Raw genomic sequence first — 56,548 nt, forward strand, 5'->3', positions numbered from 1 at the left:
CCTTGCGGGCGTCGATGGCCATCCGCGTGGCACGATCCCGCAACTCCTTCGAGTACTTCGATGGGCGAGGCATGAAACAAGTGTCCCTTCCGGTAAAACCTGTCTCCATCAAACCCGGGACGATTCAAACCGTTCCCACGCATCGCGGAACGTTTTAACCGCCGACACGTACTTTCGGCCCATGTCCGAGTCCGCGAACGCGTCTAACGCGTCCGCGGCAGCGTGCTCGGTCGGCGCTTGATAGATCGGCTTGAGCAAGCGCACCACGGCTTTACGGTCGCTGTAGGAGACGAACGCCCATCGAGGCCCGGATCAGATGCACCACGCACGTTTGGACTGTTGCGTGCGGCCACGTGGCCTCGACGGCTTCAGCGAACCCGGTCAGCCCGTCGCAGCACACGATCAACACGTCCTGTACGCCGCGGTTACGCAGTTCCGCGCACACCGACGCCCAGAACTTCGCGCCTTCGCTCTGTTGGATCCAAATCCCGAGAACGTGTTTGACCCCGTCCATGTCCACGCCGACGGCGAGGTGGGCGGCCTTGTTCCGCACGTGTGCGCCATCGCGGATCTTGACCACGATCGCGTCGAGGTACATCACCGGATACAGGGCGTCGAGATCACGGTGTTGCCAGGTCGCGACCTCGTCAGCGACTTCCTCGGTCACCTTCGAGATCGTCTCGTGCGAGAGTTCGGTGCCGATCGTCGACGCGAGGTGGTGGGCGATATCGCGGACCGTCATCCCGCCCGCGTATAGCGAGACGATCATCGCGTCCAGACCATCGAGGCGGCGTTGGCCCTTGCGCACGAGCATCGGTGTGAACGTCCCGTCTCGATCGCGCGGGATGGCCAGATCCACATCGCCGACCTCGGTAGCGACCGTCTTCGCGCTGAATCCGTTGCGCGAGTTTGGAAACGATGCTGATTCGGGGTCTCCGGCCTCGTACCCGAGATGCTCGGTCAGCTCCGCGTTCATGCCGCGTTCGAGGGTGGCTTTGAGGAGCGAGCTCAGTAGTCCGTCCTGCCCGCCGACCGGTTCACCGGCATCGATGCGAGCGAACACCTCATCCAACGCACCCGATGCCACCAACTCACTGGCCATCTCGGTCTGCTTCTGTCGTCGATCTGCACGCGAATCATCCACGCTCACATCATCATTGATAGTCACTACAGCGGTTCCCTTCAGGGTTGAACCTCACCGCTCACACAAACCATCTGACACGCCCCGCGGCGCGAAGGAACGGTTCGCCGGCCTCGTCGAGACCTACAAGAACGAGGTCGCCGGAGCAGCAGACGGTAAGGCGCAAGCGACGCTCGACCGGCTCAGCTACTCCACGGACCTCACGGAGGCGACACTCGACGCCGACCTCGTCATCGAAGCGGTCCCGGAGATCCTCGACCTCAAGCGCAGTATCTACACCACGCTCGGGCAGGTGGCTCCAGCCAAGACGATCTTCGCCACCAACTCGTCGACCCTCCTGCCCAGTGACATCGCTGATTCCACGGGTCGTCCCGACCGTTTTCTCGCGATGCACTTCGCCAACCGCGTGTGGTCGTCGAACACCGCCGAAGTGATGGGCACCAGCCAGACGTCGTCCGAGGTGTTCGACACCATCGTCGAGTTCGCTGGCGAGATCGGCATGGTCCCGATCCCGATTCACAAGGAGAAGGCGGGTTACGTTCTCAACTCGCTCCTCGTGCCGTTCCTCAACGCTGCCCTGGACCTCGCTGCGGGCGACTACGCCGCACCCGCCGACGTCGACAAGACGTGGCGCATCGGCACCGGTTCGCCGCTCGGGCCGTTCCAGATCTACGACATCATCGGACTCAACACGCCGTACAACATTCTCGTCAACGGCGACGACCACGCAAAGGAACTCGCGGCCTGGTTGAAGACCAACTACATGGACCGGGGCAAGCTCGGCATCGCGGCAGGCGAAGGGTTTTACAAGTACAACTGACCTTCGCCGAAGTGGTCCCTTCGCCGAAACGGTCGTGCTTTAGAAGAGGCCGTTCGAGTTGAAGACGGAATAGAACCAATGGTCGGGCATCAGTTGGTTCATGGCGTGCCAGTTGCCCCAGGGGTCGCGCTGGTAGAAGCGCTCGACACCGGTGCCGTTGTCGAAGCAGACGATCCGCGAGGTGCCGAACGGGCTCCAATACGTCTCAGTGCCCTTCCGTGGTAGCTCGATCGGCGTTCGGAACTTGTGGCTGCACGGGGTGACCACTGGGTCGTACACCGTGGGCTGCGCGGCGGCCGTCGGCGCAACGCCGATGAGCCCCGCGGTCAGCGCTGCGGTAGCGATTGTGGCTGCGAGCCCTCGGCAGATGGTGGTACGCATGGATGCTTCCCTTCGGCCGGACTGTTGTGACTACTACGTCGACGTCGGGGCGAGGGTCGTTACGCCTGCTGATCGAGCGGGGGTCTCGACTTCGCTCGACCAGCGGAGGTAGGGCTCGACCAGCGGCGGAGAGGAGGTCTCGACTTCGCTCGACCAGCGGGGATGGGGCTCGACCAGCGGAGGTCTCGGCTCCGCTCGACCAGCGGGGGTAGGGCTCGACCAGCGGGGGTAGGGCTTAGAACGTCGCGAAGTGCTTGATGGTGTCCGTCCGGACGGTGCCGAACGCGGCGTTGGCGATAGGGGCGGAGAGGGCGGGCGGCAGGCCGACGCCCGCGAGCTCCATGGCGAACTTCCACACCAGGCGGGTGCCGTGCTCGGCGGGGGAGACCTCGGTGTACTCGCCGAACTTGCGCAGACCGGGGATGTTGACGCGGACGCCGCGGAAACCGTGGCGATACGTCGACGTCGCGGGGTCCTCGTCCCAGATGAAGAACTCCTCGTCCATCTTGATGAACCCCGGAGCCAAGACCACCGAACGCGTGGTGCCGACATGGTGCGGCAGCTCCGACGTGAAATCGACCGACGTGAGAGCACGACACCAATCGAGCGTGTTCTGCCTCGTGAACTCCGCCCACGCCTCCTCCGGCGAGACGGGCACCGTCACATCGATCTCGTAGCGCATGGATGCCGCGTCGTAGAACGGCTCGTCGAAGGATTCCAGATCGTAGGCCATGCCGCGAGTGTATCGGCGACGGCGACGCACATCGGGTGGAACCGAACCGGCCGCTGGTGCGTCTAACTGAGTAGAGGGACTTCACTGGCGCGGGGGATCGGCCGGGGTGGGGCCGCAGACATCGGGGGATATGCGGCTCCGCCCCGGCGCGAACGTCCGAGTGATCCGAGATCGATAATCGAATCACGTTCTGCAACAACAAGATTCACAACATGTTGTGCGGACAATGCGTTGTGAATCGAGCAGTGTTGAGCGGGTGGACGAGACACGGTGGGGTGCCCTTGACTGGGGTACGTACGCGTACTCGTTCGGTCATCGCCTCGTCGTGATCCGCAAGGTGCGAGGCTACTCTCAGGAGGTGCTCGCCGAGCGTTCCGGACTGCATCGCAACCAGATCTCGAACCTCGAGCGCGGCACGAGCAATCGCGCTCCTCACGTCGCAGACCCGTTGCTGTCCACGGTCTACCGGCTGGCGGGCGCCCTCGGCGTCCCGCCCGCGTATCTGTTGCCCGACCTCCGGGAATCGGTGGCGACCGCGTCGTTCGAGCAGTCGTCGCCCGCTGAACTGTCCGCCGTGGAAGAAGCGTTACGCGACCTGCTCGAACGTCGGACGGACTGACGCCCTCACACGCGAGAAGCGGCACCGGACCCGATGGGTCCGATGCCGCTCAAGAGTTCTCGATCAGGAGTGGTACGGCTCCGCGCTCACGAGCGTGACCTTGATCGTCGCGCCGCTGGGCACGGTGTACTCGCGGCTCTCGCCGACCTTCGCATCGATGATCGCTGCGCCGAGCGGCGAGCTCGGCGAGTAGATCTCCAGGTCGCTCGACGCGCCTTCTTCGCGCGTCGCGATGAGGAAGGTCTCCTTGTCGGACTCGTCGCCGTCGAAGTACACGGTGGCAACGGATCCGGGGAGGGCGACGCCCGACTCGGCGGGGGCCTCTCCGACCTTCGCGTTGTTCAACAGGTCCTGCAACTGGCGGATACGCGCCTCCTGCTGTCCCTGCTCCTCACGGGCCGCATGGTAGCCACCGTTCTCCTTGAGGTCGCCTTCTTCGCGACGCTCATTGATCTCGGCGGCAATGACTGGTCGATTCGCGATAAGCGAATCCAGCTCACCCTTCAGGCGCTCGTACGACTCCGGCGTCAACCAGGTCACCCGAGTATCAGTCATTGTGGTCTCCTTTGCTGTCCGCGAATGGACTGCTCTAAATGCAGCAACACGACCTCTCGCGAGGTCGTGCAACGTGCAGTCTATCAGTTCGTGTGTTTTATGGCACATGCCTCGCGCCGGCGGCCCCCGCTTCGAGGGCCTCCTGGTACGACGGCTCGGCTCGTTTCAGGTACGCAACGATAGCGTACGTCGCCGGCATGACGACAATCTCGACCAACGTCTTCCAGACGAAGCCGATCACCACGTAGTTGATGAAGTCCGACCACGTCGAAATGCCGATCGCGGTGGCGGCGATCGAGCAGAACACCAGCGTGTCGAAGAACTCGCCGACCACGGTGGACGTGATCAGTCGGACCCACAGGCGCCGCTCGCCTGCGCGTTCCTTCATCTTGACCAGCACGTACGAGTTCAACAGCTCGCCGACGACGTATCCGGACAGGCCGGCTGCGACGATCTGCGGAACCGACCCGAGGACCGTCTCGAACGACGACTGGCTGCCGTAGAAGTCGGCAGGCGGAAGCTTGATCGCGAGCCAGAAGCACAGCGACGCCAGCAGGATCACCACGAAACCGGCGCCGACGGTCCGCCGCATCGCGCGGAACCCGTACACCTCGCTGATCACGTCGCCGATCACATAGCTGAGCGGGAAGAGGAAGAAGGCGCCGTCGGTGACCAGGCCGTTCACGTGGAGTGGCCCGAGGTCGAACTGCAGCCAGTCGAACAGGACGACGGCCTTGGTCGCAGCGATGTTGCTGATCAGCATGACGCCGACGAAGATCGCGGTCAGGATCGGGAAGTACGGGCTCGACACCCGTGCGAACACGGCGCGATTGACCGCCGTCGTCATGCTGCGGGTTCCAGATACGGCGGGACGTTGGTGGTGCAGCCGAACACTTCGCCGATCACGGCAGGCGCGGATGTGCGGACCTCGGTCTTCGCGCCGACCTGGATCTCGCCGCCTGCCGGGATCAGCACCTCGCGACGTCCCACTTCGGATCCGTCTTCCTCGCGGGCCCGCACGACGCAGACGACGGCGTCGTCCGGATTGCTGCGGTTGACCGTGTACTGAACCGACACTGTGTCCGACGACACGATGTCGAACGCGGTCGCGTCGCCGGAGACCTCGGGGTCGGCGAACTGCTTGTAACCGAGAATCGCGATGCCCAGGCCGAGGAGTACGACGACGACAGATGCGGCGTAGAACCAGCGTCGACGGTTGGACGGTGTCCGTTCGGTCGGGTATGTGGCGCGGGGGCCACTGTGCGGAGCGCGGTCGTTGCCGCCCCCGTCTGAACTGCTCACGTGTCAATACCTACCATGAGTACTAACAGCGAGCGAAGGTGAGGAAGCGTGAGCGAACACGCGAACGGTCTGCGTCTCATGGCCGTGCACGCACATCCCGACGATGAATCGAGCAAGGGCGCAGCGACCTTGGCGAAATACGTCGCCGAGGGGCATGACGTCATGGTGGTGACGCTCACCGGCGGGGAACGCGGCGACGTGTTGAACCCGGCGATGGACCGCCCGGGAATCTTGGAGAACCTGCCGGAGGTCCGCCGCGAAGAGATGGCGAAGGCCGCGGCAGCGCTCGGGGTCCAGCACGACTGGCTCGGATACATGGACTCCGGTCTGCCCGAAGGGGATCCGTTGCCGCCGCTGCCCGACGACTGCTTCGCGCTGGTCCCACTCGAAGAGTCCACCGGCAGGCTCGTCGAAGTGATCCGTTCGTTCAAACCGCACGTGATCGTCACCTACGACGAGAACGGCGGCTACCCGCACCCCGACCACATCCGGTGCCACGAGGTGTCGGTCGCTGCGTTCGAGGCTGCGGGCGACGCGGACCAGTATCCGGACGCGGGCGAGCCGTGGACGCCGTTGAAGCTGTACTACACGCACGGCTTCATCCGCGCCCGGATCCTGCGGTTCTCCGAAGCGTTCGAGAAGGAGGGCGGGGAGAACCCGTTCGCCGATTGGCTCAGCAAGTGGAAGACCGATCAGGGTGACTTGATGGCCCGGGTCACCACGCAGGTCACGTGCGGCGACTACTTCGCGCAGCGCGACGACGCACTGCGAGCTCACGCCACCCAGGTGGATCCGAATGGCTTCTTCTTCGCGGTCCCGCTGTCGTGGCAGCAGGAGCTGTGGCCGACCGAGGAGTTCGAGCTCGCGCAGACGCGAGTGACGACGTCGATCCCGGAGACCGACCTCTTCTCCGGAATCGAGCAGTCATGACGATCGCCGCATGGGCCACGGAAGCTGTGGTCTTGGCCGCCGACCAGGAGCCGAAGGGGCCGGAGTTCGGCAAGGCGTCTCCGCTCGGTCTGCTCATCATCATCGTGCTGCTGATCGCCGTCTTCCTGCTGATCAGGTCGATGAACCGTCAGCTCAAGAAGCTGCCCGAGAGCTTCGACACCGACCATCCCGAAGCCGATCAGGCGTTCGACGAGGGCACTGAGCCGTCGGCGGCCGACGACATAGCGGCCACCCCTGACGTGGAGTCCGGTGCGGATCCGGCCGACGACCCAGAGGTGCCGGGCACGGCGCACGACGACGGGACTCCGTCCTCGTAGACCCCCACTCAGTAGACCCCGTAACTCAGTAGACCCCGCCACTCAGTAGACATGGCAGGCTGGAGACCATGGCGAATCGTCTTCAGCAGAGCAATTCTCCGTACCTGCGCCAGCACGCGGACAATCCGGTCGACTGGCAGGAGTGGGGCGACGAGGCGTTCGCGCAGGCACGTGAGCGCGATGTGCCGATCCTGCTGTCCGTCGGGTACGCGGCCTGCCACTGGTGTCATGTGATGGCGCACGAGACGTTCGAGGATCCCGATCTCGCGGTCCAGATGAACGCAGGCTTCGTGTGCGTCAAGGTGGACCGTGAAGAACGCCCGGACATCGATTCGATCTACATGGCGGCGACCGTCGCGATGACCGGGCAGGGCGGCTGGCCGATGACCTGCTTCCTGACCCCCGACGGTGATCCGTTCTACTGCGGCACCTATTTTCCGCCGCGCTCGCGCAACGGCCAGCCCGGCTTCGCCGAACTGCTCGACGCCGTCTACGGAACGTGGACCACGCGCCGCGACGAGGTCGAGGTGGCCGGCTCCAAGATCACCGAGCATCTGCGGGCCACCGCGCAGACCCTTCCGGACGGTCCGCAGCTGGACGTCCAACTCCTCGCCGACGCGACGGCTGCCGTCCTCGCCGACGAGGACCGTGCGCACGCCGGATTCGGGCGGGCGCCGAAGTTCCCGCCGTCGGCGCTCCTCGAAGGGCTGCTTCGGTCCACCGAATACACCAGCGACGACACTGCGCTCGACGCGGCGACCCGCACCCTCGACGCGATGGCGCGGGGCGGCATCTACGACCAGCTCGCCGGCGGGTTCGCGCGCTACGCCGTCGACGAGCAGTGGGTGGTCCCGCACTTCGAGAAGATGCTCTACGACAACGCACTCCTGCTGCGCGCCTACGCGCACCACGCCCGGCTGGCCGGCGACGCGCTGTCGCTCCGGGTGACCGCCGAGACCGTCGCCTTCCTCGACGACTATCTGTGGACAGGACGCGGCTACGCGTCGTCGTTGGACGCCGACACTGAGGGCGTCGAAGGACTGACATACGTGTGGCGGCCGGACGAGCTCGTCGAGATCCTCGGCGACGACGCCGGGTGGGCGGCCGAACTGTTCGCCGTCACCGACGCCGGGACATTCGAGCAGGGCTCGTCGACACTCCAGCTACCACGCGACCCCGACGACGCCGCACGGTACGAATCGGTGCGTGCCCGACTGTCGGCGGCCCGCGCACAGCGGCCGCAACCCGACCGCGACGACAAGGTCGTGACCGGATGGAACGGGTTCGCGATCACCGCGCTCGCCGAGGCCGGTGCGACCCTCGACCGCCCCGAATGGACCGACCGGGCCCGCGAGATCGCGACGGGTCTCCTCGACGTCCACCTCGTCGACGGCGACCTGCACCGGTCCTCGCTCGACGGCGTCGTCGGCACCCCGCTCGGTGCGCTGGAGGACTACGCGGCACTGACGACCGCGCTCATCACCTTGCATTCGGTGACCGGCGAACAGCGCTGGCGCACAGCGGGGCTGGACATCCTCGACCGCGCGATCGAGGTATTCGCCGACACCGAGGAGACCGGTGCGTGGTTCGACGCATACCCGGGCGGTCTCCTCCTGCGGCCCCGCGACCCGGTGGACGGCGCGACCCCGGCCGGAGCGTCGCTCATCGCCGAAGCACTCGTCGCGTCGACCGCGGTGGCCGACGTCGACGCGCAGCAGCGGTACGCCGACCTCGCCGATGCGACTCTCGCCCGGGCCGGGATCATCCTCGCGAAGGCTCCTCGATCGGCAGGGCACTGGCTCACCGTGGCGCAGGCGTACGTGGCCGGACCCGTCCAGGTCGCGGTTGCGCAGGCCCCCGACAGCGACGGCGACATGGCAGCTCAGTTGCGACAACGCGTGCCGGGCGGCGTCCTGGTGATCGCCGGGGACCAGGACTCGGGGCCGCTCCTGACCGACCGCGGTCCGGTCCCGACCGGCGGCCGCCTCCGGGACGCGGCCTATGTGTGCCGCGGCCGGGTCTGCGACCTGCCGGTCACGACGGTCGACGCCGCTCGGGTGTGAACGGATTCGGCAACCAGTTGATCGACTGATCGACTTCTGAGCTAGTGTGTCGGACGACACCGTGAACCTCGTATTCACGACGCCCGCACAGTAGGAGAGCTCACCGTGCCCGACGACCAGAACCCGATCGCCGGACCGGGCGGTCTCCCGAGACGAGACGTCCTCATCGGTGGAGGCCTCGCCGCCGCAGGGCTGGCCGCCGGGTCGTTCGCAGGCTCCGCGGGCGCCGCGCCCCGCCAGGACGCTGACGTCATCGTCGTGGGCCACGGCTTGGCCGGGCTCGTCGCCGCCACGGAACTCGCCGCCGCGGGACGCAAGGTGATCGTCGTCGACCAGGAGTCGCGGCAGAATCTCGGGGGTCAGGCGCACTGGTCGCTCGGCGGACTGTTCTTCGTGAACTCACCGGAGCAACGGATGTGGAACATCCGCGACTCGGTGGAACTCGCCAGGCAGGACTGGTTCGCGAGCGCAGGCTTCGACCGCGGAACGCACGACCGGCTCGGCGAAGACTACTGGGCGCGGCAGTGGGCCGAGGAGTACCTGGACTTCGCCGCGGGCGAGAAGCGGAGCTGGCTCGAACGCAAAGGCGTGCACTGGGTTCCGGTGGTCGGATGGGCTGAGCGCGGCGGCACGTCTGCCAGTAGCCACGGCAACTCGGTCCCGCGGTTCCACATGACGCTCGGCACCGGGCCCGGCGTTGTTGAGCCGTTCCGGAACGCCGCCCTCGACGCCGAGCGTCGACGCCGCATCACTTTCAAGTTCCGGCACTGCGTCGACGAATTGATCGTCTCCGACGGCCGGATCACCGGAGTCCGCGGCACCCGCCTCGTTCCGTCGAACCGGCCCCGCGGAGTCGCGACGTCGCGCCGGAGGGTCGGCGACTTCGAACTCCACGCGCCGATCACGATCGTCGCGTCGGGCGGCATCGGAGCCAACCACGAACTGGTCCGCGCCAACTGGCCGGACCGCCTCGGCTCCCCGCCCAAGACCCTCGTCACCGGGGTACCCGCCCACGTCGACGGTCGGATGCTCGCGATCGCCGAGACGGCGGGCGCGCGACTGGTGAACCGCGACCGGATGTGGCACTACACCGAGGGCATCAAGAACCACAGTTCCGTATGGCCCGACCACGGCATTCGCGTGCTCGCGGCGCCGTCGTCGATGTGGTTCGACGCCGAGGGCAACCGCTTCGACAGTCCGGCCTTCCCCAGCTACGACACCATCAAGACGCTCGAGATGATCACCAAGACCGGCTACGACTACTCGTGGTTCGTCCTCAACAAGCGCATCGTCGCCAAAGAGTTCGTCCTGTCGGGATCCGAGCAGAACCCGGAGCTCACCCGCAAGGATCTCGCGGCGTACCTCGCCAACCGTGCGCTCGACGACGTGCCCGCGCCGGTCCAGAAGTTCTTGGACAAGGGCGTCGACTTCGTGCAGGCGCGCAGTGTGGACGAACTAGCCCGGAAGATGAACCGACTCGCGCACGACGATCTGATCGATGCGGGACGCCTGCGCAAGCAGATCGTCGAACGCGACCGTCAGGTCGGCAACCCCTACACCAAGGACGCTCAGGTCATGGGGATTCACAACTCGCGGAACTTCTTGGGCGACAACATCGTACGAACCGTCGAACCGCATCGGATCCTCGATCCGGCGGCCGGCCCGCTGATCGCGATCCGGATGAACATCCTGACGCGCAAGACGCTCGGCGGACTCCAGACCAACCTCGCGGGCCAGGTGATGAACGCGGGCGGCCGGGTGGTGCCAGGGTTGTACGCGGCCGGAGAGGCCTCGGGGTTCGGCGGCGGCGGCCTCCACGGATACAACGCGCTCGAAGGTACGTTCCTCGGCGGCTGCCTGTTCTCCGGTCGCGTCGCCGGGCGAGCCGCGGGACGCGCGACGGCCTAGCGCTCGTCGAGCGACCGACCGACGCCGACGGCCTAGTCGGGTTACGCTCGTAGTCCCTGGTCACCGCATCGAAGGACAGGTCAATGCAACTCGTCTCGAAGACGAAACGCGTCGTCGAAGCGCGTTTGAACAACAGTGCGATCCGGGCCCTGAGTGGATCGATGATCGCCTACGAAGGGCAGGTGTCCTTCAAATCGGCCGGGTTCGGCGGCGGCGACGGCGTCGTCGCCGGAGTGAAGCGGCGCGCGACCGGCGAAGGCCTCTCGCTCATGGAGTGCGCGGGCACCGGCGTCGTCTACCTCGCGCAGGACGCAGCGAACGTCACCGTGATCGACCTGAGGGCCGACACCCTGCAGGTCGAGTCCGAACAGTTGCTCGCGCTCGCAGGCGATTTGCAGACCAACGTGACGTTCGCGGGAGTGCGCGGCGGCGTCTCCGGGCAGGGGCTGTTCACCACGACCGTCACCGGCAGTGGGCAGGTCGCGCTGCTGTCGAACGGCGGACCGCTCGTCCACCTCGAAGTGTCGCCCCAATACCCGCTGGTCGTCGATCCGGACGCCTTCGTCTGCGCACGCGGAGGACTCTCGCAGACCTTCGTCACCGACGTCTCCTGGCGGTCAGCGGTCGGGCAGGGGAGCGGAGAAGCCTTCTCGCTCCGGTGGGACGGTGCGGGCGTCGTCTCGATTCAACCGGCGGAACGGTAGGGGACAACGATGTTCACGAAGGTCAACAGCAAGGTCGTGTCGATCGATCTGGTGGCGTCGGGCCCGATCGTCGCACGACGCGGCGCGATGCTCTTCTACACGGGGCAGGTGTGGTTCCAACCGCACCAGACGCCGGGCGTCGGCGGCGGCATGAGCGGCATGGCGTCGATGGCCGGACGGATGATGCAGGGCGAGTACGAGTCGACGATGATCGCGCAGGGCAACGGCACCGTCCATTACGGCTACCGCGGTCTGGACGTGGAGATCGTCAATCTCTCGCAGGGCGGCGAACTCCGGGTCGAAGCGTCTCGGCTCCTCGCGCACACTCAAGGACTGCAGTCGTCGGTCATGTCGACGACGGCGCAGGCAGGCGGCGGAGGCGGACTCCGCGGGGCGCTGCGGTCGGCAGCCGGCAGCGTCGCCACCGGGCAAGGCATGTTCACGACGCGACTGGCCGGGGTCGGCGCCGCCGTCATCCTCGGCCACGGCGGATTCATCCGGCTCGAGGTGACGCCCGACCGACCCATCACCGTCGACCCGCAGGCGTTCGCGGCGTCCATCGGAAACGTCGAGACGACGCTGCGGTCGACGGTCAGCCTCCGCAACATGGGTCGTACCGGCGGCGAAGCACTCCAACTCGACTGCGCAGGCCACGGCGCGGTCTACGTCCAAGCATCGGAGCAGCGGCTGTGAGTGACTACGACACGGTATGGAACCCGAACACGTTGCCCGCCGACGACAACGTCGGCGACAACCATTACGCGTACACCATCGATCTCACCCACCCGTGGTTCCTCGCGAAGGGCGCGATGATCGCCTACTACGGGCAGATCTCCTTCACCTCACTGCGCCACGGACTGCAGGGCTCGCTGCTGCAGATGGTCTCGCAGCAGTTCTCCGCGCCTCTGTATCTCGGCGACTACGTCGTCGCCGAGGGGAGCGGCCGACTCGTCATCGGCGACCGCGGTTACGAGATCAACTCGTACAACCTCGAAGACAACGGCAACCTCACCATCCGGGCGTCGAACCTCCTCGCATTCGAGCCGAACCTGACGTTGAACCAGTCGATCGTCCCGGGCTTTCTGACGCTCGTCGGAACGGGGCGGTTCCTCGCCTCGTCCAACGGCCCGGTCATGTTCGTCGAACCGCCCGTGCGTGTCGATCCCGAAGCGATGGTCGGCTGGGCCGACTGCCCGTCGCCGAGCCACCACTACGACCAGGCGTGGGTCACCGACTTCCTCGCTGCGACTGCGAGCCGCATCGGCGTGAAGTCCGGTGAGGAGCGACAGTTCGACTTCACCGGCGAAGGCACCGTGCTGGTCCAGTCCAGCGAGAAGGTCATCGACGACAATGCCGTCGTCCGGAACATCACAGGTCAGCTGCCCGGTGTGTCGTCGACCGGTCTGCAACAGATCAACGCGCAGATCCAACAGCAGTTGGGGCAGCAGCAGTAGCGGCCGCGTTCGACACGTCGTCGGCCCGGTGCTACCGTCGACGACGTGTCGAAGACTTCGTATTGGCGTTTCTTTATCCAGGCTCCGGGTGAGCCTGCGATGAAGCGGTAATACGCGCGTCGAAGATCCCGGAGCCTGAAGCAGTGACCGATTCGGTCGCTGCTTCTGTCGTTTCCGGGATGATCTGCGCCAGCAGGAGCGTTCTCTCGGAGGCGGCGCCGGACCACTTGCCCCCCGCGACAACGCACCGAAAGGCCAGAGAACGTGACCACCACGACCTCACCAGCATCGAGTACCGCCACCTCCGATCGGCGGGTGACGGCGTTCTCGCCGATCCCGTCGCCGGAGGCGATGCGCACCGAGCTTCCGCTGACCGACCGCCGCGCCGAGATCGTCGCCCGCGATCGTGACGAGATCGCCGCGATCCTCGCCGGCCGCGACGACCGTCTGATCGTCGTCGTCGGACCGTGCTCGGTTCACGACCCGGACGCCGCCCTCGACTACGCGCGTCGCCTCGCGCCACTGGCAGTCGAATACGCGGACTCGCTGAAGATCGTGATGCGCGTGTACTTCGAGAAGCCGCGGACGACGGTCGGCTGGAAGGGCCTCATCAACGACCCGGGCATGGACGAGACGTACGACGTGGAGCGCGGACTGCGCACCGCTCGCCGGCTCCTGCTCGACGTGATCGACCTCGGCCTGCCCGTCGGCTGCGAGTTCCTCGAGCCGACCAGCCCGCAGTACATCGCCGACACCGTCGCGTGGGGCGCGATCGGTGCACGCACCACCGAGTCGCAGGTGCACCGGCAGCTCGCGTCCGGACTGTCGATGCCAATCGGATTCAAGAACGGGACCGACGGCAACGTGCAGGTCGCGATCGACGGCGCGCAGGCCGCCGCCGCACCGCACGTGTTCTTCGGCGTCGACGATCAGGGTCGCGGCTCCGTCGTCCAGACGTCCGGCAACGAGGACTGCCACATCATCCTGCGCGGCGGCACCCACGGACCGAACTACGATGCTGCGTCGGTCCTGTCGGCCGCCGACGCGTTGACGAAGGCAGGCCAGTCGCCGAAGGTGATGGTCGACTGCTCGCACGCCAACTCCGGCAAGGACCACGAGCGGCAGGCCGTCGTCGCCGTCGAGATTGCCCAGGCGTTCGCCGCCCGTCGGGCCGCAGGCGAGCCCGTCGTACTGTCCGGCGTCATGCTGGAGAGCTTCATCGAGCCCGGCAATCAGGCTGTCCCCGACGACGCTGAGGGTCGCGCCGCCCTCGTCTACGGCAAGTCCGTCACCGACAAGTGCATGGGCTGGGACGCCAGCGTCGACGTCCTCGCCGCGCTGGCCGGCGCCTCGAAGTAGGACCCCACGCCTCTAACCCTCTCGTTGGTGTCAGTGGGTGACACCTTTGGGAGGGTTAGAGGGTCTCGACTCCGCTCGACCAGCGTGAGGTCTCGACGAAATTAGGGATCGACCTGCAGCGGGCCGCGTCAGGTGGCGATGCTGAACTGCTTGATCTTGCGGTAGATGGTCGCTCGGCTCAGGCCGAGGGACTCGGCTGCGGCGCGCTTGTTGTAGTCGTTCTCGGTGAGGGCGCGGACGATGGCGTCGCGCTCCAGAGCCTCGATCTGGGAGAGGGTGTGGCGGCCGAAGGTACGGCAGACCGGCGGAAGCTGATCGATGTCGACGACGCCGGTGCGCTGCTTGCGGACCACCGTCAACAAGGTGTTGCGGAGTTCGGCGACGTTGCCCGGCCACCCGTACTTCGCGAGCTGTCGCATCGCAGCGGGGGACATTCGCAGATCGTCGCCGCGCGTGATCCGTCGCAGCAGCAGCGGCACCAGGTCCTGTAGGTCCTCGATGCGATATCGCAGCGCGGGGATCGTGACGGTACGAACGAAGATCGGTAGGAGAACCGTGTCGAGTGTCGTGTCGCCGTCGCCCAGGTCGGCTGTCATCCCGAGCCAGCCGTGGTCCACACAGCCCGAGACGAGATCGGCGATCTGTTCGACGGTCGCCGAGTCGAGAGTGTCGATGTCGCGGAGGATGATGTTGAAGCCGTCGTGATCGAGCTCGTCGGCCAACTCGGCGAGTCCGGCGCCGGCGAGTGACTCAGGCCCGAACACTCGGACATGCCCGGGCCGATACGTCTCGGCGGCAGCCTTGAGCGCCGAACATCGGCCCGTGCCCTTCTCGCCCGACGCCACGGCCCACTGCGAGGTCTCCAACGCGCGGAGCAGATCAGTGCACGCCTGCCGCCAGACGGAACCGTGGCCGACGAGCCCCGGCAGTGATGCGGGCAGTCGACGCGAACTCGGTGTCAAGGCGGCGGAGTCGACGATGTGCACCGTGAACAAGGCAGCCGAAGCGAGGGACTCGACGGTGTCGACGCGGGTGATGCGGACCGTGAGCCCGCTCGGCAGTTCTTCTGCCGCAGAGCGTTTCCCGGTCGTCGCGCAGTCGACGGCGTGCTCGAGCATCGCGGCCTGATCGGACGACTCGACGGTGCGGCGCAGCCGCTGATTCATCAGGACCAGATCGTCGCTGACGGCCAGGACCATCGTGCCCGCATGGCGCCGGCACGCGATGTTGTAGGCGTGCAGCAACGACGACGCGATACTTCCCGACATCTCGAGGAGACGGTCTTCGATCTGTTTCGCCGCCGACAGCGCCAGCGTCATCATCAATGCGCCGCCGTGCTCGATCCGCCCGGTGAGGTCGATGACGCCGAGCATCCGACCGGACATCGGGTCGACCACCGGAACGCCCGCGCAGGCCAGGCCGACGAGCGACTCCCGGTAGTGCTCGGCACCCACGACGAGAGTGGGCTTGCGCGTCTCCAACGTCGTGCCGATGCCGTTGGTGCCGACGGAGTTCTCGGCGTAACTGAACCCCGGCGCAAGACGGACGGTGTCGAGATCGCGTCCCAATCGGCCGATCGCACCCGCTCTGCTGAGCACCACGCCGTCGTCGGAGGTCAGGATCGCGCTGACCGGCTCGGACTCCAGTCCGTCGGCCAGCCGCTGCATGATGGGCCGCGCGGCTTCCACGAGCGGGCTGTCGAGTTCGGGCTCACGGACGAACTGAAGATCGATCGGATCAGCGCTGATGTCCATCGCCATCGACCGGCGCCACGAGTTCGATATCGACTCCCGGACACCATCGGTCCCAGTCGCGTCGGTGAGGAAACGGTGACGTACTGCGATCAGATCGTGTTGAGGCATACTTCTCTCTTCCAGGCTGCCGGGCTGGGGCCTCCCGCCTCTAGACTATGACCTGGCTCACTGTGATGCGTCTCAATATGAGACTACTTGCAGATGCAAGTTGAGCGAGCGGAGCGAGCCGTCCGCTATGCGGGTTTCGACTCGCTTCGCTCGCTCAACCGGCTACCGAATTCGCTCGCTCAACCGGCTGCGGCGACCTCAGATCTTGAGCTCGCCCATCTCGGACCAGTCGGAGCCGTCGATCTCGCGACTGATGATGCGCGGCGTCTCCTTCAGGGCCGGCCGCATGGCGTCGAGGCCGTCCTTGAAGTGCTGAGAGTTGACGTGGGCCCCACCGGCGTCGCCGTCGGCGAAGGCCTCGATCAGAGCGAACTCCGACGGGTCGTCGGCGCTGCGGAACCAGTCGAACCAGAGGTTGCCCGGCTCGTTCCGTGTCGCCTGCGTGAACTCACGTGTGCGGTCCAGCCAGCCGTCGACGTGCTCGTCGGCCACCTTGAATCTGACCACGATGAAGATCATCGTCTGCTCCCTTGCTCAATAGATGTTCGACTGCCCAGTAGATGTTCGACTGCTCAGTAAATGTTCGACGGTCGAACCATACCTTCGGCGAGGTCCCCGAAACCGGGAGCTTCGATGGCGCCGGGATGGCCCATGACCTCTTCGACCACGGCGGTCTCGGTGGTGAGGAGGAGGGCCGCGATCGACGCCGCGCTCTCGAGCGCCGCCCGAGTGACGTTCGTCGGATCCATGATCCCGTCCTCGAACATGTCCGCATAACTACCGGTCAGCGCGTTGAACCCGTGGCCGGACGGCAGTTCGGCCACGACGTCGATCACGGCGTCCCCGTCGTAGCCTGCGTTCAACGCGATCCAGCGCAGCGGCTCGGGGAGGGCTGCCCGGACCACGGCGACGCCGACGCCCTCGTCGGCGTCGAGGGTGAGCGAGTCGAGCACGCGATGCGACTGCGCCAGAGCGGTGCCGCCGCCTGCGACGACGCCGGAGGCGACGGCTGCCTCGGTCGCGGCGAGTGCGTCCTCGACGCGGAGCATGCGCTCCTTGAGTTCGACGCTCGTGTAGCCGCCGACCCGGATCACCGCGACGCGGCCGGTCAGGCGCGCGATCCGCAGTTCCAAACTGTCCCGGTCGGCGTCGATGCGGGCCCGCTCGCGCTGTGCCCGCAGTTGTGCGACGCGCGCGTCGATCAGCGACTGCTCGCCGGTCGCGCCGACGATCGTCGTCGACCCCTCGGTCACGGTGACGCGGCTGCAACGACCGAGGTGCTCGCCGGTGACCTCCGACAGTTCGAGACCGGTGTCCTTGGCGATGACGTGCCCGCCCAGTGCGACGGCGAGATCTTCGAGTTCGGCGACGCGCCGGTGACCGAAACCGGGTGCCCGGACGACCACTGAACGCATGTGATTGTGCATGTTGCCGCCGACGAGGAACTGGAGCGCCGGGCCGTCCACGTCTTCGGCCAGCACGAGCAGTGGGCGGTCGGCGCGCTTAGCCGACTCGACCGACGGCATGATGTCCTGCACCGACGTGATCTTCTTGTTAGTCAACAGGATCACCGGATCGTCGAGGACCGCTTCCATGCGCTCCTGGTCGGTGATCATGTAGCCCGAGATGTAGCCGTGGTCGAACTCGATGCCGTCCACGACCTCCACGGTGAGTCCCGGTGTGTCGCCTTCCTCGGTGGTGATGACGCCGGAATCGCCGGCGTAGACGACGGCGTCGGCGATGGCTGCACCGATCACGTCGTCGTCGCTGGCGGCCAGCGAGGCGACCCGCAACAGGTCGTCGCGCTCACTGATCTCCACCGACTGGCTCGACAACGACTCGAGGACCAGTTCGACGGCGCGCTCGATGCCGCGCCGGACCCGCATCGGGTTGGTTCCGGACTCGACGGCACGCATGCCTTCCCGAACCATCGCCTGCGCGAGAACAGTGGCCGTCGTGGTGCCGTCGCCGACGACACCGTTCGTCTTCATCGCCACCTCCTTCACCAACTGGGCGCCCATATTGGCGAACGGCTCGCGCAACTGGATCTCGCGAGCGATGGTGACGCCGTCGTTGGTGATGGTGGGCGGACCGGTGAGCTTCTCCAGGACGGCGTTGCGTCCCTTCGGTCCGAGCGTCACCTTGACTGCGTCGGCGAGTGCATCGACTCCGCGCTCGAGGAGGACGCGTGCGTCGGAGTTGTACCGCAGTTCTTTAGCCATGATCGATGGGCCTTTCAATAGACAGGAATTAGGGCAAAGACGAGATCGTGCGGATCAGGGGATGAGGATGGCGCGTCCTCGCACCTTGCCCGCGTCGAGATCGGCGAGCGCGGTGGCGAAGTCGTCGAGGGGATACGTGCTGGTGTGCAGCGACACCTTGCCCTGCGCGGCGAGCGTCATCAGTTCGCCGAGGTCGTTGTACGATCCGACGAGGTTGCCGATGAAGTTGATCTCCGTGGAGATGACGTCGATGGTCGGGATGTCGATGTTCTCGCCGTACCCGACCACGTAGTAGTTGCCCGCCTGGCGCAGCATCGCCACGCCCTCCTTCGTCGCGCCGCCTTCGCCGACGAAGTCGAGCACGGCTTCGGCTCCGTGCCCGCCGGTCATCTCGAGGATCTTCTCGACATGTGAGCCGTCGGCGACGATGCCGTGATGGGCTCCGACGTCCAGCGCGAGCTGCACGGCGTCCGGGTTGCGGTCGACGACGACGATCGTGACGCCGCAGATCGCGTTCAACACCTGGATGCCGATGTGTCCGAGGCCGCCAGCGCCGATCACCACGCACGTCTCGCCGGGCCTAGTGTCACGAGCGACCTTCGCCGCAGCGTGATAGGCCGTCAGGCCCGCGTCGGCCAGCGCGGCCACGTCGGCGGGTTCCAGCGAGTCGTCGAGCTTGACGACGCTGCGAGCCGTGGTCTTCAGGTACTCGGCGTAGCCGCCGTCGGTGTCGATGCCCGGGAACTGGTTGTTCTCACAGTGGACGTCGTCGCCGGCACGGCAGGCGCGGCACAGTCCGCACGTGATCAGCGGATGCAGGATCACCTTGTCGCCGACGGCGACGTTGGTGACAGCCGAGCCGACGGCGTCGACCCAGCCTGCATTCTCGTGGCCGATCGTATAGGGGAGCGTGACGTTCGACTTCGCCTCCCACTGCCCTTCGAGCACGTGCAGGTCGGTGCGGCACACACCGGCCCCACCGATCCGCACGATCACGTCCAACGGGCCGTCGATCTCCGGTTTGGGAATGTCCGACATCTCCATCGGCTGGTGGTAGCCGACGACACGAACTGCTCTCATGACTGCTCCTGTGCGGTGTGGCGGGTGTTGGTGACGAGCGGGCCGGACGTCCCGTCGCAGTCGTCGTCGGAGTACCGGGTGGCGAGGACGCCGCGGCACCAGTGCCCGTTGCCTTCGATCGAGATCCGCACCGACCGCGCGAACCGCAGCTTCACCGGAACCTCGTCGTCGGGGATCGGGTGGCCGTGATCGTCGACGAGCACGCGGCTGTTCGGGCACGCCGACAGGCCGATTGAGACGCGTCTGCGCAGCAGCGCCGACTTGTACTGGCCGTCGGGCAGGTCACGGAGAAGCACTCGGCCGACGGTCTGGCTGGTCTCGACCCCGTCCCGGATGAGGGCGGTGAGACTGCGTTCCATGGCTGCCGTGTGGGCTTTGCGCATGAACGTCAGACGCAATTCGTCGAGGCTCTCGTCCGCTTCGTCGCCGAACGTGCCGCGATAGCCTGCGTGCGCAGCGAGTCCCGCGTTGATCTTGTCGCTGTCGTGGTGATCGTCGAGCATCACCCGGACCACGCCGATGTCGTCGATCGCCTCGAGCGCATCGAGCGAGTCCGACGCCATCAGGTACGCGAAGTTCGGCGAACAGAACGACGTGGGCAGTCGCAGATGCACTTCGATGCCCGCGTCGTCGATCGCGATGGACCGCACGAAGTACAAGTCGGTGATCGGCTCGTCGAGTTCGGGATCGAGGACGGTGTCCAGCGCCGCCATGACCTGCGCCTCGAGGCAGTCGATTCGGGTCGGCCGTTCATGAAGGGTCGTCATCGTCGACCCCTACACTCCCGCGCCCACTACCGGGCTCTCGCCGGCCGCAGGACTCGAACCGACCGGAACGCTGTCGCTCGGATCCTTGACCTTGAGCTCCTCGGGGACCTCGATGTGCGGGTACAGGTTCGCGGCGTTCAAGCCGAGCACCTTGCGCTTCTGATCCATGGTGAGCGGCTCGTACTCGGTCATGTCCTCTGGGATCTGGAAGTCGACGAACCGCTCGATCAGCCACCGCGGCGTCCACAGCGCGTAGTCGCTGGAGAAGATGATCTTGTCCTCGCCGATCCAGTACATGAGCTCGCCCATCATCTGCGCGAAGTAGCGGGGGCGGGTGTGGATGAACGGCATCGCGACGGCCATGCCGCCGTAGACGTTCGTCTCCTGAGTGGCGATCCAGCAGAAGTCCTCGAGCCTCGGCAGGCCGATGTGCTCGACGACGAAGTTCAAGTCCAGGTAGTCCGTCGCGACCTTGTCGATGTCGCCGACGTCGAACGCGTCCTTGTCGAGCGGACGGATCGTCGGGCCCTTGTGGACGTGGACGTTCTTGATGCCGAGCTCGACGCACTCGTCCAGGTATTTGCGCGACCACATGTCGTCGAGCTTGTAGCCGCGCGATTCGCCGTGCCATTCGGCGGTGTACAGCTTGACGCCGGTGAACCCGTACTTCTCGTGGGCCCTGCGCATCTCGACGATGCCGTCCTGGCCGTCGCGCGGGTCGTACGCGTAGTTGTGAGTGAGCTTGTCCGGGTTGGCCTCGACGAGGTCCTGCGTCTCCCGGAACTGGGAGAAGTTGGTGTTGTAGAAGTCGCGCAACAGAGTCGTCTGGAAGATGGCGTGGTCGACGTAACCGTCGGTGAAGAGATCCTTCATCAGGCGTTCGCCGCCGTAATACAAGTAGTCCTCGTAGTCCCACTTCTCCGACTCCGGACTCAGATTCCGGTGATAGTCGTAGAAGCAGTCGATGAACTGCTTGCCGTGAATATTCTTCTGATTCTCCGGGCGTGCGTCCCACAGGTGCACGTGCGCATCGACGATGAAGAACTTCTCGCCATTCTTCTCATACATGACAGACTCACTCTCACTTGGGCTGAAACAGCGGCTGATCGTTTCTCGACCCGCCTCGCACACGCGAACAGCGGGAAATAGTGGTGACCCCGCCGAGAGCCGAGTGAATTCTCGGCCCCCGGCGGGGAGTCTTTAGGACATCGCGGTCAGATCGAATCCAATGAATTCGGCCGCGTCTTCCGGGCTGGCGAACAGCATCGTCTTCTCGTCGAGATGGACCATGCGTCCGTAGTGGGCGGACGAGATCTCCTCGAAGACCGATCCGTCGAATTCCTGACCGAGAGCGTCGGTGAGTTCGTCGTAGTCGAATTCGAGGCGATTGGTGCCGTCGACGCGGATCATCGACGGATACTCGGTCAGTTCCACTCCGTCTTTCTCGCTCATCACTTCGGCGACGACGCGACCGATCGGGGTGTTCATCAGGGTGACGCCGCACATGTTCGAGAACTCTGTGGCGGATCCGAATTCCATGCTCACTTGTTCAACTCCTCTGGGACTGGGACCTCGATGGACTCGAGGACCTCGGTGAACTTCGCCTTTGCGTTGTCGAGGCTGGTCGCGAACGTGACCGACTGCTCGGCCGGCTGCGACCAGATCGGCTGCAGTGCGTGGGCTGCGTCGAGGCAGCGGGGCACCCACTCGGCCATCCACTCGGCGAACTGTGCCCGGTTGCTCTCGCCGAACTCCTCGTCGCGCGAGAGCATCCGGAACAGGTTGCGCGTGTAGCCGAGGTCGCGGGCGTAGTCGTGTTCGCCGGTGCCCACGATGGTGGGGGTGATGTAGTCGCCGTTGCGAGCGGACACCTGCATCACCAGCTCGGTACGGAACAGGGATCCGACGAGCTGCTCGAAGATGATGTTCGTGACGAACAGGAGCTTGCACCAGTCGCCGATCGCGGTGAGACGTTCGACGGCCTCCCTCGTCGGCTGCCACTCCGGAGCGGTGCGCCAGACATCGACGTGCGCGCTTCCGTCGAAGTCCTCCACCTCGTCGTCGAGATCGAGGTTGAACAACGCGAGGTCCTGGGCGAACCGCATCTTGTGCGCGGCGTTCACGGCGACCGCCGTGTTGATCATGTTGGACGGGCCCGACCGCTGGATCGAGGTGAACACGTGCAGCGCCATCCCGTTCTCGGCGTGCATCCACGCCCCGAGATTGCGTGCGATGAAGTTCAGCCACGGGCGGTTCCAGCCCTGGTAGGCATGGGCGCGCTTGGCGTTGCTGAGGCACAACTCCACCTGGTGGACCACCGCGGCGTTGTTGCGGAAGATCGTCTGCTCCCACTCCTCGTTCGGGTCGAGGAAGGCGTGCCAGTTGCTCGACTCCGCGGAAGTCCAGTTCTGCGGGTAGCCGCCGGGGCCGTCGCCGAAACCGTAGATCCAGCCCTGAGTCAGATACCGCTCCGGATCGGGCTGCACGTCGACGGTGACGTCCTCGTACATCGTGGCGCGCTTCTTCGCGGGCTCGAAGTAGCTGTACTTGCGGCTGCGGGAGCTCGGGAACTCGAGAGCGCCTGCCTCGGCATCGGTGAACTCGATGCTCGGGAAGCTGCGCTTGGGTGCTGCTGGTGCGGACATACCTTTCGTTCCTGTCGTCGGGCCAGTCGTCGGTGGCGGCTGGCTGGTGGTTGGCCGGTCTCGGCGGGTTTCGCCGGGGGCTCAGTCGAACGCGGGGCTGGTGAACTTGTCGTAGAAGACCTGATCGTTGGGAACCGCCATGGCCTCGGCCAGCGCGAGCGCTGCGTCGACCATCGGCGGGGGACCGCACAGATACACCTCCGTCCTTCGCAACTCGGTCTCGGCCTGTTCGACGACGTCGGTGACGTTCCCGTGCGCGACGGTGACGCCGTCGGGCGGACTGTCCATCGACTCGGACAGGCACGCGGTGAACGTGAAGTCGGGCAGCTGTGCACCGAGTCGGGCGATCTCGTCGAGGTAGAACAGGTCGGCGGCGGTCCGCGCTCCGTAGTAGAAGCGGATCGGGCGGGTCAGCCCGATCTCGGCCGCGTGCCGGAGCAGCGCGAGGACCGGGGCCATGCCCGCGCCACCGCCCATCAGGACGATCGGCAGGACGTGCCCGTCCTTGATCGTGAACGAGCCGTACGGTCCGGTGATCTGCAACTCGTGGTCGACCTCGAGTCCTTCGTCGAGCATCCCGGCGAACAAGCCGCCCGGGTACTTCTTGATCAGGAACTCGAGCTGCTTCGGGTTCGACGGCGTCGTCGCCAGCGAGAACGAGCGAGTGGTGTCGTCGTGGCCGGGGATCTTGATGTCGCAGAACTGACCGGCTTTGAACTCGAACGTCTCGGGCTCGGTGAGATCGAGCTTGAGGGACACGATGTCGCCGGTCATCGGTTCGATCGCGGTGACCCGGGTGGTGATGTCTTGGAGGGGTGCGCCGCCGAGGAGTTCGTCCTCGTCGAAGTTGAGGAGTTCGATCTCGCAGTCGTCGTACGCCCACGTCTTGCACAGGAGCACGTAGCCCTCGTCGGCTTCGGAGTCGTTGCAGGCGAACGTCGAATGCCCGTCCATCTGGACGTCGCCGTCGAGCACGTACGACTTGCAGGCCGAACAGCGGCCTTCACGGCAGCCGTGCATCAGATGGATGCCCTGGCGGAATGCTGCGTCGAGAATGGTCTCGTCTTCGGTGACCTCCATCTCGATGTCGACGGGGACGAAGGTGACGCGATGGGTGTCGCTCACGGGGTTTCTCCTGGGTATCGGGGGTCTCGACTTCGCTCGACCTGCGTGGGGTCGCGCTGCTCGGCCGGCGTGGGTCTCGACTCCGCTCGACCTGCGTGGGTCGCGTTGCTCGGCCGGCGTGGGTCTCGACTCCGCTCGACCTGCGTGGGGTCGCGCTGCTCGACCTGCTGATCGAGCGGAGTCGAGATCGTTGCTAGGTCCGCGAGTAGTACTCGGCGGCCACCGTGTCGGCGCGGTAGTCGTCCAAGTGCTTCTTGCGTTCCTCGTCGCTCATCTCGTTTAGTACGACGTTCGGGCTCTGGAACGTGATGCCGCGGATGTCGTCGAGCGTCCACAGCTTCTTCGGGTCGTCCAGGTGCAGGTGCGGTTGACCGATGAGGGTCTTGCCGTCGTCGCGGACGTACCCGAGGTTGCTGACCACGTCGGCCAGATCCGTGTTGTGGTGCAACGTCTCCCATTCGCGGAAACCGGTGAGACGACCCATGTTCGGGGTCTCGCGTCCCTCGTACTCACCGCGGAACGCGGTGGTGTCGGTCCACCGGCAGGTCTCCGAGCAGTAGGTGCGCCACTGCCCGTCCACCTTGTCCTCGACCAGATCCTCGCGGATGAGGCACGGAACCATGCACGTCCAGCACCGGTGCGGGTACTGGTAGCCGACGTCCTCGAACGCGATCGGCTTGTTACGGCCCGGGTAGGCGAGACGGTTGTAGTTCTCCCACCACTTGCCGAACTTGCTGTACCAGCCGGGGTACTTCTCTTCGAACCACTCGAAGTCGGCGTCGGTCATGGCGTCGATCCGCCAGTAGTTGACCGGCCAGCCGGTGGCGAAGAAGCGGGCCACCTCGTGCACGTAGTGCTTCTCGGTGATGCGCTTCCACGACTCCTCGACCAGATCGTGCGGGATGGTCAAGCCGTACTTCTCCAGGGGGAGGAGGTAGCTGCGGTAGTAGTCGTCGTAGATCCACCGACGCCACATCTCGGCGTAGCTCTCGCGATCCTTGCGCCGGTCCTTGGTGCCGTACTCGATGAACGTGCCGATCGCCGCGTCGACGACGCAGTGGTTGTTCCACCATGCGTAGCGAAGGTCGCGTTCGAGGAGCGGACGGTTGCGCTCGTCGGCCAGTGCCATCAGGAGGATGGAGTAGCCGTTCGAGATGTGCCGCGACTCGTCGGACTGCACCGAGTGGAAGACCGTCGGCAACAGGTAGTCGCCATTGGCTGCGGCCTCGTCGGGCATGGCGACGAACAGCGTGTTGGTGAACGCGGTCTCGGCGACGACCGTCAGGTAGATGTTCGCCGCGGTGATCGCGTCACCGGTGATGAACCCTTCACCGAACTGCCGGCCGATGGTGCCCGCATAGTTGTTCGCGAACGCCTTCTCGGTGATGTCGAATCCGGCGGGGTCGATGTAGTTGTTCATGTACAGCTTCTTGAGATTCATCTGAATCGTCGAGTGCCGTACTTCGTCGATCATCTGGACGGCGAGTCCGTTGTGGATCTCGGGGTTGGGGACTGCGTCGATGGCCATCGGCATCGCGCGGGCCGCTGAGATCTCCGGGAACGGAATGATCGACAGGAACAGCTTCTGCCATTCGAGCCACCGCTCCTGGACTTGACGGAACATATTGCCGCGGATAGCGCCGTCCATCGCGCCGTAGACGCGGTTGTCTTTCTCCTCTTCCATGGGGAAGTACGAACGCATGATCTGCTTGAGCGGGTCCTTCTTGGGGGCCTTCTCAAACGTGTAGTCGGTGCCGAATCGTGTCGCCGGGGTGGCAAAAGTCGGTTCCCACGACAATTCGGTGATCTTTGCATGAGCCTTGGTAAGGCTTTGCCTGCTCAAAGTGCGCCTCCTCATTGTGCGAGACCGACCGGAGTGCCGACCTCGGTTGACGTGGTAGAGGCCATTCAAGTGTGTGATTCAAGGCATGCGCGTCTCACTATGAGATTCAGATCACACGCGACTGATCGCCGACGACGAGACCGACTCGACATCGCAGGTCGCCGCGGGTGCGGGCGCCGTGTGGGAGATGTCGAACCGGTCGTGGAGTCGGTGGCGGGTCAGGAGGTCGGGTGTCTTGTTCGTCGGGATCGATACAGTCCGGCGGCTGCGTCGACGACGACGAACGCCAGCAACGGCCAGCCCAACAAGGGGAGGAACCACCCGAGGGCGACGGCCACGGCGATGATCACGAGGACCAGTCCGATCGGGGCGTCGCGCAGCCCGCCCGACGTCGGAGCCTTTCCGACCCGCGAGCGCCTGCCGTGCCTCTGATACCAGGAGCGATAGCCGAGCACGATGATCGTGATCAGCGCGAGCATCAACACGAACAACGCGATCTGGTTGGCGATGCCGAAGAGCAGACCCATGTGCAACGCGATACCCCAGGTGGCGAGTTTCGCGGCCACCGGCCAGTCGGCGAATTGATTCACCGACACCACGGTGTCGGTGGCCGGGTCGACCGCGGCGGCGTCGGGCGAGAACTGCCATGCGCGACGGACCTCCGTCACCGTGAATGCGGTGGACGCGTCCGCGGGGAGGGTTATCTCGACGCCGTCGCCGACACCCGCCGAGCGTGCCAATGCGAGTGCGGCGTCGACCTTGGCCACCGACATGGATGTGTCGCCGCTCATCGACATGGCGCCCCCGTGTTCGGCGTGCTCGCCGCCGGCGTTCGCAGTCGTCGCGGCGCCGGACAGGGCGGTGTCGGTCGTCGGGTTGGACCAGTTCAGCGCGCTGCGCAGTTCGGTGACGTGCTCGCCCGCGTACGTCGACCAGGTGAGGCCGGTCGCCGACAGGAACAGCAGTCCGACGGCGACCCAGACACCGATCGTCTGATGTCTGCCGATGGTGCGGGCCCGGCCGGTCTTGCGTCGCCGTGACTTCGTTCTCGCCGCGCGGGTGCACCACAGGGCGACGCCCGCGAGCGTGATCACCCACAGCCACGACGCGGCGAGTTCGCTGTACAGGCGGCCGACGTCGCCCAGATGCAGATCGCGGTGCAAGTGGTCGAGCCACTGCCGTACCGGCAGGGCGAACGCGCTGCCGTAGACGGGAAGGTCGCCGAGCGTTCGCGCGGTGACCGGGTCGACGAACACCGCGCGACGCACCGATTCGCCGAGTGTCGGATCGTCGAACACGACGGCGGTCGTGGCACCGGGGTCGGCGGGCGGCCGGACAGCGGACACCGACAGGTCGGGCAGTGTCGCCTGCGCGGCCTGCACCTGAGCGGCGAGCGACTGCGACTGCCCGGTCTCGGACGTGTGCAGTTGGTCGCGGTAGACGACGTTCTCGATGGACGGCGCGAGCGCGTACAACGCGCCCGTGACCGCCGCGACGAGGAGGAACGGGGCCACGAGGACGCCCGCGTAGAAGTGGAGTCGATGCAGCATGCGGATACCCGCACGCCGGTATGCAGACATGAAGAGATGAGCCTTTCGCTCTGAGTTCTGTCGGGAGCCGCTTGTTAGCTGGTTGAGCGAGCGAAGCGAGTCGAAACCCCCTTCACCACCACCACAGACGGACCCGGTGAGATTCGACAAACGTCAGAGGGCAGGCGGACCGCGGAGTCCGACGGCGCCGAGGTGGCGATGGACGACGGGGGCGCCGATGACCGGGAAGATCCGCGGCCGCGTCGTCGAGCGGCGCATGCCGCGGTAGGTGAGCAGCGAGACGACGAGAACGACGACGTCGCGCAGCGTCGACGCGAGTGCTTCGGCGGCGGCGATCGCCACGAGCGCGGCGACAGTGCCGAGGCTGTGAGTCACGGCCATCGACGGCTGCAGCAGGTCGTGGTGGTGGCCGGACAGTAAGACGAGCAGAAGGTGGACGGCGCCCTGTCCGATGAGGAGCGCCGCGAGGTTCGGGAGTCGGGGAGTCGCGGTGACCACCGCGCCGATCGCGACGGCGGCTGCGATCACGACGAGCAGCGTCGACGTCGACGGAAGCATGCCTTGGGCTGCGGCGTGCGCGGCGATGCCGGTCAGGGCGCAGACGCCGCCGACGATGCCGCCGCGCACACGCGCGGGGACCTGGTCGGCGGGTTCGGACACGCGCTGAGCATACGCGGAGCGCGGTCGAGTCAGACGGGGCGGCTCAGCCGAGCACGACCAGCCAGACCGCGATGTAGTGCAGCAATGCGGCCACCACGGTGCAGGCGTGGAACACCTCGTGATGGCCGAACACTCCGGGCCACGGCTCCGGCCACCGCAGGGCGAACAGAATGCCGCCGACGCTGTAGAACGCGCCGCCGACGGCCAACAGGATCAGGACGGCGACCCCGACGTTGTGCACGAGCGCAGGCAGCACGGCGACGATGACCCAGCCGAGAAGGATGTACAGGACCACGCCGAGCCAGCGCGGGGAGCCGGGCCACCGCATCTTCAAGGTGACGCCCGCGAGTGCGCCGCACCAGACGATGCCGAGCACCCACCAGCGGGCGGGACTGTCCAGACCCATCATGCAGAACGGCGTGTACGTGCCCGCGATGAACACGAAGATCATCGAATGGTCGGCGCGCTTCATCGCGACCCGGTGGGCGGGCGAGGTCCAGTTGACGCGGTGGTAGACGGAGCTGACGGTGAACAGACCGCAGATCGTGATGACGTAGACGACCACCGAGACGATCGGTCCGACGGTTCGGAGCATCGCCGTGCCGACGATCAAGATCACGCCGACGGCGACAGCGATCGCCGACGAGTACTTGTGGATCACGCCGCGCAGGGTCGGCTTGCCGTCGCCTGCCGATTCGTGATCGGCCGGAGTGGCGGGCTGGTCAGCCTCGGGCAGGTCCATCATCTTACCTACGGTACCGTAAGTTCCTCGTCGGTAACTTGTTGCGCGCGTAACATCTCAAACGTGAAACTGCTTCCTGACGCTCTCCGCAGCGGCATGTATCGAGTGTACGAGAGTCGACTCGTGCAGCTGATGGATCCGGATCGAATGCCGCGCCACGTCGCCATCATCTGCGACGGCAACCGCCGGTGGGCGCGCGAAGCGGGATTCGACGACGTCAGCCACGGTCACCGGGTGGGAGCCAAGCGCATCGCGGACATGCTCAGTTGGTGCAGCGAGCTGGGGATCGGCGGAGTCACCATCTACCTCCTGTCGACCGAGAACCTGTCACGCGAGTCCGAGGAACTCGACGCGTTGATGCAGATCGTCCCGGACATCGTCGACGAGATCTCGCACGGTGATTGGCGGGTGCGGATCGTCGGCAACCTCGACGGCCTGCCGAACCCGGTCGCCGACCGTCTCCGCGAGGCGTCGGCGCGGACCGACGGACTGTCCGGGATGAACGTGAACGTCGCAGTCGGTTACGGCGGACGGCAGGAGATCGTCGACGCCGTACAGAAGCTCTTGTCCGAGGCCGCGGCGAACGGTGCGACGCCCGCCGAGATGGTCGACGCCGTGTCGGTCGCCGGCATCGACGCGAACCTGTACACGTCCGGCCAACCCGACCCGGATCTAGTGATCCGCACCTCGGGCGAACAGCGGCTGAGCGGTTTCCTGTTGTGGCAGAGCGCCTATTCGGAGATCTGGTTCACCGACGCGTACTGGCCGGAGTTCCGCCGGGTCGACTTCCTGCGCGCACTGCGCGACTACGCCGCCCGCAACCGCCGCTTCGGGAAATGAGCGCGTCGACGCCGGCGATCGTCGCCTTGGCGAAGGCGGGGGTCGAATACGCGGTGCACAGCTACGGGCATGACCGCCGCAGCACGGATTACGGCGCCGAGGCAGTCGACGCGATGGCCGACCACGGGTTCGCCGCCGAACAGATCTTCAAGACGTTGATCGTCGACGCCGACGGCAGCCTGGCCGTGGCAGTGGTCCCGGTGCCGCAGAAGCTGTCGTTGAAGGCCGTCGCCCGCGCGCTCGGAGCGTCCAAAGCGGTGATGGCCGACGCCGCGAAAGCGTCCCGCACCACCGGCTACGTCCTCGGCGGGGTATCTCCCGTCGGGCAGAAGACGACGTTGCCCACTGTCGTCGACGAGACCGTGATCCTGTGGGACACGATCCTGTGCAGTGCCGGTCGCCGCGGTCTAGAGATCGAGCTGTCGCCCGACGATCTGGTCGCCGTGACAGCTGCCGTCGTCGCTCCGGTTGCTGCGTAGACCGGGGTCTCGACTCCGCTCGACCAGCGGAAACGGTCTCGACTCCGCTCGACCAGCGGAAACGGTCTCGACTCCGCTCGACCAGCGGAAACGGTCGAGATCGGAAACCAGCGAGATCAGAGCTTGCGGAGACGCACTTTGTTGATGGCGTGGTCGCGGTCTTTGCGGAGCACGAGGGTGGCGCGGGGGCGCGTGGGCAGGACGTTCTCGATGAGGTTCGGACGGTTGATCGACGTCCAGATGTCGCGGGCGGCGATCTTCGCCTGCTGGTCGGTCAGCGATGCGTAATGGTGGAAGTGCGAGTCCGGATCCCGGAACGCGGTGGTGCGCATCTGGAGGAAGCGGGAGATGTACCAGCGCTCGATGTCCGACGTCTTCGCGTCCACGTAGATCGAGAAGTCGAACAGGTCCGAGACCGTCAGTGTCGGACCCGTCTGCAGGACGTTCAAGCCCTCCACGATCAGGATGTCGGGTTCGCGGATCTCGTGGTACGCGTCCGGGACGATGTCGTAACTGACATGCGAGTAGACGGGCGCCGTCACCAGTGACGCGCCCGACTTGACCTCGGTGACGAAACGCAGAAGCGCGCGCCGGTCGTACGACTCCGGGAACCCCTTGCGGTGCATGAGGCCGCGGCGTTCCAGTTCGGCGGTCGGATAGAGGAAGCCGTCGGTGGTGACCAAGTCGACCTTCGGGTGGGTCTCCCAGCGCGACAACAGTTTCGCCATGACACGGGCGGTCGTCGACTTGCCGACGGCGACGCTGCCCGCGATACCGATCACGAACGGGACCTGCCGGTTGCGTTGATGCTCGCCGAGGAACGTGCTCGTCGCCGCGAACAGGCGACGGCGTGCCTCGACCTGCATGTGGATGAGACGCGAGATCGGCAGATAGACCTCAGCGACCTCGTTGAGGTCGATCTGTTCACCGAGACCGACTAGTTCGGTGAGTTCCGCCTCGGTGAGGACCATCGGCATCGACTGTCGCAGTTCACGCCACTGCTTGCGGTCGAGTTCGAGGTACAGCCCGGGGTCGCGGTCACTGGAACGGCGCGCCATGCCCGATAACGCTACAGCCCTGCGCACGAGTGCGACACGCCCGGCACTACCGGCAACTACCCTGGGCGGCATGACTGCCTCCGTGCGCCCGTCCGACGACCCGGTCATCGAATATCTCCGGATCGGACTGGCATTCGACCGACTCGAAGAAGGATTCGTCGACGCCTACACCGGCGATCCGACGCTCCGTGCTGAAGCGCAGAACGGTCCCCGCCCCGATCCCGCAGATCTCGGAGCCCGTGCACGCGACCTCCTGCACCGACTGCCCGACGGGCTGCCCGCCGACCGCGCCGAGTTCGTCGGCTCCCACGTCCGCGCACTCGAATGCTCGGCCCGCAAGTTCGCGGGCGAGGACGTCGGCTTCGTCGACGAGGTGCGCGCCTATTTCGACGTCGACATCGAACCAGCGGACCCGGAGACCTACCGGCAGACGCACGCCGACCTCGCGACGGCGCTGGGTGTGCCCGGCGCTACCGGCGACGCCCTCCGCGACGAATACCAGCGGTACCGCAGAGGACAGGAGATTCCGGCCGACCTGACCGAACCGCTGATCGCCGCGTTCTCCAGCGCCTTGCGCGACATCGTCCGCGCCGAGTTTCCGCTCCCGGCAAGTGAAGTCGTCGACTTCGACGTCGTCTCCGACAAGCCGTGGTCCGGGTTCAACTACTACCTCGGCGACTACCGGTCGAACGTCGCCGTCAACACCGACCTGCCGCAGCACATGTCCGGACTGCCGGGACTGATCGCCCACGAGGCGTACCCCGGTCACCACACCGAACACTGCCGCAAAGAGCAGAAGCTCGTCGGCACCGGGCAACTCGAACACCAGATCTTCCTCGTCAACACCCCGCAGTGCCTGATGGCCGAAGGACTCGCCGATCACGCGCTCGACGCCGCGGCCGGCCCGCGGTGGCAGGAGTGGGCCGCCGAGATCTACGCCGACTTCGGGCTCCGGTTCGACGCCGAGAAGGCGCGCGCCGTGTCGACGGCGACGGCCGGGCTGCTCACCGTCCGCCAGGACGCCGCACTGCTCCTGCACGACCGCCACGGCGACGCCGACACCGTCGCCGGGTTCCTGCAGCAGTGGCTGTTGGTGAACCCCGACCGGGCGCGGCAGCAACTCCGCTTCCTCACCTCACCGCTGTGGCGCGCCTACATCTCCACCTACGTCGAGGGATATCAACTGCTCGGACGGTGGCTCGACGACGCACCCGACGCCCGCCTCACACGATTCGGCCGACTGCTCGACGAGCCGCTCACCCCTGCGGTTCTGCGCGCCGAACTGTCGCTTTAGACTGGACGCCATGAGTCTGTTCACGCAGTCCCTGGCCGATCTCGACCCCGATGTGGCTGCTGCCATGAACGGCGAGCTGTCCCGCCAGCGCGACACCCTCGAAATGATCGCTTCGGAGAACTTCGTGCCGCGCGCCGTGCTGCAGGCACAGGGCAGCGTGCTGACCAACAAGTACGCCGAAGGCTATCCGGGACGCCGCTACTACGGCGGCTGCGAATACGTCGACGTCGTCGAAGACATCGCGCGCAACCGCGCCAAGGAACTGTTCGGCGCCGAGTTCGCCAACGTGCAGCCGCACGCGGGCGCTCAGGCGAACGCCGCCGTCCTGCAGGCGCTCATGGAGCCGGGGGAGACGCTGCTCGGGCTCGACCTCGCGCACGGCGGTCACCTCACCCACGGCATGCGACTGAACTTCTCGGGCAAGCTCTACGAGAACGCCTTCTACGGTGTCAGCAAAGAAGACTTCCGCATCGACATGGACGAGGTCCGCAAGATCGCGCTCGACTCCAAGCCGAAGGTCATCGTCGCAGGCTGGTCCGCCTACCCGCGCACCCTCGACTTCGCGGCGTTCCGCTCGATCGCCGACGAGGTCGGAGCCCACCTGTGGGTCGACATGGCGCACTTCGCGGGCCTCGTCGCCGCCGGACTGCACCCGAACCCCGTCGAGTACGCCGACGTCGTGTCCACCACCGTCCACAAGACCCTCGGCGGTCCGCGGTCGGGCATGATCCTCGCCAAGAAGGAGTGGGCCAAGAAGCTCAACTCCGCGGTGTTCCCCGGACAGCAGGGCGGACCGCTGATGCACGCGGTGGCCGCGAAGGCCGTCGCACTCAAGGTCGCGGGCACCGAGGAGTTCGCCGAACGTCAGCGTCGCACCCTGTCGGGCGCAAAGATCCTCGCCGACCGACTCCTCGCCGACGACACGAAGAAGGCAGGCATCACCGTCCTCACTGGCGGGACCGACGTCCACCTGGCGCTCGTGGACCTCCGCGACTCCGAGCTCGATGGCCAGCAGGCCGAAGACCTCCTCCACGAGGTCGGCATCACCGTCAACCGCAACGCCGTCCCGTTCGACCCGCGGCCGCCGATGGTCACCTCGGGTCTGCGCATCGGGACCCCGGCGCTCGCGACCCGCGGCTTCGGCGACACCGAGTTCACCGAGGTCGCCGACATCATCGGGACCGCGCTCGCCGCAGGCAAATCGGCCGACGTCGCAGGCCTGCGTGCCCGCGTCAGCGCACTGGCCCTCGACTTCCCGCTCTACGAGGGACTCGAGGACTGGGGCCTGATGAGCGGTCGGTAGCCCCGATCATCGATAACCGGTTTCCGTCGAACGTCGTTTAGGGTGGTGGACGTGGCTGTACTTAGTGAAGACGAGTTGATCACCGCGCTGGAGAAGGCGCTCCCCGAGATCTCCGAAGAGCACGCGGAGGCAGCCCTGGACTGGAATCCGGGCGACTGGGTGCCGTGGGACAAGGGCCGCAACTTCGCGTTCCTCGGCGGCGAGGACTTCGAACCAGGTCAGGAGACGTTGTCGCCGACGGCGGCCGCGGGTCTCCTCGCACTGCTGTTGACGAAGGACAACCTGCCGTCGGTCCATCGGGTCCTCTCGATCCACTTCCCGCCGTTCTCGGACTGGCGGCAGCTGATCGGCGTCTGGACCGCCGAGGACAACCGGCACTCGATCGTGCTGCGCGACTACCTCGTCGTGACCCGCGCGATGGACCCGGTCGAAGCCGAGAACTACCGCCGTATCCACGTCGTCGCAGGTTGGAAGCAGACCCCGGAAGAGATCGCAGGCCTCGGCCCGCTCGACGTCCTCGCGATCCTCGCCGTTCACGAGAACCAGTGCGCGCACTTCATCACCAAGCTGATCGAATACGCCGAGGACCCCGACCTCGTCACCATCCTGGAGAAGATCCGGATCGACGACGCCACGCAGGCCGCCATGTTCCAGGCGTACCTGATGGCAGGCGCAGTCGCCGACCAGGAGACGACGGTCCTCGCCGTCGACCGTGCGCTCGCCAGCATCGAGCACATCGGCTCGGACGTTGCCGACTTCGACACTCAGCGTGAGTACATCACCGACTTCGAAGACGCCGAGTCGGACGCCGCGATCGCCGCCAAGCTCGTGCAGGAGCTCAAACTCGACAGTCTGCAGAGCCTCAGCGAAGAGGCCGAGGCCGCACGCGCTCGGATCCTGGAGCGCGCAGCAGGCAAGCTGTAGATCGAACCTCGAGAAAGACCCGCGGGACGGGCCTCCGAACCAAGGAGGCCGCGTCCGCGGGTCTTTGTCGTCACGGAAGAACAGCAGGTTACGGCGGCACAACTCGGTAACCCAAGGTTCACTGACACGCTGCACGTCATTCCGTGAGTGTCGATGTGACGCGGCGTACGTTGGGTCGTGACGGGCCGTGGGGAAGCGGTTCGTTCGGGAGGTTCGATTCGTGGACGATCACGTCACGAGAGGACCGGCCCCGGTCCTCGCTCGCGCGGCCTGACCCCCAGGCAGCAGAGCACGGACCGCCGGCCGGAGATACTCGGACCGTGCGGGAGCCGCACGGCGCCAAGGAGCTAGACGTGACCGCACGCACCTACGTCCTCGACACCTCTGTTCTGCTCTCCGATCCGTGGGCGGTGACTCGTTTCGCCGAGCACAACGTCGTTCTCCCACTGGTCGTGATCAGCGAACTCGAGGGCAAGCGCCACCACAGCGAACTCGGATGGTTCGCACGCCAAGCACTCCGTCTGCTCGACGACATGCGCGTCGAACACGGTCGCCTCGACGTGCCGCTGCCCGTGGGCGACGACGGCGGGACAGTTCAGGTCGAGCTCAACCACACCGATTCGTCGGTGCTGCCAGCCGGGTTCCGCAACGACACCAACGACTCGCGGATCCTCGCGTGCGCGCTGAATCTGCGCGCCGAAGGCCGCGACGTCACGTTGGTCTCCAAAGACACGCCGCTGCGTGTCAAAGCGGGAGCCGTCGGCCTCGCCGCCGATGAGTACCACGCCCAGGACGTCGTCGTCTCCGGCTGGACGGGGATGAGCGAGCTCGACGTCCTCGACTCCGAGATCGACACGCTGTACTCCGAAGGAGTCGTCGACGTCGACGACGCGCGCGACCTCCCGTGCAACACGGGTGTCCGACTCGTCGGTGCAGGCAACAGTGCGCTCGGCCGGGTCTCGGACACCAAGCAGGTCCGCCTCGTCCGCGGCGACCGCGAGGTGTTCGGACTTCGCGGCCGGTCGGCGGAACAGCGAGTCGCGCTCGACCTGCTGCTCGACGAGTCGGTCGGCATCGTCTCCCTCGGCGGCAAGGCAGGCACCGGTAAGTCGGCGCTCGCGCTCTGCGCGGGCCTCGAGGCTGTCCTGGAACGACGCACTCAGCGCAAGGTGGTCGTGTTCCGGCCGCTGTACGCGGTCGGCGGCCAGAACCTCGGCTACCTGCCGGGCAGTGAGCAGGACAAGATGGGGCCGTGGGCGCAGGCTGTCTTCGACACGCTCGAAGGCCTGGTCTCCACCGAGGTCATCGACGAGGTCCTCTCCCGCGGCATGCTCGAGGTACTTCCGCTGACCCACATCCGCGGGCGCTCGCTGCACGATTCGTTCGTCATCGTCGACGAGGCGCAGTCGTTGGAGCGGAACGTCCTGCTCACCGTCCTGTCTCGGCTCGGTGCGGGCTCGCGGGTGGTGCTCACGCACGACGTCGCCCAGCGCGACAACCTGCGCGTCGGCCGTCACGACGGCGTCGGCGCGGTGATCGAGAAGCTCAAGGGCCACCCGCTGTTCGCGCACACCACGTTGACTCGCAGCGAGCGGTCGCCGATCGCGGCCCTCGTCACCGACATGCTCGAAGAGTTCGCGCCCGGCGCACCGTAAGACAACCAACACCGCTCAGGCCGGGCAGTGACCTATAGGCCCATGCGTGGCCTGAGCGGTGTAGGTTTCGCGAGCTGCGACGGCCGCCGGTGCGCGCCGTTGCGTATCGCAGTCATGATCCGGTCGAGAGTCGCGGCCTGGTCGAACACGACCTGCTCATAACTGAACCCGAGCGGTGTGTACCCGAGGTTGTGCGCGGCCGCGAATCGCAGGCGGTCTTTGGTGAACATCGGCTTGCCGCCGTGGTATTCGTAGCCGTCGATCTCGATGATCAACCATTGCCCGATGAGCATGTCCACACGTCCGACTCCGTCGATCTCGACCTGGATCTCGAGATCGACGTTCTTGCTCTGGAGGCGAAAGCGCATCATCGACTCCGGCCCGGATTCGGCTCGTGCGTCGAGCCTGCCGAGCAGTCGTTGTAGACAGTCGGGTGCAGAACCGAACAGGTGCTCGATCTCGGCGAAGCTCATGAGCTTCAGGTGCAGGAGCGAGTCGCACACCACGACGAACCCTTCGGCGTCGAGGCAGCGCGCGGCGTACGTCAGCGCAGTAGGGATGTCGTCCATCGCGCCGTACTCGGGTTCGGGGCGTCCGAACCGTCGGCAGAACGGACCCTTCCGGTTGCGGACTGCCCACTGATTTCCGCGGACGTGCAGGTTGATGTCCTCTGGTACCCACACGCCCTGCCGTTTGAGGGCCGACATGCAGCTCAGCACCCCGCCTCGCTGGACTGCGAGGACCTGGTCCTGGGGTGCATTGCCGACAGCGATCCAGCCTCGTCGGATACGGGTGGCCTTCTGCTCCCGGACCAGTCGCGCGACTGTTGCGACGCCGACGGTGTCCTGAAGACTCTTAGTCGGGTAAACACCCGATGGGACTGACTCCATGCCGGTCAGCGTGCGGCCGAATTCTTCGATTTTCAGGCGAAAATCGAAGGAACTCCGCCTCTGTGGAATCTGCGGCAGTTATCCACAGATTGATCTCGCGCGCGAACCTACACCTGTCAGGGCGAGCAGTGCGCTATAGACAGGTGCTGCTCCTGAGCGGTGTAGGTTTACGCGCGCCGCAGGATCGACACAGCGAAATCGGCGTCGTCGTGCCATGGTCGGACATCCCAGGTGGACAGTCGTAGGTCGAGGGTGAGGTCGGTGTCGGCGAGGGCGGCGTCGAACGTGGCGACGGGCAGTTTCGCGACGTGGAAGCCGACGGCGAGGAATCCGCCGTCAGCGAGGTGCTCGGCGAGGCGTGTCAGGACGAGGGCCTCGGTGTCGGCGGCGACGAAGGCGAGGACGTTCCCCGCACAGACGATCGCGTCGAACTCGCGGCGGGAGCCGTCGTCGTTGCGCAGGTCGAGGGTCGCGAGATCGTGGACCTGCCAGTCCGGTCCCGGGTAGTCGGCCGACGCCGCCTCGATGAGCACCGGGTCGACGTCCACGCCGACGACCTCGTGCCCGGCGGAGTGGAGGTAGCCGCCGACACGGCCCGGGCCGCAGCCCGCGTCGAGGATCCGCGAGGACCGGCCGACCATCGCGTCGATGAAGCGGGCTTCGCCGAACAAGTCGGCCCCGTCTGCGGCCATCGAGCGGAATCGCTCGACGTACCACTCGCTGTGGCCGGGTTCAGTGTCGGTGATCCACCGGGGTGGGGGAGGAGTGCTCATGACCTCGACCATAGCCGCCGGTCACCGAGTTGCGGAAAGGTGACGATGCTCTCCCCGGGTGGCGGAGTATCGCACCCGCTGGCACACTAATATGATGCTGAAGTTACTAATGAGGCGTATGTGGCAAGTGGGACTACTGGTGGTGGCGAGCGTCGTCGCCCTCGTAGTCGGGACCGGGCAGGCGTCCGCCGCGCCGACGACCCCCGCTCCCACCCCGGCTCCGAGCGGCGACGTCACGTCGCTGCTCAACGGAATCCTGAAGAACTTCCAGATCCCCGGCATGCCGTCGGAACCTGGTGAAGCCGCCGACGAGACGGGTCAGATGATCGTCGTGACCGCACCGGTCGCGTCGTCGCAGACCGCCACGCTCACCGCGTTCGAGAAGGACGCACAGGGCGCGTGGAAGCCGGTTCCGGGCATCGGTCCGGTGAAGGCGTTCCTCGGTGAGAAGGGCATGGGCAAGGCCCAGGACAACGTGTACCGCACACCGCAGGGCACGTTCCCGCTCGACCAGGCCTTCGGCCGCCAGGAGAACCCCGGCACCAAGATGCCGTACTTCCAGGCGACCAAGCAGGACTGGTGGGACGCGAACCCGAAGTCGCCGACCTACAACCAGCACGTGAAGCAGGACAAGAGCCCCGGCGGCGACAGCGAGAACCTGTACGACTCGGGACCGGTCTACGACTACGCGGTCAACATCAACCACAACCCGAACCGGACACCGGGCGACGCATCGGCGATGTTCCTGCACGTCACTAACGGCAAGCCGACGTGGGGCTGTGTCGCGACCGAGCGCGAGACGATGGTCAACATCCTCAAGTGGCTCGATCCGGCGAAGAAGCCGAAGATCACGATCGGTGTGAACGTCGACGCTCCGGACCAGGCGCCCAAGGCGGAGACCAGCCCGAACGGTGACGTCCTCGGCGGACTGCTCGGCAACCTCGCCGCGATGCTCCCCGGCTCGTTGAGCACGCTCATCCCGAGTATCAGCTGACCCGAACACCGACCCCTTCAGCGACCCGAGGCCGCACGCGATCATCGCGTGCGGCCTCGGGGTTTTCGGGTCTAGGCGGTAGTTCCAGTCAGACGGTGGTTCCCGTCAGGCGGTGCCGCGCAGCAACTCGAACCCGGACGCTCGGGCGGCGTCGAAACCGTCGATCGGGCCGGTGCCGCGTTCGATCTGGGCTGTCGCCTGGTCGAGGACCGGTGTCTGCGGGTCCAGGACTTCCAGATAGACGCGGTGGCATTCGAGCGCCCGGATCGCGGCGTCGGTGAATCCCTCGACGTCGGCGGCGTGTGTGACGTTGGGGCCGTTGCAGAACAACGCGCGCGGCGGCGTCTCGAGCGCGTCGAATGCTTCGACGACGGAGTCGGCGAACTGCATGTGGTCGCGCTGATTGGGGAAGCCGGGAGCCCACTCGGGGCCGCCGTACAGGCTGAGGACGACGTCGGGACGCACGCGGTCGACGGTCTCGGTGATCTTTGCGCGCAGTTCGGGCGTATTGAAGATCTCGCTGTCGGGGAAGCCCCAGAACTCGACCTCGTCGACGCCGACGACGGCGGCCGACGCGATCTGCTCGCCTTCGCGAAGCGGTCCGCACTCTTCGGGCGGCATTCCTTCGATTCCGGCTTCGCCGCTGGTCGCGAGGGCGTAGACCACGCGCTTGCCCTGCGACGTCCACCGCGCGACGGCGGCGGCCATGCCGTATTCGGGGTCGTCGGGGTGAGCGACGAGGACGAGAGCGGTCGACCAGTTCTCCGGGAAAGTGGCAGTCATGGGGCCGACAGTACGCTGCGGCGACACTGTTGGCTCGACTCTGACGGGCCCGACTGACTGCTGGGCAGGCCTTAGGGGATCAGGCCTCGCTCACGTGCGGCGGCAAGGACTTTCGTTCGGCTGTTGACGCCGAGCTTGTCGAAGATGTGGACCAGGTGCGATTTGACGGTCGCCTCGGAGATGAACATCTTGCGGGCGATCTCCCGATTCGATCCGCCGCCGGCGAGACTCTGGACGATCTCCAATTCGCGTGCGGTGAGTGGAATTTCGCGCGAAGTGACCCGGGTGAGCAGCTTGGCCGCGATGGCGGGACCGAGCACCGTCTCACCGGCAGCGGCGGATCGGATGGCTCCGACCAGCGTCTCGGGCGACGCGTCCTTGAGTAGGTAGCCGACAGCTCCCGCTTCCACCGCGCGGACGATGTCGGAGTCCGACTGGTAGGTCGTCACGATCAGGACCTGCGGCGGATCGGCGAGCGCACGGATCGACTGGGTCGCGTACACCCCGTCGGCCGCGGGGTCGGCGCCGTGCAGGCGCAGGTCCATCAGCACCACGTCGAGGCCGGTCGTCGACGCGATCTCGACGGCTTCGGCGGCCTCGCCTGCTTCGGCGACGACGGTGAAGTCGTCGACGGCGCCCAGTACTGCGCGTAGTCCTGCGCGGACCACGGGGTGGTCGTCAACGATCATGATGCGGATCATCGGTGCCTCTCGATCGGGACGCTGGCGTGAATTGTAGTGCCGTCGCCGGGCGCGGACTCGACGGTGAGTTCGCCGCCGCACGTACGGATTCGGGCGCGCATCGCCCGAAGACCGAAGCCGCTGCCCGGAGCGTCGTCACCGGTGGGCGGGGGACTCACGCCGTCTATGCCCACGCCGTCGTCCACGATGTCCACGTGCACCTCGTCCGGGAGGTACGTGAGCGTGACGGCGGCCGCGTCGGCGTGCGCATGGCGGCGGACGTTCAGCAGGGCTTCCTGCACGGTGCGTTGCAGAGCGACCTGGACCCGCTCGGAGAGTAGTGCGGGCGAGCCGTGTTCGGCGAAGACCACGCGGGGCCCGTCCTCGGACGCGGCGGCGACCTGTTCGGCGAGCGCGTGCGACAGGCCCTCCGGATGCGACTCGGGTCCGTCGAGTCCGCGGAGGAACCGTCGGGACTCGGCGAGCGCGGTCTGCGCTGTCTCGAGGGCGGTCTCGGTATGGGCGGTGCGCTGCTCGGGCGGCGCCGTCGGCGACGTCGCCGCACGCAGCAGCATGATGATGCTCGCGAGCGACTGTCCTGTCCCGTCGTGGATCTCGCCGCCGAGGCGTTCGCGCTCGGCGAGCACGCCTGCGTCTCGTTCACGTGCAGCGAGCTGCGCCCGCGTCGTGATCAGTTCGTCGACGAGTCGGTCTCGCTCGTCCACCATCGCCGCGATCCGGCCGAACGCCTCGGTCACGGCGACGGCGGTGGCGATGCCGATGAGCGGGCCGATCACGCCGCCGACGCTGAACCCGCCGGTGCTCACGCGGGTCGCGGTCACTGCGGTGGCTGCGACCAGGACCACGACGGCGGCGGCCACGCCGCGCGGTAGGAAGTGCCAGCACAGTATGGCCACCACGAAGGCGATCCACACGAAGTCCGCCGACACGACCGACAGTGCGATCCAACCAGCCGTCAGGACCAGGACCCACGGGACCACCAGCTCACGCCTGCCGAGGGCGGAGAAGACGGCGCCGAGCGCGTACCAGGCGGCGAGCACGCCTGCGCACACGAGCACGCCGATGTGCGTTCCCTCGTCGGCGACGGTGTTGGCGACGCCGACGATCATCAGCGTCGTGAACAGGATGTGACCTGCCCATTCGGCGTAGCGGTCGGTGCTGCGGTCGTCGGTCATGTCTCCCAGTATCACTGTGATCCGACGGCGCTCGCGACGTCTACACCTTTCGATGGATATCGAGCCGCCGATAGGTGGAGTCGAAAGTGCGAATCCGGGGCGATGCCGGGGGAGGGGTCGGAGCGACAAGCTTGAGTAGTCCCGGCGAACAGCTGGGTGAGCATCTCTCAGGAGGATTCGAAGTGTATATCGGCTGGCGCGAGATCCGCGACGCTAAAGGAAGATTCGCACTCATCAGCGGTGTGATCGCACTGCTGTCTCTCATGGTCGTCATGCTGTCCGCGCTGACCGCGGGACTGGATGCCGAATCGACGTCGGCAGTGCGTGCGCTGCCCGGCGACACCGTGATCACCCAGTCCGCGGCGGGCGGGGAGGCGTCGAGCCTGACCGACAGCCGCGTCGACGACGCCGCGATCAGTCAGGTTCGCGCGGACGATCCGCAGGCGATGGTCCTCGGTGTGGCCAACACCCGCATCACCGCGGACGGCCGGGCAGCCGCGGTGGCGGCGTTCGGGTTCAGTGACACCGACGAGGTGACCGTCGACTCCGAGACCGCAGAGGCGCTCGGCGTCTCGGCCGGGTCCGACGTCGTCGTCGGCACCGAGCGGGTCCGCGTCGACGCCGTCGGCGACACCGACAAGTACGCGCACACTCCGGTGGTGCGCATGCCGTACTCGATGTGGGTGACGGCGACCGGCCGCGACGCGGCGTCGGCCGTGCTGACCAGCGATTCGACGGCTCCGTCGGGGATGGCCGCGACGTCGCACAGCGACGCGGTGTCCCTGGTGCCCGGCTACAAGTCCGAGCACTCCTCGCTGCTGCTGATCCAGGGTCTCCTGCTGGCGATCTCCGCGATCGTCGTCTGCGGCTTCTTCGCGGTGTGGACGGGTCAGCGAGTGCGTTCGCTCGCCGTGGTCCGGGCCATGGGTGCAGGCCGCAACTACCTGATGCGCGACGGGCTCGGCCAGGCCGCCGTCGTCCTGTTCGCCGGTCTGATCGCCGGTGGAGCCGTCGGCGCGATCGGCGCGTGGATCGCATCGGGCACCGTGCCCATCGCGTTCGACGCGGGATCGATGATCGCGCTGCTCGCCGGAATGGCGGTGCTCGGACTGGCAGGTGCGGCGATCGCGCTCCGGCCGCTGGTCAAGGTCGACCCACTCACCGCGCTCAACCGCTGACCACCCGCCCCCAGTTCACTTCTCAGCAAGGAGTTTCCGATGTCTCTCGTACTCGACAATGTGACCCTCACCTACCCGGACGGCGACCGCGACCGCGTCATGGCCGTCGACGGCGTCAGCCTCACCGTTCCGCGCGGACGTCTCGTCGGACTGACCGGCCCGTCGGGCTGCGGCAAGTCCAGCGTGCTCTCGGTGGCGGGGACGCTCATCACCCCCGACTCCGGTCACGTGGAGGTGGCAGGCGAAAGTGTGGAGAACCTCGGCGCCGAGGATCGCGCACGGTTGCGCCGCGAGCAGGTCGGTTTCGTGTTCCAGCACGACAACCTGTTGCCCGATCTGACAGCGCTCGAACAGGTTCTCCTGCCGATCCACCTGGCCGGCGGCCGCCCGAAGCGTCACAAGGCGCGGGCCCGCGACCTGCTCGCTGAGGTCGGTCTCGCCGACGCGGTGGACCGTCGCCCCGGTCAGCTGTCGGGCGGTATGCGCCAGCGTGTGAACATCGCCCGCGCGCTCATGGGCGAGCCCGCACTGCTGCTCGCCGACGAGCCGACGTCGGCGCTGGACTCGCACCGTGCCGCCGAGATGATCGACCTGTTGGTCCGACTGGTGGCCGAGCACGACGTGGCGGCGCTGTTCGTCACACACGACGCACGGGCGCTCGAGTCGGCCGACGACGTGGTGCGGATGCTCGACGGGCAGGTCGCCGAACTCACGCACGCACGGTAGATCCGTCTCGTCCGACAGAAATGGGCCCCGGTCATACGACCGAGGCCCATTTCTGTGTCAGGAGGTGAGGACTCAGAGATCCAGGCGCGCGTACTCGCGGAGCTTGGACGTCTGGTGCACGGCTTCGACGGTGCGGATCGTGCCCGACTTGGAGCGCATGACCAGCGAGCGCGTGGTGGCGCCGTTCGGGCGGTAGGTGACGCCGCGGAGCATATCGCCGTTGGTGACGCCGGTCGCGCAGAAGAAGGCGTTCTCGCCGCGCACCAGGATGTCGTTGGTGAGGACCTGGTCGACGTCGAGGCCTGCGTCGATGGCCTTCTGGCGCTCGGCGTCGTCCTTCGGTGCGAGCTTGCCCTGGATCTCGCCGCCCATGCACTTCATGGCGACGGCGCTGATGATGCCCTCGGGGGTGCCGCCGACGCCCATCAGCATGTCGACGGTGCTGTACTCGCCCGCTGCGGCGATCGCGCCTGCGACGTCGCCGTCGGAGATGAGGCGGATCTTGGCTCCGGCTTCGCGGATCTCGCCGATCAGGTCGGTGTGGCGCGGGCGGTCGAGCACGACGACGGTCATGTCGGCGACGTCGATGCCTTTGGCTGCCGCGACGGAGTTGATGTTCCATTCGACGGACTGCTCGATGTCGATGGCGCCCTTGGCTGCCGGACCGACGGCGATCTTGTCCATGTAGAACACCGCGGACGGGTCGTACATGGTGCCGCGCTCGGACACCGCAATCACCGCGATGGAGTTCGGGCGGCCCTCGGCCATCAGCGTGGTGCCGTCGATCGGGTCGACAGCGACGTCCACCTCTGGGCCGTCGCCGTTGCCGACGACTTCGCCGTTGTAGAGCATCGGAGCTTCGTCCTTCTCGCCCTCGCCGATGACGACGGTGCCGCGCATCGAAACGGTCGAGAGGAGTTCGCGCATCGCGTCGACGGCTGCACCGTCTCCGCCGTTCTTGTCGCCACGGCCAACCCAACGTCCGGCAGCGAGCGCTGCGGCCTCGGTGACCCGGACGAGTTCCAGCGCAAGATTACGGTCGGGGGCTTGCTTGGACGACATGTGGCTCCGCTCCTTTGACACGACTCAGACCTGGACATTCTTTCACGCACGCTCGGCGACCCGGGCCCCAGGGTGCCGGTGCCGCTGATGGATAATGGCAGGCATGGCCGACAAACCCAGGATCCTGCAAGACGGCAAGGACCTCATCTGGTCGCTGATCGCATTGGGCGTCATCATCCTCGTCGTCGCAGGTATCGCAGGCAGCTGCAGCTGGGGATTCGGATCGGACGCCACCGAGCAGAAGGTCCCGCACTTCGACGTCTCCGCCGGGCTCAAAGCCGACGCGAACACGATGCCGTTCCCGATCCGCGAACCGAAGGTCCCCGACACGTGGCAGCCGAATTCCGGCTCGACGCAGGAGATCGAGAAGACGATCTCGAGCAATGTCGGCTGGATCACCGGCGGTGGGGCGTACATCCAGCTCACCCAGACCGACGCCGTCGAAGAAGACGTGATGCGCAAGCTCCTCGGCGATGACACGTCTGGAACCGGCACCCGCGACATCGGCGGCCAGATGTGGGTCACCTACGAGAACCTCGAGCACCAGAAGGCGTGGATCGTCGACCTCGGCGACGTCCGCATCGGTGTGAAGAGCCGCGGCAAGGACGAGTCCATGCAGACCCTCGCCGAAGCCGTCCTCGCCGCTCAGCCCCTCAAAGCCGACCGCCCGGTTCCCACGGGCTAGGCCCGCGCCCCACCCGTTGATCGGGCCCTTTGCTGCTGATCGAGCGGAGTCGAGATCGCTTGCCCCCACGTCGATCGAGCGGAGTCGAGATCACTCGCCTCACGTTGATCGAGCGGAGTCGAGATCACTCGCCTCACGTTGATCGAGCGGAGTCGAGATCCAGGTCTCGACTCCGCTCGACCAGCGGGAAAATGGCTGGACCAGCAGGAAATGGGCTCGATCAGCGGTTGCGGGGCTCGGCCAATAGGAGTCTCGACTCCGCTCGACCAACGAATTGGGGCTCGACCAACGAAGTGGGGCTCGACCAACAGAAGCGAAAAGATCAGTCCTCTTCGTCCTCGTCCGGGTTGAGCGCGGCTTCGATGCGTGTCCGCGCGCCTTCGAGGTGGGCGGTGCAGCGGGCGGCGAGGGCTTCACCTCGTTCCCAGAGGGCGAGGGACTCGTCGAGGCCGAGGCCGCCGCGTTCCAGCGCGGTCACGACCTCGGACAGTTCGTTGCGAGCGTCTTCGTAGGCGAGTTCGTCGACGGGGGCGGGTTCGGTCATGGGTGGTCTCCTTCACGGATGGTCGCGTACACGGAGCTCGCGACGGCGTGCGGTTGATGTCGGTGCGTTGCACCACGGCGTAGCCGCGCGCCAAGGTCTGTGCTGTAGGGAGCCGGGGCGGTTCTGTCGTGTCCTGCTCAGTGCTGATCGAGCCCCTTCGATTCGAGATCGACGTTCCGAGTCTCGGGGCCGAAGAGGGCGCCGGCAAGAACGAGAAGTGAACCGACCACCAGCAAGACAGCTCCGGTGTCGTCGAAGGCCATGAAATTCGCCAGGCCGGCCTGATAGAACGCGTAGAAGGACGGGATGACTACCGCGAGGCTGTACGCCAGGCCGTACCCGGATGCGCGCACGGACGTCGGAAAGCGCTCGTTGATGTAGGCGGGCAACACCGCCCACGGGCAGATGACGACGATCACCAGCAGGATCGTGGCGAACACGACCCAGGTCAGGTCGTCGGCCTCGGACCGAACTATGGATAGGAAAAGTGCGGTGCCGGCGACTGCCATGGCCGATGCCGCGATGATGAGGAATCGTCGTCGTCCGATCCGTTGACTGACCACGGCGGCGCCGACGTCGATCGGCGTGAGGATCAGATAGGCGATGATGAGGGTCAGGGTGACCGACGTACTCGACAGTCCGACCCCGTCGGACCCGAGTAGCGCTGGTAGGGAGGCTGCGACCGGTTGCAGGGCCAGCCAGAATCCGTTCATCAGGACGAAGACCTGCAGGAAGCGCTTGGCATTGTCGCGCTGGAGTAGTTCGCGAAACGGCGACATGGTGCGTTCTGTCTTGGTGAACACGTCCGACTCGGTGACCGATTTGTGGAAGTACCACGCCGAGCCGAGGGACAGGAGTGCTCCGATGACGAACGGGATCCGCCAACCCCACTGCGCATACGCGGAGTCGTTCCCGTCGGAGGGCATATTGAGCAGGAGGACGAGCGTGATGATCGACGCGGCGGCGTACCCGAGCGGAAATCCGGTGTTGATCAGGCCGCTGTAGAGGCCGCGCTTGTGCGGAGGTGCCGCCTCCATCGCGAGCGGGTTCGCCCCGGTGTACTCGCCGCCGAGGAAGCCTCCGGCCAGGAACCGAAGCGCGACGAACAGGATCACGCTCGTCACGCCGATCTGGGAATATCCAGGTAGCAGCGCGATGAGGAAGGTGGCGATGCCTGCGCCTGTCATGGCGATCATCGTGGTTCGCTTGCGCCCGACGGTGTCCGCGATCCAACCAAAGATCGCGGCGCCGATCGGCCTGCCGACCAGGGTCGCGGCGAACATGGCGCCGCTGACGATCGCCTTCCCTGTGGTGCCGAGGTCATCGGACACGAAATAGCCGATGGCCGGAGCCATCACCACAATAGGTAGGTAGATATCGAACAAGTCGACAAAGAATCCGAGCCAGGCGCCGAACAGTGCCTTGCGCGCCTTCGTGTTCGAGCTGGACGGGTCGCCGTCTCTCGGGGTGTCGCGCCATGCCTGGGCGTAGTCTTCTGTGCCCGCAGATGCGGATCTCTGGTCCTCGGTCGTCATGTGGTGAACCTCTGATTCGACGGGTTATGAGCAGGTGCTGCACGCGTGCCGGTGATTGTGAGGAGTATCGACTCGACTCGGAAACAATCATGTGGTGCACGCCACACCATGTCAAGAGAGTGACGTCGCTTTTTTCCAAAATACCGATCGGTCCACCGGTGATGTACCAGGTCACGGCAAGGCGTGGTACGAAAAATCCCCCGGAGTCTCGGGTTCCGGGGGATTGGCGTGTGTCGGTCAGTCCGTGAAAAATGTGCGGTGCCACGTGTGCGCGACGAGGCGTGCCGCGGTGTCGACGTCTACCGCGGAGAGATGGTCTTCGGCTTTGGCGAACCAGACGTAAGCCGACTGTTCCACCATGCATGCCATCGACTCTGTGGCGAGCCGGGCGTTGGTGCCTGCGACCTGGGTGATGCCGTGAACTTTCTCCAGTGCCGCGGTGAACCGATCGACGTGTCGCTCGCGCATGTGCCGCCAGATCTGCTGAAACCGGTCCTCGACGTGTGCGGCCTGAATGAAGGCGCGCATGACATCCCGGTTCTCGTTGTAGAGCGACAGGTAGCCTCGGTTGGCCTCGATCAACGCCCCGTGCGGGTCGGTGCGGAAATCGTGGTCGCGGGCGACGCTCGCATCGTAGAGCCGTTGATGGAGATCCTCGATGACCTGGGCGAACAGGTCCTCTTTGTTCTTGAAATAGCGATACAACCCGCCCATCGAGATGTCTGCCTCCTCGGCGACGTCGCTCATGCGGGCATCGACGTATCCGTTCCGTGCGAACACGGCGCGTCCGGCGTTGACCAGGTGGTCGCGGGTGCGACGGCCCTTCGGCGTGGTCGGTTCGGCTGGCACGGCGCCCCCTCAGTCTTCGGCGGTGATCTCGACACGAACTCATCTGGAGTATATCCAGGTCCAATAAACTCGATAGAAAAAAGCGACGTCACTCTCTTGACTTTGCGTGAGGTCCGGGTCACAGTTGAGTTGTGACCAAGGCTACTTCTACTGGTTCCGAGTCCGACACCTTCGGCGTCGTACATCGAGGACCCGCAACCCCGATCGAGGACTGGCACGCGGGCGACCGCCTCGCGGATCGATTCCATCGACTCGTCGCCGCCGATCCGGATCGACTCGTCCTCGCCGATGACAACGGCAGGGAACTCACCCGCGCCGAGCTCTGGGACCGATCCGGACGGCTGCGCGACGTCCTCGCCGACACTGGTGTCGCACGTGGTGACGTCGTCTTGATCTACCTGCCGAACACGATCGAATGGCAGGTGTCGTTCCTGGCGGTCCTGCGTCTGCGCGCCGTGCCCGCCACGATCCCGATGAGCACCGACGAAGACACGCTCAGTCACGTCCACTCGGTGATCCGGTCGCGAGCAATCATCGGACCGTCCGCGTACCGCGGTCGATCGGCGCGGGACACAGTGACCGCCGCGGCGAGATCCACCGACCGCACCTGCGTGGTGCTCGTTCTTGACGGCGCCGCGGTGGACCTGCAGACCGTCGACGGTGTCGCAGGCGAATCGGTCGTCGACCCTGAGGTCGGCCACCTGATGTTCACCTCGAGCACCACCGGAATGCCGAAGGCGGTGATGCACACCGAGGACTCGCTCGCTGCGGCGAACAGCGCGTTCATCGACCGCTTCGGCATCGACGAGGACACGCCGATTTTCATGCCCTCGCCGCTGGGACACAGTGTCGGGGCATGGCACGGGGCTCGACTTTCGCTGTTCGTCGGTGCGCCGCTAATCCTTCAGGGGGCGTGGGATCCGGTGCGGGCACTTGAGATCGTCGATGAACGCCGATGCGGATTCACCGCGGCGGCCACGCCGTTCCTGAAAGACATCATCGACGCGGACTGGCCGGCCGACAAGCACAAGCTGGCATCCATGAAGACATTTCTATGCGGGGGAGCGCCAGTGCCGCCGAGTGTGCTCGACGCGGCCACCGAGCAGGCCTCGACCACGTTTGTGACGGTGCTATGGGGGATGACCGAGGGCACTGGTACCACCTGTGTGCCGGAAAGCACTCGCCTTCAGGTGCTCGAAAGCGCCGGTCGGCCGGTCGACGGACTCGACCTGCGCATCCTCGACCCCGACGATCGTGGGATCGGCGAACTCGCGATGCGTGGACCCGGTGTCTTCGTCGGATACCTCGGCCAGGAGCAACTGTTCCGCGACCTGCATACACCCGACGGATGGTTTCGCACCGGCGATCTCGCACGCATCGACGACGACGGTTACCTGCATCTGACTGGCCGACTGAAGGACATCATTATCCGCGGCGGCGTCAACATATCGCCGGTGCCGATCGAGAATGCGATCGCGGCGCACCCGGGAGTCCGACGCGTTGCCGTCATTGGCCGGCCGGACCAGCGCTTGGGTGAGCGCATCTGTGCGGTCATCGTCCCCTCCGATGATGCCCCACGGCTCGACGAACTCTGTACGTGGTTGCGCAAGCGAGGCTTGTCCGATCGCATGTTGCCCGAGTCGCTGGAGGTCATCGACGAGATGCCGGTGACCGCAGCCGGCAAGATTCGGAAAGTCGACCTACGACGACGATTCGACACCGAACTCGAGGAGGAGAACGTATGAGGCACGTGATCGGCGACATTGACGTCGAGTACACGATGGCCGGGGCCACCGGCACCGACGCGGTACCGGTTGTCTTCATTCACGGCCTCGCAGAGGACCGCCGGAGCTGGTCGTCGATACTTCCGTCGATGGCCGACGACCGGTTGTACGCCTACGACCTGCGCGGACACGGCGGCACGACTGTCGGCGATGCCGACGGCACGCTTGCACAGCTGGGCGGGGACCTGATCGGCTTTCTTGAACAGGTCAGCGGCCCTGCCGTGGTCGTCGGCTTCTCCCTCGGCGGCGCAGTCGCGCTCTGGGCAGCGGCACACCGTCGGGATCTGATGTCCAAAGTGATCGTTCTGGGCACCTCGTCGATCGTGGGGCGCGGCGCAGCCGACTTCTACGCGACTCGCATCGCGCAGGCCCGTGACACGTCGTCGACAGAGTTCCGGGCCGGGATGCGCGACGACACCGCCGCGGCGATCATCACCGCCACCGACCGGATCGATGAGATCACTCAGATCCGGCTCGACGCGGTCGGCGACGGGCGCGGCTACGTCAATGCCGCGCGGGCCATGGCATCGCTGAGACTAGAGCCGCTGACACCGGCGCTCGCCGACATAGCGCTGCACGTCGACGTCGTGGGCGCCGCCGCCGACGCATTCTGCCCGGTGAAGGCCGCACAGATCATCCTCGATGCCCTCGGTGACTCGACCTACTACGAGGTTCCCGCCGCCGGACACCTTATGAACGTGGACAACCCGACCGCAGTGACCTCGGTCCTGCAGACCATCCTCTTCGGAAAGGACTGACATGAATCGCTGGGGACTCTCCATGGGGGTCAGCCCCCGGGAACCGCTCACGAATGTGACCGAGCTGGCTTCCACCGCTGAACGACTCGGGTACGAGGCGATGTGGTTCATCGACTTTCAACTCGGGATGAAAGACGTCTACGCCGCGATGAACATGGCGGCGCTGGCAACCGAGAAGCTGGCGATCGGATCGGCTGTGACCAACCTGCTCACCCGTCATCCGACCGTCACCGCCAGTGCGACAGCGGCGCTAGACGAGCTGGCCGACGGCAATGCGATGCTCGGCCTCGGTGCCGGGTGGTCTGCGGTCTACGGCGCGGGACAGGCCCCGTCGAAGCTCGGCGACCTGTCCGCGGGGATCGACGAATTCCGCAAGCTCTTCACCGGCGAGGAGCAGGAGTTGTACGGCACCACAGTGCGACTGGCGACAGCCGAACGGCAGATTCCCATCTACATGGCGGTGTCGCAGCCAGGCCTGCTCAAGTTGAGCGGCCGCAAATGCGACGGCGCGATCTTGATGGGTGCCGCCGACCCCGAGTTCGTGAAGTGGCAGCTCGACTTCATCTACGAGGGGCTGGAGAAGGCCGGGCGGGATCGCAGCGAACTGACCATCGACCTCGTGGTCACCATGAGCGCCGACGACGATGAGGAGAAGGCCCTCTCAGACGTGCGAGCCTGGGCCACCAGCCAGGCCGCGACGTTCGACGTCTGGAAGCGCATGCCGCCTGCGTGGGAGCGGTTCCGCCCCGAGTTCGCCGCCGCCAATTCCGGTTACCATCTTGTCGACCACCTGTCGCGCCACGCCGACCACAAGCAGGTGGTCAGCGACGACTTCGTGAAGTCGGTCGCCCTCGCAGGAACGGTCGACCACTGCGTCGCACGGCTGAAGGAATTGTGTGGTCTCGACATCGACCGCATCACGTTCGCGCTGCTGTCCGGCGGTCGGCTCCGCCGGATGGACCAGATCGCCAACCAGATCATTCCCGCAGTCAACGCCTGAACCGAGGAGAAGAGATGACCGAATCGAACCCAGTAGCGATCGTCACCGCGGCCGCAGGAGCGGGTATCGGAGCAGCGATCGTTGATCGCCTGGCCCACGACGGGTACGACGTCGTGGTCACCGACGTGCACGAGCGGCGGTGCCGGGAAGCGGCCGAGCGGCTCAGCGTCGCGCACGGTCGCGAGTTCCTCGCCGTCCCGCTCGACGTCACAGACGAGTCGCGGGTACAGGCCGCGGTCGCGTCGGTGATCGACGCCCGGGGGCGGATCGACGTCCTGGTGAACAACGCCGGATGGTCGAAGATCGAACCGGTGTCGGAGATGTCCCTGGACACCTGGCGTCGGTGCCTGGACGTCGACCTCACGGGTACATTCCTGTGCATGCGGTACGCGTTGCCGCACATGATCGAGGCGGGACGCGGGTCGGTCGTCAACATCAGCTCGATCTCGGCCTACGAGACCTCGACCGAGCACGGAGCCGCGTACTCAGCGGCCAAGGCAGGCGTGCTCGCGTTGACCCGTGTGGCCGCCGCCGAGAACGGCCGCCACGGTGTGCGAGTAAACGCGGTCACGCCAGGGTTGATCTACAACGACTTCCTTCGCAAGATCTACCCGGACGAGTTCTTCGACGGGTACGCCGAGAGCCGGTCCTTGGTCGGTCGGGTCGGTCGACCCGAAGACGTCGCCAACCTCGTCGGCTTCCTCGTCTCGGACCAAGCGGGATATGTCACTGGTGAGGTGTACGGAGTAAGCGGAGGGGTGTATCCGCATGCCTGACGTAAGCGCCGACCTCGGCATCGCCGAACTAGTCGCCGGGTTTCGGGACGGGTCGATAAGTCCTGTCGATGTCACCGAGAAATATCTGACCAGAATCGCCGACCACGACAACGACACTCACGCATTCGTCACAGTCACCGCCGATCTCGCACGTGCGCAGGCTGCGAGCGCTGCGCGTGATTACGCCGCCGGCTCTCCGACGGGGCCGCTGGCGGGCGTGCCCGTCTCGATCAAGGACGCCTTCTACGTCAGCGGAGTGCCGACCACCCTCGGTTCAGCGCTCTACGGGCAGGTCGCCAAACGCGACTCTGGTGTCGTGCGTCGCCTGCGAGCTGCAGGTGCGGTGTTCCTAGGTAAGACGAACACCGCAGAGTTCGGTCAGTCGGCGACGAGCGAGAATCGACTCGGCCCCGATACGACGAACCCGTGGAATCGGACCCGGACGCCGGGCGGCTCCAGCGGCGGAGCCGCGGCCTCGGTCGCCGCCGGACTGGCTCCCGTCGCCGTCGGATCCGACGGCGGAGGCTCGATTCGGATACCGGCGTCGTTCTGCGGCGTCTATGGGATGAAACCGACTTACGGCGCGTGCCCGGACGAGAAGGGCTTCCGCGGGATGACCGACTTCGTCTGTCCGGGACCACTCAGCCGCAGCGTTGCCGATGCCCGCGTCGTGGTGGGAACGCTTTCCGGACATCATTTCCCGCGTCGTGACGTGCCTCACCTGCGCATCGCCTACTGTGCCCGGCCTGAAGGCCGACCGGTCTCCGCCGCCGTCACCGCCGCCGTCGCGCGCGTGGCCACAGTGCTGGGAGAAGCCGGGCACGACGTCGACGCCGTCGACCTGCCCCTCGACGGATGGAATGACATCTTCGGACCGCTCGTGCTCGAGGACGAGCATCGCGAACGCGGACATCTGCTGTCTCTTCATGCGGACGAGCTGAGCCGATACGAACGGTCGTCATTGCGTGCAGCGGTTGGCTTGGATTCGGTCGCGGTCGATCGGGCCGAGGAGTTGCTTCCCGAATACCGGCGACGCGTCGGCGACCTGTTCGACGGCTACGACATCCTGCTGACCCCGGCAACAGCGGTGCCCGCCTTCCCACTTGGGCAACGACCGACCGAGATCGACGGTCATCCCGTCGGCCAGTTATGGGGCGCGTTTCCGTTTGCGGTGCCTTTCAATGTTGCAGGCACCCCGGCCGCATCGGTCCCGTGCGGCTTCGACGACGGACTCCCCGTAGGAGCACAATTGGTCGCCCGTCGCGGGGCCGATCACCTGCTCCTGGACATCTCAGAGCTGGTCGAGGAAGCGGTCGCGTTCGGCCCCGGGCTCATCGGCGCACCGGCTGCGGCGACATCGCTGTTATGACTGGCAGCGTGGTCCTCGGCTGGACGGGCGCGGTTGCCGTCCTCACCCTGCACGCGGCCGAACGCAAGAACGCGCTGTCGAGGCAGATGCTGACCGACCTCGCCGCGGCCCTCGCCTCTGTCGATGATGCCGACGGAGTGGTGCTTACCGGTGGCGACGAGTGCTTCAGTGCGGGCGCTGACCTGCGGGAGATCACCGGCACCGTCGCAGACCTCGCCTACGACGACGCGGTGGCAGATGTGGCACAGGCGATCGATGGGTGCGCGGTCCCGGTGATCGCCGCTCTCGAAGGGCCGTGTCTGGGCGCGGCCGCACACCTGGCACTGCTGTGCGATGTGCGCATCGCTGGCGCCGACGCGTTCGTCCAGATCCCCGCAGTTCGACTCGGGCTGCTGTACAGCCCGGACGCCGTCGAGTGGCTCGCACGGACGTATCGCCGCGACACGGTACGGCGGCTACTGCTCTGCGCGGAGCGGTTCGACGCCGAGGCCGCCGTCGCCGCCGGTCTCGTCTCGACCATCGTATTGGCGGGCGCGGCCACCCGCGTGGCCGTGGAATCCCTGGGCGGGCTCTCGCCTCGCAGCCGGCAGGCGGTGGCCGCGACCAGGACGTTTCTTCGGCACGCCGAGGCGGGCACCGTCGTCGACGATCACTGGCAGGAGCGTCGCCGCGAGCTCCTCGCCTCACCCGATCGCGCGGCCGCAGTCGCGGCCGCACATCGACGCCACGGCGGCATCGATGCACAGAACACCGAATAGACAGGACTATGCCCATGGGTGAGCCCCTGGACCCTCGTCGGTCCACCAACCCTTACGACTTCCTAGACTCCAGGAGTCTTCTCGATGATGAGGAGCGTGCCATTGCCGACACGGTCCGCAAGTTCGTCGATGACCGTGTGCTGGTCGGCATCACTGACTGGTTCGACCGCGGCGTATTTCCCCGCGAACTCGCCACCGAGATGGGTGCGCTCGGACTGCTCGGAATGCACCTGGACGGATACGGCTGTGCGGGTACCAGCGCCACCGCATATGGCCTGGCGTGCCTCGAACTCGAAGCGGGCGACTCTGGATTCCGCAGCTTCGTGTCCGTGCAGGGCTCGCTGGCGATGTTTCCAATCCACGCATTCGGCTCCGAGGAACAGAGACAGGAGTGGCTGCCTGCAATGGCGGCCGGCGAGGCGATCGGCTGCTTCGGTCTCACCGAGCCTGACTCCGGATCGGACCCCAGCAACATGCGGACCGTCGCGCGCCGCGACGGTGGCGACTGGATCCTCAACGGATCGAAGATGTGGATCACGAATGGCGGCATCGCCGACGTCGCGGTCGTGTGGGCGCAGACCGATGGCGGGATCCGAGGCTTTGTCGTTCCCACTGACACCCCGGGATTCTCCACCCGCGACGTCGACCGGAAGATGTCTCTCCGTGCATCGGTTACGTCGGCGCTGTCGTTCGACGATGTTCGTCTCCCCGGGGCCGCAGTCCTTCCGGGGGTCACGGGCCTACGGGGGCCGTTGTCGTGTCTGAACGAAGCACGCTTCGGAATCCTCTTCGGCGTGGTCGGCGCCGGGCGGTCCTGTTACGAGGCCGCGCTCGACTACAGCACGTCCCGCGTGCAGTTCGGAAAACCGATCGCGGGCTTCCAACTGGTCCAGCGCAAACTCGTCGAGATGATGATCTCGGTTAACCGCTCGACCCTCGTAGCCATGCACCTGGGACGACTCAAAGACGCCGGACAACTGTCCCCGGCGCAGGTCAGCTTCGGCAAGATGGACAACGTCCGACAGGCGATCGAAGTGGCCCGGGAGGCGAGGAATAGTCTAGGCGCCAACGGAATTACCCTCGACTACCCGGTGATCCGGCACATGAACAACCTCGAGTCGGTCTATACGTACGAAGGAACGAACGAGGTGCATACCCTGGCGATGGGCCAGGCGATCACCGGGCTGGGAGCTTACCGATGAGCCCGGCCCTGGCCGAACTGTCCGGGACCGACCTCGGGACCCACACGGCCTCCTACGACGACCGGGACTGCATTCTGTACGCGCTCGCGGTGGGTGCGAAGCCGACTGAACTCGATCTCGTCTACGAACGGGACCTCCGTGTTCTGCCGACGTATGCCTGCGCGATCGGACTGTGGGCGGTCGAGGCCGCGGGCCGACTCGGCGCCTACGATCCGACCCGATCGCTGCACGCATCCCAGGCTCTGACCGTCCACCGGCCGCTGCCAGCGTCCGGGAAACTGCCCATGACTGGACGGATCGGCGCCGTTTACGACAAGGGGAAGGCGTCGATGGTCGAAGTAGTCGTCGAATCCGAGTGGTTCTCGGCGACGTACAGCATCTTCCTCCCCGGGACAGGAGGATGGGGCGGCGATCGCGGACCGTCGAGCTCCGGCGGCGACTGGCCAGAACCGACTCGGACGTCCGAGTTCGTTACCGACACTGATCTTGCGGCCCTGTATCGGCTGACCGGCGACCGTCACCCGATCCATATCGACCCGGATGTCGCGCGGGCCAACAGTTTCGACCGTCCAATTTTGCACGGGTTGTGCACGGTGGGCATCGCGGCGCGTGTGGCCGCCGAGCAGACGGGCGCTCATCCGGCGGAGCTT

At 66.1% G+C, this 56,548-nt stretch carries 56 protein-coding genes and 1 pseudogene (1 of these 57 cut by a window edge); 28 read left to right on the forward strand and 29 right to left on the reverse strand.

Annotation, left to right across the window (positions count from 1 at the left end):
• Positions 1–126 precede the first annotated feature (126 nt).
• Positions 127–1,102: pseudogene (locus L5G32_RS08675) on the reverse strand (IS256 family transposase); the annotation flags it as partial.
• A gap of 55 nt (positions 1,103–1,157) precedes the next feature.
• On the opposite strand from L5G32_RS08675, the gene L5G32_RS08680 reads away from it, so the two are divergent.
• A complete protein-coding gene (locus L5G32_RS08680; protein WP_237010640.1) occupies positions 1,158–1,961 on the forward strand; it encodes a 3-hydroxyacyl-CoA dehydrogenase in 804 nt (267 codons plus the stop codon).
• 39 nt (positions 1,962–2,000) lie between these two features.
• On the opposite strand, the gene L5G32_RS08685 is transcribed toward L5G32_RS08680, so the two are convergent.
• Both L5G32_RS08685 and L5G32_RS08690 read right to left on the reverse strand, forming a co-directional pair.
• The gene (locus L5G32_RS08685; RefSeq protein ID WP_237010641.1) at positions 2,001–2,342 is read right to left on the reverse strand and encodes a hypothetical protein; all 342 of its coding nucleotides are present in this window, start codon (positions 2,340–2,342) and stop codon (positions 2,001–2,003) included.
• 235 nt (positions 2,343–2,577) lie between these two features.
• The gene (locus tag L5G32_RS08690) at positions 2,578–3,075 is read right to left on the reverse strand and encodes an SRPBCC family protein (protein ID WP_237010642.1); all 498 of its coding nucleotides are present in this window, start codon (positions 3,073–3,075) and stop codon (positions 2,578–2,580) included.
• 256 nt (positions 3,076–3,331) lie between these two features.
• On the opposite strand from L5G32_RS08690, the gene L5G32_RS08695 reads away from it, so the two are divergent.
• Positions 3,332–3,694, forward strand: coding sequence for a helix-turn-helix domain-containing protein (locus L5G32_RS08695; RefSeq protein ID WP_237010643.1), 363 nt, complete (start codon positions 3,332–3,334; stop codon positions 3,692–3,694).
• 63 nt (positions 3,695–3,757) lie between these two features.
• On the opposite strand, the gene greA is transcribed toward L5G32_RS08695, so the two are convergent.
• The 3 genes from greA to L5G32_RS08710 all read right to left on the reverse strand — a co-directional run bounded on the left by greA (position 3,758) and on the right by L5G32_RS08710 (position 5,551).
• Positions 3,758–4,249 carry a transcription elongation factor GreA gene (gene greA, locus L5G32_RS08700; protein WP_237010644.1) on the reverse strand — a complete coding sequence of 164 codons (492 nt, stop codon included), beginning with the start codon at positions 4,247–4,249 and terminating at the stop codon, positions 3,758–3,760.
• A gap of 97 nt (positions 4,250–4,346) precedes the next feature.
• On the reverse strand, positions 4,347–5,096 hold the full coding sequence (locus tag L5G32_RS08705; protein WP_237010645.1) for a queuosine precursor transporter: 750 nt from the start codon (positions 5,094–5,096) through the stop codon (positions 4,347–4,349).
• Entirely contained in the window at positions 5,093–5,551 is a 459-nt protein-coding gene (locus tag L5G32_RS08710) for a DUF4307 domain-containing protein (protein WP_237010646.1), read from the reverse strand. The genes L5G32_RS08705 and L5G32_RS08710 overlap by 4 nt, the downstream gene beginning before the upstream one ends.
• A 78-nt stretch (positions 5,552–5,629) precedes the next feature.
• Between L5G32_RS08710 and mca the strand changes: the two genes are divergently transcribed.
• The 8 genes from mca (at position 5,630) to L5G32_RS08750 (ending at position 14,307) form a co-directional block, all read left to right on the forward strand.
• The gene (mca, locus tag L5G32_RS08715) at positions 5,630–6,481 is read left to right on the forward strand and encodes a mycothiol conjugate amidase Mca (RefSeq protein WP_265738856.1); all 852 of its coding nucleotides are present in this window, start codon (positions 5,630–5,632) and stop codon (positions 6,479–6,481) included.
• Positions 6,478–6,819, forward strand: a complete 342-nt coding sequence (locus tag L5G32_RS08720) for a hypothetical protein (protein ID WP_237010648.1) — start codon at positions 6,478–6,480, stop codon at positions 6,817–6,819. The genes mca and L5G32_RS08720 overlap by 4 nt, the downstream gene beginning before the upstream one ends.
• A 68-nt stretch (positions 6,820–6,887) precedes the next feature.
• On the forward strand, positions 6,888–8,882 hold the full coding sequence (locus L5G32_RS08725; RefSeq protein ID WP_237010649.1) for a thioredoxin domain-containing protein: 1,995 nt from the start codon (positions 6,888–6,890) through the stop codon (positions 8,880–8,882).
• A gap of 105 nt (positions 8,883–8,987) precedes the next feature.
• Complete coding sequence (locus tag L5G32_RS08730) at positions 8,988–10,790, forward strand: FAD-binding dehydrogenase (RefSeq protein ID WP_237010650.1); 1,803 nt, start codon at positions 8,988–8,990, stop codon at positions 10,788–10,790.
• 83 nt (positions 10,791–10,873) lie between these two features.
• Complete coding sequence (locus tag L5G32_RS08735) at positions 10,874–11,494, forward strand: AIM24 family protein (RefSeq protein WP_237010651.1); 621 nt, start codon at positions 10,874–10,876, stop codon at positions 11,492–11,494.
• A 9-nt stretch (positions 11,495–11,503) separates the two neighbouring features.
• Positions 11,504–12,187, forward strand: coding sequence for an AIM24 family protein (locus L5G32_RS08740; protein WP_237010652.1), 684 nt, complete (start codon positions 11,504–11,506; stop codon positions 12,185–12,187).
• Complete coding sequence (locus L5G32_RS08745; protein WP_237010653.1) at positions 12,184–12,948, forward strand: AIM24 family protein; 765 nt, start codon at positions 12,184–12,186, stop codon at positions 12,946–12,948. Before L5G32_RS08740 ends, L5G32_RS08745 begins: the two co-directional genes overlap by 4 nt.
• Positions 12,949–13,212: 264 nt before the next feature.
• Positions 13,213–14,307 carry a 3-deoxy-7-phosphoheptulonate synthase gene (locus L5G32_RS08750; RefSeq protein WP_308192025.1) on the forward strand — a complete coding sequence of 365 codons (1,095 nt, stop codon included), beginning with the start codon at positions 13,213–13,215 and terminating at the stop codon, positions 14,305–14,307.
• A 128-nt stretch (positions 14,308–14,435) separates the two neighbouring features.
• On the opposite strand, the gene L5G32_RS08755 is transcribed toward L5G32_RS08750, so the two are convergent.
• From L5G32_RS08755 to trhA, 13 genes are all read right to left on the reverse strand, one after another.
• Positions 14,436–16,169 carry a sigma-54-dependent Fis family transcriptional regulator gene (locus L5G32_RS08755; RefSeq protein WP_237010654.1) on the reverse strand — a complete coding sequence of 578 codons (1,734 nt, stop codon included), beginning with the start codon at positions 16,167–16,169 and terminating at the stop codon, positions 14,436–14,438.
• 198 nt (positions 16,170–16,367) lie between these two features.
• Complete coding sequence (locus tag L5G32_RS08760) at positions 16,368–16,688, reverse strand: putative quinol monooxygenase (protein WP_237010655.1); 321 nt, start codon at positions 16,686–16,688, stop codon at positions 16,368–16,370.
• Between the two features lie 53 nt (positions 16,689–16,741).
• Positions 16,742–18,391: a chaperonin GroEL gene (groL, locus tag L5G32_RS08765; protein WP_237010656.1), complete on the reverse strand. Its 1,650-nt coding sequence runs from the start codon at positions 18,389–18,391 to the stop codon at positions 16,742–16,744.
• A 54-nt stretch (positions 18,392–18,445) separates the two neighbouring features.
• A complete protein-coding gene (locus tag L5G32_RS08770) occupies positions 18,446–19,471 on the reverse strand; it encodes an NAD(P)-dependent alcohol dehydrogenase (RefSeq protein ID WP_237010657.1) in 1,026 nt (341 codons plus the stop codon).
• Complete coding sequence (locus L5G32_RS08775) at positions 19,468–20,238, reverse strand: iron-sulfur cluster assembly protein (protein ID WP_237010658.1); 771 nt, start codon at positions 20,236–20,238, stop codon at positions 19,468–19,470. Before L5G32_RS08775 ends, L5G32_RS08770 begins: the two co-directional genes overlap by 4 nt.
• 9 nt (positions 20,239–20,247) lie before the next feature.
• Positions 20,248–21,306: an amidohydrolase family protein gene (locus L5G32_RS08780; protein ID WP_237010659.1), complete on the reverse strand. Its 1,059-nt coding sequence runs from the start codon at positions 21,304–21,306 to the stop codon at positions 20,248–20,250.
• A 132-nt stretch (positions 21,307–21,438) separates the two neighbouring features.
• Entirely contained in the window at positions 21,439–21,783 is a 345-nt protein-coding gene (gene mimD, locus L5G32_RS08785) for a propane 2-monooxygenase effector subunit MimD (RefSeq protein WP_237010660.1), read from the reverse strand.
• On the reverse strand, positions 21,780–22,883 hold the full coding sequence (locus tag L5G32_RS08790; protein WP_237010661.1) for an aromatic/alkene monooxygenase hydroxylase subunit beta: 1,104 nt from the start codon (positions 22,881–22,883) through the stop codon (positions 21,780–21,782). The genes mimD and L5G32_RS08790 overlap by 4 nt, the downstream gene beginning before the upstream one ends.
• 81 nt (positions 22,884–22,964) lie before the next feature.
• Complete coding sequence (locus L5G32_RS08795) at positions 22,965–24,008, reverse strand: 2Fe-2S iron-sulfur cluster-binding protein (RefSeq protein ID WP_237010662.1); 1,044 nt, start codon at positions 24,006–24,008, stop codon at positions 22,965–22,967.
• A 193-nt stretch (positions 24,009–24,201) separates the two neighbouring features.
• Positions 24,202–25,851: an aromatic/alkene/methane monooxygenase hydroxylase/oxygenase subunit alpha gene (locus tag L5G32_RS08800; RefSeq protein WP_237010663.1), complete on the reverse strand. Its 1,650-nt coding sequence runs from the start codon at positions 25,849–25,851 to the stop codon at positions 24,202–24,204.
• A gap of 218 nt (positions 25,852–26,069) precedes the next feature.
• A complete protein-coding gene (locus L5G32_RS08805; RefSeq protein ID WP_237010664.1) occupies positions 26,070–27,431 on the reverse strand; it encodes a PepSY-associated TM helix domain-containing protein in 1,362 nt (453 codons plus the stop codon).
• A 123-nt stretch (positions 27,432–27,554) separates the two neighbouring features.
• The gene (locus L5G32_RS08810; protein ID WP_237010665.1) at positions 27,555–28,061 is read right to left on the reverse strand and encodes a hypothetical protein; all 507 of its coding nucleotides are present in this window, start codon (positions 28,059–28,061) and stop codon (positions 27,555–27,557) included.
• Positions 28,062–28,104: 43 nt separating this feature from the next.
• Positions 28,105–28,806, reverse strand: coding sequence for a PAQR family membrane homeostasis protein TrhA (gene trhA / locus L5G32_RS08815; RefSeq protein ID WP_237010666.1), 702 nt, complete (start codon positions 28,804–28,806; stop codon positions 28,105–28,107).
• 60 nt (positions 28,807–28,866) lie between these two features.
• On the opposite strand from trhA, the gene L5G32_RS08820 reads away from it, so the two are divergent.
• Together L5G32_RS08820 and ybaK are read left to right on the forward strand one after the other, a co-directional pair.
• Positions 28,867–29,643 (forward strand): isoprenyl transferase, encoded by a 777-nt coding sequence (locus L5G32_RS08820; RefSeq protein ID WP_237010667.1) that lies wholly within the window; start codon positions 28,867–28,869, stop codon positions 29,641–29,643.
• Positions 29,640–30,122: a Cys-tRNA(Pro) deacylase gene (gene ybaK / locus L5G32_RS08825; RefSeq protein ID WP_237010668.1), complete on the forward strand. Its 483-nt coding sequence runs from the start codon at positions 29,640–29,642 to the stop codon at positions 30,120–30,122. The genes L5G32_RS08820 and ybaK overlap by 4 nt, the downstream gene beginning before the upstream one ends.
• Positions 30,123–30,238: 116 nt before the next feature.
• On the opposite strand, the gene coaA is transcribed toward ybaK, so the two are convergent.
• Entirely contained in the window at positions 30,239–31,180 is a 942-nt protein-coding gene (gene coaA / locus L5G32_RS08830; RefSeq protein ID WP_237010669.1) for a type I pantothenate kinase, read from the reverse strand.
• A gap of 70 nt (positions 31,181–31,250) precedes the next feature.
• On the opposite strand from coaA, the gene L5G32_RS08835 reads away from it, so the two are divergent.
• The 4 genes from L5G32_RS08835 (at position 31,251) to phoH2 (ending at position 36,356) form a co-directional block, all read left to right on the forward strand.
• Positions 31,251–32,474: a DUF885 domain-containing protein gene (locus L5G32_RS08835; protein ID WP_237010670.1), complete on the forward strand. Its 1,224-nt coding sequence runs from the start codon at positions 31,251–31,253 to the stop codon at positions 32,472–32,474.
• 10 nt (positions 32,475–32,484) lie between these two features.
• Positions 32,485–33,777 (forward strand): serine hydroxymethyltransferase, encoded by a 1,293-nt coding sequence (gene glyA / locus L5G32_RS08840; RefSeq protein ID WP_237010671.1) that lies wholly within the window; start codon positions 32,485–32,487, stop codon positions 33,775–33,777.
• A 51-nt stretch (positions 33,778–33,828) separates the two neighbouring features.
• The gene (locus tag L5G32_RS08845) at positions 33,829–34,701 is read left to right on the forward strand and encodes an acyl-ACP desaturase (RefSeq protein WP_237010672.1); all 873 of its coding nucleotides are present in this window, start codon (positions 33,829–33,831) and stop codon (positions 34,699–34,701) included.
• Between the two features lie 353 nt (positions 34,702–35,054).
• A complete protein-coding gene (gene phoH2 / locus L5G32_RS08850; RefSeq protein ID WP_237010673.1) occupies positions 35,055–36,356 on the forward strand; it encodes an RNA 5'-3' helicase PhoH2 in 1,302 nt (433 codons plus the stop codon).
• Between the two features lie 32 nt (positions 36,357–36,388).
• On the opposite strand, the gene L5G32_RS08855 is transcribed toward phoH2, so the two are convergent.
• Positions 36,389–37,246, reverse strand: a complete 858-nt coding sequence (locus L5G32_RS08855) for an endonuclease domain-containing protein (RefSeq protein ID WP_237010674.1) — start codon at positions 37,244–37,246, stop codon at positions 36,389–36,391.
• Between the two features lie 167 nt (positions 37,247–37,413).
• On the reverse strand, positions 37,414–38,019 hold the full coding sequence (locus L5G32_RS08860; RefSeq protein WP_237010675.1) for a class I SAM-dependent methyltransferase: 606 nt from the start codon (positions 38,017–38,019) through the stop codon (positions 37,414–37,416).
• Between the two features lie 118 nt (positions 38,020–38,137).
• Between L5G32_RS08860 and L5G32_RS08865 the strand changes: the two genes are divergently transcribed.
• The gene (locus L5G32_RS08865; RefSeq protein WP_237010676.1) at positions 38,138–39,013 is read left to right on the forward strand and encodes a L,D-transpeptidase family protein; all 876 of its coding nucleotides are present in this window, start codon (positions 38,138–38,140) and stop codon (positions 39,011–39,013) included.
• 105 nt (positions 39,014–39,118) lie between these two features.
• Here the strand turns inward: L5G32_RS08865 and L5G32_RS08870 are convergent, their stop codons facing one another.
• From L5G32_RS08870 to L5G32_RS08880, 3 genes are all read right to left on the reverse strand, one after another.
• On the reverse strand, positions 39,119–39,796 hold the full coding sequence (locus L5G32_RS08870) for a PIG-L deacetylase family protein (RefSeq protein ID WP_237010677.1): 678 nt from the start codon (positions 39,794–39,796) through the stop codon (positions 39,119–39,121).
• 71 nt (positions 39,797–39,867) lie between these two features.
• Positions 39,868–40,497 carry a response regulator gene (locus L5G32_RS08875; protein WP_237010678.1) on the reverse strand — a complete coding sequence of 210 codons (630 nt, stop codon included), beginning with the start codon at positions 40,495–40,497 and terminating at the stop codon, positions 39,868–39,870.
• On the reverse strand, positions 40,494–41,672 hold the full coding sequence (locus tag L5G32_RS08880; RefSeq protein ID WP_237010679.1) for a sensor histidine kinase: 1,179 nt from the start codon (positions 41,670–41,672) through the stop codon (positions 40,494–40,496). Before L5G32_RS08880 ends, L5G32_RS08875 begins: the two co-directional genes overlap by 4 nt.
• A 182-nt stretch (positions 41,673–41,854) precedes the next feature.
• Between L5G32_RS08880 and L5G32_RS08885 the strand changes: the two genes are divergently transcribed.
• Positions 41,855–42,850: an ABC transporter permease gene (locus tag L5G32_RS08885; RefSeq protein WP_237010680.1), complete on the forward strand. Its 996-nt coding sequence runs from the start codon at positions 41,855–41,857 to the stop codon at positions 42,848–42,850.
• Positions 42,851–42,889: 39 nt separating this feature from the next.
• The gene (locus L5G32_RS08890; protein ID WP_237010681.1) at positions 42,890–43,576 is read left to right on the forward strand and encodes an ABC transporter ATP-binding protein; all 687 of its coding nucleotides are present in this window, start codon (positions 42,890–42,892) and stop codon (positions 43,574–43,576) included.
• 72 nt (positions 43,577–43,648) lie between these two features.
• On the opposite strand, the gene glpX is transcribed toward L5G32_RS08890, so the two are convergent.
• On the reverse strand, positions 43,649–44,638 hold the full coding sequence (glpX, locus tag L5G32_RS08895) for a class II fructose-bisphosphatase (protein WP_237010682.1): 990 nt from the start codon (positions 44,636–44,638) through the stop codon (positions 43,649–43,651).
• 103 nt (positions 44,639–44,741) lie between these two features.
• Between glpX and L5G32_RS08900 the strand changes: the two genes are divergently transcribed.
• The gene (locus tag L5G32_RS08900; RefSeq protein WP_237010683.1) at positions 44,742–45,323 is read left to right on the forward strand and encodes a DUF4245 domain-containing protein; all 582 of its coding nucleotides are present in this window, start codon (positions 44,742–44,744) and stop codon (positions 45,321–45,323) included.
• 322 nt (positions 45,324–45,645) lie between these two features.
• On the opposite strand, the gene L5G32_RS08905 is transcribed toward L5G32_RS08900, so the two are convergent.
• From L5G32_RS08905 to L5G32_RS08915, 3 genes are all read right to left on the reverse strand, one after another.
• A complete protein-coding gene (locus L5G32_RS08905) occupies positions 45,646–45,867 on the reverse strand; it encodes an exodeoxyribonuclease VII small subunit (RefSeq protein WP_237010684.1) in 222 nt (73 codons plus the stop codon).
• Positions 45,868–46,004: 137 nt separating this feature from the next.
• Positions 46,005–47,402, reverse strand: coding sequence for an MFS transporter (locus tag L5G32_RS08910; protein ID WP_237010685.1), 1,398 nt, complete (start codon positions 47,400–47,402; stop codon positions 46,005–46,007).
• 237 nt (positions 47,403–47,639) lie between these two features.
• Positions 47,640–48,251, reverse strand: coding sequence for a TetR/AcrR family transcriptional regulator (locus L5G32_RS08915; protein WP_237010686.1), 612 nt, complete (start codon positions 48,249–48,251; stop codon positions 47,640–47,642).
• Between the two features lie 131 nt (positions 48,252–48,382).
• Here L5G32_RS08915 and L5G32_RS08920 point away from each other — a divergent pair, with 131 nt between their 5' ends.
• The 8 genes in view from L5G32_RS08920 to L5G32_RS08955 are tightly spaced (at most 14 nt apart) and all read left to right on the forward strand, a layout consistent with a single transcriptional unit that may run on beyond the window.
• Positions 48,383–49,996 carry a class I adenylate-forming enzyme family protein gene (locus tag L5G32_RS08920; RefSeq protein ID WP_237010687.1) on the forward strand — a complete coding sequence of 538 codons (1,614 nt, stop codon included), beginning with the start codon at positions 48,383–48,385 and terminating at the stop codon, positions 49,994–49,996.
• Positions 49,993–50,793 (forward strand): alpha/beta fold hydrolase, encoded by an 801-nt coding sequence (locus L5G32_RS08925; protein ID WP_237010688.1) that lies wholly within the window; start codon positions 49,993–49,995, stop codon positions 50,791–50,793. Before L5G32_RS08920 ends, L5G32_RS08925 begins: the two co-directional genes overlap by 4 nt.
• A gap of 1 nt (position 50,794) precedes the next feature.
• On the forward strand, positions 50,795–51,793 hold the full coding sequence (locus L5G32_RS08930) for an LLM class flavin-dependent oxidoreductase (protein ID WP_237010689.1): 999 nt from the start codon (positions 50,795–50,797) through the stop codon (positions 51,791–51,793).
• Between the two features lie 14 nt (positions 51,794–51,807).
• A complete protein-coding gene (locus tag L5G32_RS08935; protein ID WP_237010690.1) occupies positions 51,808–52,569 on the forward strand; it encodes an SDR family NAD(P)-dependent oxidoreductase in 762 nt (253 codons plus the stop codon).
• Positions 52,562–53,938, forward strand: coding sequence for an amidase (locus tag L5G32_RS08940; protein WP_237010691.1), 1,377 nt, complete (start codon positions 52,562–52,564; stop codon positions 53,936–53,938). The genes L5G32_RS08935 and L5G32_RS08940 overlap by 8 nt, the downstream gene beginning before the upstream one ends.
• Positions 53,935–54,696, forward strand: coding sequence for an enoyl-CoA hydratase/isomerase family protein (locus tag L5G32_RS08945; RefSeq protein ID WP_237010692.1), 762 nt, complete (start codon positions 53,935–53,937; stop codon positions 54,694–54,696). Before L5G32_RS08940 ends, L5G32_RS08945 begins: the two co-directional genes overlap by 4 nt.
• Positions 54,697–54,710: 14 nt before the next feature.
• Complete coding sequence (locus L5G32_RS08950; RefSeq protein WP_237010693.1) at positions 54,711–55,898, forward strand: acyl-CoA dehydrogenase family protein; 1,188 nt, start codon at positions 54,711–54,713, stop codon at positions 55,896–55,898.
• A protein-coding gene (locus tag L5G32_RS08955) for a MaoC/PaaZ C-terminal domain-containing protein (RefSeq protein WP_237010694.1) crosses the window boundary here: on the forward strand, positions 55,895–56,548 show its 5' portion. Its footprint extends 150 nt past the window's final position; only the first 654 of its 804 coding nucleotides appear in the window; it begins with the start codon at positions 55,895–55,897; its stop codon lies beyond the right edge, outside the window. Before L5G32_RS08950 ends, L5G32_RS08955 begins: the two co-directional genes overlap by 4 nt.

The sequence above is a fragment of the Gordonia zhenghanii genome (genome assembly GCF_021738965.1).
Lineage (GTDB): Bacteria > Actinomycetota > Actinomycetes > Mycobacteriales > Mycobacteriaceae > Gordonia > Gordonia zhenghanii.

Excerpts from the sequence above, each read along its gene's own strand:
- L5G32_RS08685 (WP_237010641.1), bottom strand. The coding sequence starts at position 2,342 with ATGCGTACCACCATCTGCCGAGGGCTCGCAGCCACAATCGCTACCGCA.
- L5G32_RS08690 (WP_237010642.1), bottom strand. The coding sequence starts at position 3,075 with ATGGCCTACGATCTGGAATCCTTCGACGAGCCGTTCTACGACGCGGCA.
- greA (WP_237010644.1), bottom strand. The coding sequence starts at position 4,249 with ATGACTGATACTCGGGTGACCTGGTTGACGCCGGAGTCGTACGAGCGC.
- L5G32_RS08705 (WP_237010645.1), bottom strand. The coding sequence starts at position 5,096 with ATGACGACGGCGGTCAATCGCGCCGTGTTCGCACGGGTGTCGAGCCCG.
- mca (WP_265738856.1), top strand. The coding sequence starts at position 5,630 with ATGGCCGTGCACGCACATCCCGACGATGAATCGAGCAAGGGCGCAGCG.
- L5G32_RS08720 (WP_237010648.1), top strand. The coding sequence starts at position 6,478 with ATGACGATCGCCGCATGGGCCACGGAAGCTGTGGTCTTGGCCGCCGAC.
- L5G32_RS08725 (WP_237010649.1), top strand. The coding sequence starts at position 6,888 with ATGGCGAATCGTCTTCAGCAGAGCAATTCTCCGTACCTGCGCCAGCAC.
- L5G32_RS08735 (WP_237010651.1), top strand. The coding sequence starts at position 10,874 with ATGCAACTCGTCTCGAAGACGAAACGCGTCGTCGAAGCGCGTTTGAAC.
- L5G32_RS08740 (WP_237010652.1), top strand. The coding sequence starts at position 11,504 with ATGTTCACGAAGGTCAACAGCAAGGTCGTGTCGATCGATCTGGTGGCG.
- L5G32_RS08755 (WP_237010654.1), bottom strand. The coding sequence starts at position 16,169 with ATGCCTCAACACGATCTGATCGCAGTACGTCACCGTTTCCTCACCGAC.
- L5G32_RS08760 (WP_237010655.1), bottom strand. The coding sequence starts at position 16,688 with ATGATCTTCATCGTGGTCAGATTCAAGGTGGCCGACGAGCACGTCGAC.
- groL (WP_237010656.1), bottom strand. The coding sequence starts at position 18,391 with ATGGCTAAAGAACTGCGGTACAACTCCGACGCACGCGTCCTCCTCGAG.
- L5G32_RS08770 (WP_237010657.1), bottom strand. The coding sequence starts at position 19,471 with ATGAGAGCAGTTCGTGTCGTCGGCTACCACCAGCCGATGGAGATGTCG.
- L5G32_RS08775 (WP_237010658.1), bottom strand. The coding sequence starts at position 20,238 with ATGACGACCCTTCATGAACGGCCGACCCGAATCGACTGCCTCGAGGCG.
- L5G32_RS08780 (WP_237010659.1), bottom strand. The coding sequence starts at position 21,306 with ATGTATGAGAAGAATGGCGAGAAGTTCTTCATCGTCGATGCGCACGTG.
- L5G32_RS08790 (WP_237010661.1), bottom strand. The coding sequence starts at position 22,883 with ATGTCCGCACCAGCAGCACCCAAGCGCAGCTTCCCGAGCATCGAGTTC.
- L5G32_RS08805 (WP_237010664.1), bottom strand. The coding sequence starts at position 27,431 with ATGTCTGCATACCGGCGTGCGGGTATCCGCATGCTGCATCGACTCCAC.
- trhA (WP_237010666.1), bottom strand. The coding sequence starts at position 28,806 with ATGATGGACCTGCCCGAGGCTGACCAGCCCGCCACTCCGGCCGATCAC.
- ybaK (WP_237010668.1), top strand. The coding sequence starts at position 29,640 with ATGAGCGCGTCGACGCCGGCGATCGTCGCCTTGGCGAAGGCGGGGGTC.
- coaA (WP_237010669.1), bottom strand. The coding sequence starts at position 31,180 with ATGGCGCGCCGTTCCAGTGACCGCGACCCCGGGCTGTACCTCGAACTC.
- L5G32_RS08835 (WP_237010670.1), top strand. The coding sequence starts at position 31,251 with ATGACTGCCTCCGTGCGCCCGTCCGACGACCCGGTCATCGAATATCTC.
- glyA (WP_237010671.1), top strand. The coding sequence starts at position 32,485 with ATGAGTCTGTTCACGCAGTCCCTGGCCGATCTCGACCCCGATGTGGCT.
- L5G32_RS08855 (WP_237010674.1), bottom strand. The coding sequence starts at position 37,246 with ATGGAGTCAGTCCCATCGGGTGTTTACCCGACTAAGAGTCTTCAGGAC.
- L5G32_RS08860 (WP_237010675.1), bottom strand. The coding sequence starts at position 38,019 with ATGAGCACTCCTCCCCCACCCCGGTGGATCACCGACACTGAACCCGGC.
- L5G32_RS08865 (WP_237010676.1), top strand. The coding sequence starts at position 38,138 with ATGTGGCAAGTGGGACTACTGGTGGTGGCGAGCGTCGTCGCCCTCGTA.
- L5G32_RS08870 (WP_237010677.1), bottom strand. The coding sequence starts at position 39,796 with ATGACTGCCACTTTCCCGGAGAACTGGTCGACCGCTCTCGTCCTCGTC.
- L5G32_RS08875 (WP_237010678.1), bottom strand. The coding sequence starts at position 40,497 with ATGATCCGCATCATGATCGTTGACGACCACCCCGTGGTCCGCGCAGGA.
- L5G32_RS08880 (WP_237010679.1), bottom strand. The coding sequence starts at position 41,672 with ATGACCGACGACCGCAGCACCGACCGCTACGCCGAATGGGCAGGTCAC.
- L5G32_RS08890 (WP_237010681.1), top strand. The coding sequence starts at position 42,890 with ATGTCTCTCGTACTCGACAATGTGACCCTCACCTACCCGGACGGCGAC.
- glpX (WP_237010682.1), bottom strand. The coding sequence starts at position 44,638 with ATGTCGTCCAAGCAAGCCCCCGACCGTAATCTTGCGCTGGAACTCGTC.
- L5G32_RS08900 (WP_237010683.1), top strand. The coding sequence starts at position 44,742 with ATGGCCGACAAACCCAGGATCCTGCAAGACGGCAAGGACCTCATCTGG.
- L5G32_RS08905 (WP_237010684.1), bottom strand. The coding sequence starts at position 45,867 with ATGACCGAACCCGCCCCCGTCGACGAACTCGCCTACGAAGACGCTCGC.
- L5G32_RS08910 (WP_237010685.1), bottom strand. The coding sequence starts at position 47,402 with ATGACGACCGAGGACCAGAGATCCGCATCTGCGGGCACAGAAGACTAC.
- L5G32_RS08925 (WP_237010688.1), top strand. The coding sequence starts at position 49,993 with ATGAGGCACGTGATCGGCGACATTGACGTCGAGTACACGATGGCCGGG.
- L5G32_RS08930 (WP_237010689.1), top strand. The coding sequence starts at position 50,795 with ATGAATCGCTGGGGACTCTCCATGGGGGTCAGCCCCCGGGAACCGCTC.
- L5G32_RS08935 (WP_237010690.1), top strand. The coding sequence starts at position 51,808 with ATGACCGAATCGAACCCAGTAGCGATCGTCACCGCGGCCGCAGGAGCG.
- L5G32_RS08940 (WP_237010691.1), top strand. The coding sequence starts at position 52,562 with ATGCCTGACGTAAGCGCCGACCTCGGCATCGCCGAACTAGTCGCCGGG.
- L5G32_RS08945 (WP_237010692.1), top strand. The coding sequence starts at position 53,935 with ATGACTGGCAGCGTGGTCCTCGGCTGGACGGGCGCGGTTGCCGTCCTC.
- L5G32_RS08950 (WP_237010693.1), top strand. The coding sequence starts at position 54,711 with ATGGGTGAGCCCCTGGACCCTCGTCGGTCCACCAACCCTTACGACTTC.